This is a genomic window from Mesorhizobium sp. WSM4308 (assembly GCF_002294905.1).
In the GTDB taxonomy this organism is placed as follows: domain Bacteria; phylum Pseudomonadota; class Alphaproteobacteria; order Rhizobiales; family Rhizobiaceae; genus Mesorhizobium.
Genome location: NZ_NSFW01000006.1, coordinates 112,010 through 168,929 on the forward strand (window position 1 = coordinate 112,010; position 56,920 = coordinate 168,929).

A 56,920-nucleotide genomic window follows, 5' to 3' on the forward strand; every position below is an offset into this window, starting at 1 on the left:
GCCAAGACCATCGGCATCCGCCCCGAGCACATGCAGATTTCGACCACGGCGGGCGAATGGAAGGCCACCGTCGGCGTTGCCGAGCATCTGGGCTCCGACACCTTCCTGCATGTCCAGACCGACGGCGTCGGTCCGCTGACGGTGCGTGCCGACGGCGAACTGGCCGTGCATCATGGCGATACCATCTACCTCACGCCCGACAAGGCCAAGCTGCATCGCTTCGGCCCCGACGGCAAGGCGATGGCGACGTGAGGCTGAAAGGCAAATCGGCGCTGATCACGGGATCGGCGCGTGGTATCGGCAAGGCCTTCGCCGAAGCCTATGCGCGCGAAGGCGCTGTCGTTGCCATTGCCGATATCAATCTCGAGGCTGCGCAAAAGACGGCGGCAGAGATCGGCGACAAGGCCTATGCGGTCAAACTCGATGTCACGGACCAGGCCTCCATCGACGCCGCCGTGAAGGCGGTCGAGACGAGGACCGGCGGCCTCGACATACTGATCAACAACGCCGCTTTGTTCGACCTGGCGCCGATCGTCGAGATTTCGCGGGCGAGCTATGAAAAACTGTTCTCCGTCAATGTGGCAGGCACGCTGTTCATGCTGCAGGCGGCCGCCCGCTCGATGATCGAACGCGGCAAGGGCGGCAGGATCATCAACATGGCGAGCCAGGCCGGACGGCGCGGCGAGCCGCTGGTCGGCGTCTACTGCGCCACCAAGGCCGCCGTCATTTCGCTGACCCAGTCGGCCGGGCTCGACCTGATCAGGCACCGCATCAACGTCAACGGCATCGCGCCCGGGGTCGTGGACAGCGACATGTGGGATCAGGTCGATGCCCTGTTCGCCAAATACGAGAACCGGCCGAAGGGCGAGAAGAAGCGGCTTGTCGGCGAAGGGGTGCCTTACGGCCGCATGGGCAGGCCGGAGGACCTCGCCGGCATGGCCGTCTTCCTGGCCAGCGACGAGGCCGAATACATCGTCGCCCAGACCTACAATGTCGATGGCGGCCAGTGGATGAGTTGAGGGGGGGCGGCCTCTGCTTCTCGTCCCTCCGCGAGGAGCAGAGGCCGATATCCGAGGCCCCCATCGACCGCATAAGGCATATGCCGTCCCTTACCCTCTCCAGAGAGGACGGGAGGGCGGAGTAACGAGGCCGAAGCCGGCCAAAGGGTAAAACAGATGACCGTGAAACTCTCGTCTTCAAACCTCGCCAGCCTGCCCGGCAATGTTGCCGTTCCGAAATACGACCGCTCGAAGCTCAAGGCCGGCATCGTGCATTTCGGCGTCGGCAATTTCCATCGCTCGCACCAGGCGGTCTATCTCGACGATCTGTTCAATTCAGGTGTCGGCCATGACTGGGCGCTGGTCGGCGCCGGCGTGTTCGAGGGCGAGAAGATCGGGCGCGGCAAGCTCGAAGAGCAGGACTGGCTGACCACGGTGGTCGAGCAGGATGAGGGCCATATGAGCGCCCGCGTTACCGGCGCCATGATCGACTTCCTGATGCCCGGCGATGCGGCCCGCATCATCGAACGGCTGGCCGACCCGGCGATCAAGATCGTTTCGCTGACCATCACCGAAGGCGGCTATTTCATCGACCCGGCGTCGGGCGTCTTCAACCCGGCCCATCCGGACATCGTCGCCGACGCGCAGCCGGGCGCGACGCCGAAAACCGTGTTCGGCATCATCCTGGCCGGACTGCTGCGCCGGCGCGACGAGGGCACCGTGCCGTTTACCGTGATGTCCTGCGACAACATCCCCCATAATGGCCATGTCACCTCTGACGGCGTCATCGGCCTGGCGCGGCTGATCGACGAGGATCTGGCCAGTTGGGTGAGCAGCAACGTCGCCTTTCCAAACGGCATGGTGGACCGCATCACGCCGGCCACCACCGACCGGGAGCGCGGCATACTGGCCGAGGATTTCGGCGTCGAGGACGCCTGGCCGGTGTTCTGCGAACCGTTCCGGCAATGGGTGCTGGAAGACCGCTTCACCGATGGCCGGCCGCCGCTGGAAAAGGTCGGCGTACAGTTCGTCAGGGATGTCGCCCCCTACGAATTGATGAAGATCCGCATCCTCAATGGCGGCCATGCGACGATCGCCTATCCGGCCGGGTTGATGGATATCCATTTCGTCCATGAGGCGATGCAGGAGCCGCTGGTGCGCGGCTTTCTCGACAAGCTCGAGCATGACGAGATCATCCCGACCGTGCCGCCGGTGCCGGACACAGTACTGGAGGACTATTACCAGCTCATCGAGAAACGCTTCTCCAACCCCAAGATCGGCGACACCATCCGCCGGCTCTGCCTCGACGGCTCCAACCGTCAGCCGAAATTCATCATCCCGACCATCGCCGACCGCTTGAAGGCCGGAAAAGGCGTCGCCGGCCTGGCGCTGGAATCGGCGCTGTGGTGCCGCTACTGCTTCGGCACGTCAGACAGCGGCGCCGTCATCGAACCCAACGACCCGAGCTGGGACCGGCTGCAGGCGACGGCAAAGGCGGCAAAGGAGGCGCCCGCCGCCTGGCTCGCCATGGAGGACATCTATGGCGATGTCGGCCGCGCCAAGGCATTCGTCGAGGCCTTCGGCCATGCGCTCAACGTGCTGTGGGCGAATGGCGCGCGCGCCACGCTGACCCGCTACATCGCCGGCGAGCTCTGAGAGCCATCAGCCATCATGACGCCTGAACTGGTCATCTTCGACTGCGATGGCGTTCTGGTCGACAGCGAGGCGCTCTCCGTCTCGGCGTTGCTCGGCATGATCGAACGTGCCGGCGGCACTGTCAGCGAGGACGCTGCCTACGAGCACTTCCTCGGCAAGAGCATGAAAAGCGTGCGCGAGATCCTTGCCCGCGACTTCGGCCTGGAGATCAGCGATCAACATCTGACCGCCATGCGTGTCGACCTGATGCGAAAATTCCGCGAGGAGCTCAAGCCGATCCCCGGCGTCAGGGAGATGTTGCCGAAGCTCGGCCTGCCGTTCTGCGTCGCCTCTTCGGGCACGCTTGAGCGCATCCGCTATGCGCTCGACGTTACCGGTCTGCTCGGGTTGATGGAGCCGCATCTGTTCAGCGCCGCCATGGTGGCCAAGGGAAAGCCGGCGCCCGACCTTTTCCTGCACGCCGCCGCCATCATGCAGGCACATCCGCGCAAATGCCTCGTCATCGAGGACAGTCCGGCCGGCGTCGCGGCGGCGCGCGCGGCCGGCATGCGCGTCCTTGCCTTCACCGGCGGTGCGCATGCCGGCAACCCCGCTTTGAAAGCGCGGCTTGCGTCGAGTGAACCGGACTTTATATTCGCTGACATGCTGCAATTGCCCGATCTGATTGCAGGCCTGGGAGCGAGAGTTAGAGCATCTTGACGAAACAGTTTGTTTGCGCGGTCGATGTCGGCACCGGGAGCGCTCGCGCGGGCATTCTCGATGCCAGTGGTACCTTGCTTGGCCGCGCCGATCGGCCGATCGCCATGAACCAGCCGAAGCCCGATCATGCCGAGCATGATTCGCGCGATATCTGGTCGGCGGTCTGCGCCGCCGTGCGTGCCGCCCGCGAAAAAGCCGGCGTCGCCGCGCAAGATATCGTCGGCATCTCCTTCGACGCCACCTGCTCGCTGGTCGTGCGCGACCGGCAAGGCAATCAGCTCAGCGTTTCGACCACCGGCGAGAAGCGCTGGGACACCATCGTCTGGCTCGACCACCGCGCCATCGCCGAAGCCGATGAATGCACGGCGAGCAGCCACGAGGTGCTCAACTATATTGGCGGCGTCATGTCGCCGGAGATGGCGACGCCAAAGCTGATGTGGCTGAAGCGCAATCTGCCAGATACGTGGAATGAAGCCGGCTATCTATTCGACCTGGCCGATTTCCTGACCTGGCAGGCGACCGGCTCGCTCGCTCGTTCGCAATGCACGCTGACGGCGAAGTGGACCTATCTGGCGCATGAAGGCACCGCGTGGCAGCGCGATTTCTTCGAGATCGTCGGCCTCGACGACCTTTTTGAGCACGGCAATCTGCCGGAGCGGGCCAGTCCAGTCGGCGCCGACATTGGTCCGCTGACGGCGCAAGCGGCGGCGGAGCTCGGCCTGACGCAAAGCTGCCGGGTCGGCGCCGGGGTCATCGACGCCTATGCCGGCGCGCTTGGCGTGCTCGGCGGCTTTGCCGGCGACGAGCAGGATATCAGCCGGCATCTGGCACTGATCGCCGGCACGTCGAGCTGCGTCATGGCGATGTCGCCCGACCCGCAACCTTTCGCCGGCGTCTGGGGGCCCTATTACGGCGCGGCGCTGCCGAAGCTGTGGCTGTCGGAAGGCGGCCAGTCGGCCACGGGCGCGCTGCTCGACCACATCATCCGCTGGCACGGCGCCGGCGGCGAGCCGGACGCCGCCATGCATGCCAAAATCGCCAAACGAGTCGCCGAACTGCGCGCCGCCGAGGGCGAGAACCTCGCCGCACGCCTGCATGTGCTGCCGGATTTTCACGGCAACCGCTCGCCGCTCGCCGACCCGCATGCCGTTGGCGTCGTCAGCGGGCTGACGCTGGATTCGTCCTTCGACAGCCTGTGCAAGCTCTACTGGCGCACCGCCGTCGGCATCGCGCTCGGCGTGCGCCATGTGCTGGAGGCGCTGAACGAGAACGGCTATCTGATCGACACGCTGCATGTCACCGGCGGCCACACCAAGAACCCGCTGCTGATGGAACTCTACGCCGACGCCACCGGCTGCACGGTGGTCGAGCCGCTGGCCGACGAGGCGGTGCTTCTCGGCACCGGCATGGTCGCCGCCACCGCCGCCGGGCTCTTCCCCGACCTCAACGCCGCCTGCCTTGCCATGCAGCAAGGCGGCAAGAGGCGTGCCGCCAACCCGGCCGCCGGCGCCCGCTTCGATCGCGACTACCGTATCTTCCTGGAGATGCACCGCCAGCGCCAGGCGCTCGACGCCATCCGGTAGGCCTTTGCCTACTGCTTGCGCAGCGACGCGCCCGACGTGGCGTCGAACAAATGGATGGCCTCTTCCTCGAATGTGTAGCGGACAGGGGCATTCAGCGCCGGGCATTCACGCGCCGGGACCAGCGCGCTGATCTCCTTGCCGCCGGAGCCGAACGTCACCAGCGCATCATTGCCGTGGAATTCGATGAGATCGGCCGTGCCTTGCAATATGCCGGCGGCGCCGGCCGTCTTCAGGTCCGGCGGCCGGATGCCGAGCACGGCGCGGTCGCCATGCCGCAGATGGAAACCCCGGCCCTCGATAGAAAGAACCGTTCCGGCGCCGGTCAACGTCCAGCCATTGCCTGTGCGGCCGACCGTCACCTCGACGAAATTCATGTTCGGCGTGCCGATGAAGCCGGCCACGAACATGTTGGCGGGGCGCAGATAGATTTCCGCCGGCGGGCCGATCTGCTCGATGACACCCTCTTTCAGCAGCACGATGCGGTCGGCGAGCGTCATCGCCTCCAGCTGGTCGTGGGTGACGTAGACGGTGGTGGTCTTCAGCGACTGGTGCAGGCGCGCGATCTCGACGCGCATGTGGTTGCGCAATTTGGCGTCGAGATTGGAAAGCGGCTCGTCGAACAGGAAGACTTTCGGCGTCTTGATCATCGCGCGGGCAATGGCGACGCGCTGCTGCTGGCCGCCGGAAAGCTCGGCCGGCTTGCGGCCGAGGTAAGGGTCCAGCCCGAGCGTCCTCGACACCGCGTCGACACGCTTGCGGATCTCGGCCGCCGGCACCTTCTGGCGCCGCAGCCCGAAGGCGATGTTGTCGAAGATCGTCATGTGCGGATAGAGCGCGTAGTTCTGGAACACCATGGCGATGCCGCGGTCGCCCGGATCGAGGTCGTTGACCACCTTGCCACCGATCGAGACCTCGCCGCCGCTGATGTCCTCCAGCCCCGCCAGCATGCGCAGCAAGGTCGACTTGCCGCAGCCGGACGGGCCGAGGAACACGACGAATTCGTGCTCTTCAATGCTGAGGTTGAGATCGCGGATGACCGTGGTGGCGCCATAGGCCTTGTCGACATGGGAGCAAACGATCGCGGACATGATCATCCCTTCTCGCCGGTGAGCAGGATCTGCAGCTTGACGTCTTCCGGATTGCCCTGGGCAGCGCGCTCGAATGCCTCGATGCTGTCGGCGAAATCATAGGTGCCGGTGATCAGCGGCTTGAGGTCGACCTTGCCGGAGGCGATCAGCTGCAAGGCGCGGTCGAAGATGTTGGCGTAGCGGAACACCGTCTCGATGCGCACCTCCTTCGAGATCGCCGCCGGCACGTTGAGGGCCACCAGTTCCACCGGCAGGCCGACCAGCACCACCGCGCCGCCCGGCCGCACGACATCGAACAGATCGGCGAAGGCCTTCGGGCTGCCGCTGGCCTCGAAAACGATATCGGCACCCCACTTGTCGGTCGCCGCCGCGACCGCCTCGGCCAGCGACTGCTCGCCGATATTGACCGGCACGATGCCGGCGTACTGCGCGGCGATCTTCAGCTTGGGTGCGGAAAAATCGGAGATCAGCACCTTCGAACAACCGCCGGCCAGGGCGGCAAGTGCGATCATGATGCCGATCGGGCCGCAGCCGACGACGACGGCGACATCGCCGGGGACGATGCGGGCTCGGCTTGCCGCCTGCATGCCGATGGCGAAGGGCTCGACCATGGCGCCCTCGGCGAAGGAGACATTGTCCGGCAGTTTGTAGGTGAAGGCGGCGGGGTGCACCGCATAGGGCGCCAGCACGCCATGCACCGGCGGCGTCGCCCAGAAACTGACGTCGGGGTCGACATTGTAGATGCCGAGCTTCGTCGCGCGCGACGACAGGTTCGGCACGCCCGGCTCCATGCAGACGCGGTCGCCGACCTTGAACGTCTCGACATTGGCGCCGGTCTCGACGACCGTCCCCGCGGCTTCGTGACCGAGCACCATCGGCGCGCGCACGACATAGCTGCCGATGGCGCCATGCGTGTAATAATGCACGTCGCTGCCGCAGACGCCGACCGTGTGTATGGCTATCTTGACGTCGTCCGGTCCGACATCGAGCGGCAGCGCGATCTCGCGCAGCGACAGTTCGCCTTTTTTCTCAAGCACCAGTGCCCGCATCGGGAAATCCTCACATCAAGTCTTTTTTTGCCGGAAAACGGAATTCAGGAAGCCGCTGAGCACGCCGAGGAACAGCAGCGGCGGCAGCGACAGGAGCACGACCGAGGCGTTGAGAATGCCCCATGGCACGTTCATGCCTTGCTGGGAGAGTTCGGACGCGACGATCGGCAAGGTCTTGGCGTTGGAGCTCGACAGCATCAGCGCGATCAGGAATTCGTTCCAGACCAGCACGAAGCTGAAAGCGACCGCCCCTGCCAAGGAGCGGGCGGCCACCGGCAGCGCGATGCGCCAGAACACCGAATAGGCGCCGTAGCCGTCGACGAAGGCGGCTTCCTCGATCTCCTTCGGCACGCTCTGGAAGGCCGGGATGGCGAGCCACATGATCACCGAGATGGTGAGCAGCGAATAGGTGATGATCAACGCCGGCAAAGTGTCGTAGAGGCCGACCTGCAGCCAGATCACCATCAGCGGGATGGCCACCGCCACCGGCGGCAGGAAGCGCAGCGACAGGACGAAGAACTGAATGTCGCCAGCCCAGCGGTTGGGATAGCGCGCCACCGCGTAAGCCGCCGGCAGACCGAGCACGACGCCGATCAGCACGGCCGACCCGCAGGCGACGACCGAGTGGTAGAGCCCGGTCAGCACGCTGTCTCGGCCGATGATATAGCCGATGTTGGCAAGCGTCGGCGTGAACACCAGGCGCGGCACGCGGGTGATGATGTCGACATTGTTCTTGAGCGCATTGAGAGCCGTCCACAGCAGCGGGAACACGGCCAGGAACCCAGCCAGCGCCAAAATGGCCTTGCCGATCAGTCTGCCGGGCCTCATGCCTGCACCCGCTTCCACAGCATGGTGAAGGTGATGACGGTGGCGATCATCATCAGCACGGCCATGGCCGAGGCGTATGAAACCTTGCCGGATTCGATGAAGCCTTGCGAGAAAGCGTACATGTCGAGCGTCTCGGTCGCAACGCCCGGACCGCCGCGGGTCATGACATAGATCAGGTCGAAGGAGCGCAGCGATTCGATCATCTTGACGAACATCAGGCTGATCAATGGCGCCTTCAGCATCGGCAAGGTGACATAGGCGTGGATCTGCCAGCGTCTGGCATGGTCGAGCCGCGCCGCCTCGATCGGCTGCGGCGGCAGGGTTTCGAGCAGTTTCAGCACGATGACGGCGAAGAACAGCCCCCATTGCCAGACATCGACCGACGCAACGGCGAACAAGGCCGTCGCCGGCTTGGACAACGGGTCGAAGATCAGCCCGCCGGTGACGAGCCTGTAGGGATAGGTGGCGATGCCGTAGAGCGGGTGATAGGCGAACTTCCAGACGAAGGCCGCCGAGACGCGCGGCAACAGAACCGGGATGATGAAGAGCAGGCAGTAGACATTGCGCAGGCGTGGGCTGGCGACCTCGAACATCAGCACGCCGAGCCCGATCGCCACCACCATGGTGGCGACGACGGTGACGATCTCCCATTTCACCGACACCCAGACCGCGTTGAGGAAGCGGCGGTCGAGGAACAGGTCGACGAAGTTCGACAGCCAGACCCAGGAATAATCGGGCGTGCTCAACTCGCGGTTCTGCAAGGCGATGACGATGGCGTAGAGCGTCGGCACCATCGACAGCACCAGAAGGATGGCGATGGTCGGAACGACGAAGGTGACAGGGAGCGACGTGCGTCGGGCCATGGGCATCTATCCTCGCTTGCGTCTCGGTCGTGTCGGCATGATTTCCTCATTGGGCAAAGTCCCGCGGCGCGCAGGTCCTGGCATTGCGGACAATGCCGCGGACCGCGCGCCACGGGCGGGAGGATGGCGTTATTTCTTCTTGGCCAGCTCGGTGGCATAGGCATCGAGTTCGTTGAGGCCGCCCTTGATGTCGGTGCGGGTGCCCGTCACCAGTTCCTCGAGAATGATGCCCCAGCGGTCGCCGAGATCGGGCCAGCGCGGATCCTGCCAGAAGTTGACCGCCGTGGCCTTGCCGGTTTCGGCCAGCGCCTGGCCGAGATCGGCGCCGTAGATGTCGGCGAACTCCTTGCTGGCCAAGATGCTGGTGCGGTTCAGCTCGCCGAACTGGTGGGCGTCGAGCCGGCGCTTCTCGTTTTCCTTCGATGTCGCCCAGGCGATGAACAGGCCGGCGCATTTCTTCGAGGCATCGTCGGCATTGGCCTTCGCCGCGATGGCGAGGCCATGGCCGTAGCCGCCGCCGGGCAGCGGCGAGGGCGGCGGCAGGAAGCCGATCTTGCCGACCACCTGCGAGGTCTTCGGATCGACCGCCATGCCCGACAGCGGCGTCGATTCGACGAGGATGGCGACCTGGCCGGACAGGAAGGCGCCGGTCGATTCATCCCAGCTGCCGGTCTGCGTGCCGGGTGCCGAATCCTTGAACAGCTTGAGGTAAGTCTCGGTCGCCTTGACGGCGGCGTCCGAATTGAAGACCGGCTTGTCGCCATCGAACCACTGGCCGCCATAGGCCTTGAAGAACGGCATCCAGCGCCAGACATTGGCGCCCGAGCCGCGTGCGCCGCGCAACGCGATGCCATACATGCCCTTGTCCGGGTTGGTGAGCTTCGGCACGTCGGCGATCAGTTCGTCCAGCGTCTTGGGCGGCTGGATGCCGGCGGCCTCGAGCACGTCCTTGCGGTAGACCATCAGGTCGCCGCCGCCGGTCAGCGGCGCGAACCAGACCTTGCCGTCATAGGTGGCGACCTTCTGGCGGCCGGGGTCGAAGTCGGCATAGTCATAGTCAGCCGGGTAATAATCGGTCAGCGGCACGATCCATTTCGACGAGGCAAACAGCGCAACATTGGCTTCGTCGACATAGTAGACGTTGTAATTGCCGACGGTGGACGCATCGGCGCGTGATTTCGCCCGGCGGTCGTTCTCGTTCAGATAGTCGATCTGGAAGCCGGCGCCGGCAAGCTTCTCGAACTCGGCCTTGGAATCCTCCAGAAGCGTCAGGCCGTCGCGCGGCTGCGCCAGCACCTTGACCGGCGCCGAGCAGACCGGCGCCTGCGCCAGCGCGATGGTTGATACGGTAGCGGAAAGCATGAAAGCTGCGCCCAAGCCCGCAGCGAGCCGAATTGGTTTCATTGATTTTTCTCCTCCAGGAACATTCGCAGGAAGCGCAAGTCCTCGGGCTCCGCGATCCTCACCATCGCCCGAGCGACAAGCCACCCATCGCCAAAATGCGGAGTTCAACCGGGCCAAGCTAGAAGCCCCGTTGCAGCAAACCTGTACTTTTATGCATTGTGCAGCGCAAAATCCGGTACTCTGCAACGAAGTCCGTCACATGAGTATCGATCGCGTGAAAGCCGCTGATTTAGCCTGTGCTTATGCGCGCATCGTCAGGCGCTGGCGCGACAGCTTGCGATAGGAGGACGGCGTCATCTTGTGCCTGCGCAGGAAGGCGCGGTTGAAGTTGGAGATGTTCATGTAGCCGACCTGGAAACAGATGTCGGTGATCGCGACATCGGTGTCGGCCAGGAGCTTGCAGGCCTGCCAGAGCCGGAGCTTGGCGAGGTGGTCGCTGAAGGAGTTGCCGGTGTTCTTCTGGAAGAAGCGCGAGAATGTGCTCTCGCTCATTCCGGCGCGTTCGGCAACGTCGGGCAGCTTCAGATCCTCGGCGAAATGCTGGAACAGATAGGTCAGGGTGCGCTGAATGATGTCGAGCGAGGCGGCGTCGAGAACCGGCGAGAAATCCGGCGACGACAAGAGCTCGTATTCGTCGGTCCTGGCCAGAAGGTCGACCAGTTCGAGGAACAGGCAGAGGCGGGCGAGCCCATGCACGGTTCCCATCCGCTCCATCAGCTCGGCGCCTTCCAGTGCCGTGCGGCCGTGAAAGACCATGCCGCGCAGCGAGCGCTCGAGGAACGGCTCCAGTTCGCGCAGTTCCGGCAGCAGGCCCGCCGAGCCGCGCAGCCTCTGCGCATCGAATTGCAGGACGATGTCGCGGCCTTCGATCAGCTCGCCCGACTGCACCGCCGTTACCCAGTCGTGCGGCAGGCCGCCGCCGACAATAGTCAGGTAGCCCGGCCCGAATTCGCCGATGTGATCGCCGACCAGGACCACGCCGGAGGATTTCCGCAGCAGGTGGATTTCGTATTCCGGATGGAAGTTCCAGACATTGCGTTCCCAGGGATAGTCATCCAGCCGCCACAGGAAACTGTCGCTCGCTTCGGTAACGATGTGCTCGAAGGCCGGCGCCGTGCGCGGAATTGCGGCCGTGTTCTTTCGCTGCCTGAACGCCATCCATTCCTCCCGGCGGGTTCGCCGGCTGCCGGTCTCCACGGCAATCCCTAACAGCCAGCGGCCGGCAAGGGAACGAGGTTGCGGCACCCCCTGGAATGGCGCTGGCTCAATCGGTGCCCGATCCTCCTCCCTTGCCATCATGTCGCATTTCGTTCAATAGACGGCGCAAACGCTGCGAAACCGAAGGTTTTGCCGTTTGCAATGCGGCTTCCGGCCTTATGCCGATGCGCCGCAACCTTGAAAGAGCGGAACAATGTCTGCGATCGAAGCCGGCGCTCGCGCGCCGGAAAATCTTTGGCGTCAGGAAATCAGGGCGACGCTGGCACTCGCCTGGCCGATGGTGCTGACCAATCTTGGCCAGACCGCGATGACGGCCACCGACGTCATGATGATGGGCAGGCTCGGGCCGGACACGCTGGCCAGCGGCGCGCTCGGCGCCAACCTCTATTTCATGCCGCTGATCTTCGGCCTTGGCCTGATGCTGGCGACCTCGCCGATGATTGCCACCGAGCTTGGCCGCCGCGGCTATTCGGTGCGCGACCTGCGCCGCACCGTGCGCCAGGGCCTGTGGCTGGCGATCCTGATCTCGATGCCGATCTGGATCGTGCTCTGGCACGGCGAGGCGATCCTGCTGGCGATGGGCCAGGAACCCGCGCTGGCGCATCAGGCCGGCATCTACCTGCGCTGGCTGGAATGGGCGGTGCTGCCTTTCTACGGCTATATCGTGCTGCGCTCGTTCATCTCGGCGCTGGAGCGGCCGGGCTGGGCGCTGATCATCGTCTTCGTCGCCGTCGCCTGCAACGCGCTGTTCAACTGGGTGTTCATGTTCGGCAATCTCGGTGTCCCGGCCATGGGCATTGCCGGCTCGGGCCTTGCCACATCGCTCTCCAGCACGCTGATGTTCATCGGCATGGCTCTCGTGGTGACGCTGGAGAAAAAGTTCCGGCGCTACCGCCTGTTCGGCCGCTTCTGGCGGTCCGACTGGCCGCGCTTCAAGGGCCTGCTGCGGCTCGGCCTGCCGATCGCCGGCATCCTCGCCTTCGAGGTGACGATCTTCAACGCGGCAGCCCTTTTGATGGGGCTGATCGACGCGGATTCGCTTGCCGCGCATGCCATTGCGATCCAGATCGCCTCGATCTCCTTCATGGTTCCGCTCGGTCTCAACCAGGCGGTGACGGTGCGCGTCGGGCTTGCGCATGGCGCCGGCAATCCGGAAGGCGTGTCGCGTGCCGGCTGGACCGCCTTCGTCATCGGCGTCTCGTTCATGGCGCTGATGGGGTTGGTGATGGTGCTGTGGCCGCATCTGCTGATCAGCGCCTTCATCGATCTCGCCAACCCGGCCAATGCCCGGGTGATCGCGCTTGCCGTGTCGTTCCTGGTGTTTGCCGCACTGTTCCAGGTCTTCGACGGCGCGCAGGCGGTCGCCGCCGGCATGCTGCGCGGCTTGCACGACACCAAGGTGCCGATGATTTACGCAGCGATCGGTTATTGGGGCGTCGGCCTGCCGCTCGGCGTGCTGCTCGCCTTCCATTTCGGCTTCCACGGCGTCGGCATCTGGATCGGCCTGTCATCGGGGCTGGCGGTGGTGGCGGCGCTGCTTCTGGCGCGCTGGCTGCGCCGCGACCGGATCGCACCGGCGCTGGCGTTCGGGCATTGAAAGCAGCAATCGCCAACGGTCGCCATGTCCCGACATTGTGGCGGCCGCTCGGTTGCCTGTCGTTCTAAAATACCCCACCGATGCCAATTCCCCCGCTAATGTCGGGAGGTGGTGCGGCAGGCGCACGGCTGGCGCGGGGTTTCTTCGCTGACTGCGCCTTTGACCGGTTTCCTGAAGACGTGCTCTCGTCCGAAACCAGTTTCGTTCTGGCTGGATCCTTGTTTTTCTTGACGATGACGGCTTGCCTGCACACGCGCCCGGATTGCAGGAAGAGGTCGCTCAACAATTCGAATGTCGGGTCGGTCGACACCGCTGGCTGCTTGCGATTGCGATAGTAATCGGTCAACGCGCGTACCGAGCCGCTGCCCCAGTCGCCATCCACGTCGAGCCGATAGCAACCGAGCCGGCGCAACTCTGTTTGAACATTGCGCGCAAGGCTGTTGTCCTTGTCCACTTGTCCCTGTCCGTCCGGCGTGCCGACAATCAGGGTTTTCAGCCCCGACACGACATTCTGCCGGTCGTCGGCAATGTTACTGGGCGGCGACAGGCTGGCCACCTTTGTCCCGCTCGCGGAAGGCGAGGCCTCGACCTGCTGGCCGGAGATATCGACAGAGCGGAGCGTCTGGCCAACGATCAGGACCGCCGTCTGAAGGTCGTAAGAAGCCAGTTCCTGTACGAGCTTCTGCTTGGCAGCCGGATCCGAGAGAATTTGCGACAGGCTCGCGCTCAATTGCGCCGGATCAAGTGTCTGCTCCTCGGTGAAATAGAACTGCTCGCGCAGATTCGACTGATCCCAGGGCACCTGCCTTCCGACGGTCAGGGCCTCGGTTTCGTTGCGGACGCGAATCATCATGTCCGAAACGCTCAGTCCCGGAATCTCGATATTGTGCACAAGCGCGGTCGTGAACGGGCTGTTCTGTCCGCCACCGTCCACGGTTATGTTGCCCGGCTGGGTGGCGAACGCGATGAAACTGTTTTCGCCAATGTCGACCTGCGCCAAACCCGCGCTTTGTGCGCCGGCGGCAGCTACCGGGTTGTTGCGGCAGGCGTCGAGGAAAATAAAGGTCTGACGGTCGCGGCTGGCAAATTTGGTCATGATATCGTTGAGTTTGACTGAACTCGCCTGAAGCTTGTCGATACTTTCGGCATTGGCATCGGTCGGCACCAGATAGTTCTCGCCCTGAATCTGCACGCCGTGACCGGCGTAGAAGATCAGAACCGCATCCGCCTTCGACAGTTTGGCGGCCGCATCGGCAAACAGCTCGTCGAAACCGGCGTACGAAAGGTCCGTGCCTGTCACAACGTCGAAGTGGAGCCTCTTCAGCGTCTCCGATAAGACGATTGCGTCATTCGAGGCATTGGCAAGATGTGGAAGCCTGTCGTTGTGGTAGCTGGAGTTGCCGATGACGATCGCCAGTCGATTGTGATGCGGCGGCGCCGCGTTGCCTTCCACGGCCGCGCGGGCAGAGGACAGCATCATCAGCAGCAGCACGGCAAGGAGTGCAAAAGAGCTGCGTTGATAGGTCATATCGGCACCTCCTTCGCCCATAGGCGCCTCAATCCGCTGCGGACGCGATTTTTACATCAAGGATCGTTTCAAAGATAGGAAAAAGGGATTTACATGCGCCTGGTTCGATATCCGGGTAGCAACGGTGGAGGACAAAATGCCGGGCAAAATCAACCTTGCGCTGCCGGTTTACGGGGCAGCCTACAAGAGCATCTTCGTCCGCAGCCTGTTCGCAACCCTGACCCACAAAAGTCTGTCCGGCTACGCGTTCAGCCTATCGGAAATTGAATATACCGACATTCCGTTTTCCCGAAACTACCTGCTGACGAACTTCTACTACAACAAGCCGGATTGCAGCCACATCCTGATGATCGACAGCGACATGGGCTTCTCGCCCGGACTCATCGGGGCGATGCTTGAGTTGAACAAGCCTGTGGTCGGCACATTATATCCTCGCCGCGTGATCGACCTTCAAAAACTCCACGCCCTCTCGGCGCTCCCCTTCGAAAAAGCCTATGCGCAAAGCCTGGAATTCCTTGGAACCGTCACCGAACCCCGGCAGGAAATGGGCGGCTTTGTCCGGGTGGAGTCATGTGGCACCGGCATTTTTTTGGTGTCCCGCGACTGCATAGGAGAGATGATCGAGAAACTGCCTGAAGCGATAAATCGGGGCCGCTACAGAAACAACAAATACACCGCCCGTTTCGAGAATTTCCTAACGCTGTTCTCGAAGATCGTGACGCCGGACGTCGACCTTCCCACCGATTTTTCCTTCTGTCATCGCTGGGTCAAGCAATGCGGTGGCGAGATATGGGCTTGTTATGACCGCAAGATCGCACATGCCGGAGACATGACCGTCTCGGCCGCTTACTCTGATCTCTAGAGCCTCTTTTACGCAATTCGGGCGTAAAGGCTAGGGCGAAGTCGCCGAGCCTAGCCCGTTACGCACTTTTCCCGGAATTGCTCTAGATATCATATTCCGGAGCGTTGACGCTCCAATAAAGTCGCTTCAAGTCTTGAGCAGTGGCCTCGCGGTAACAATAGCCCGACAATTGCCGAAGGCGCGGCGCCAACTCATTGCCGTAAATCAGCGCACCGCGTACAGTTACGCCGCTTACGCCGCTTGCGCCGGGTCGCCGATGCGATTTTGACCGGCCTATTGTTACTGATGTCGATTTTCATCAGGCGGGGGTGAAATGCGCATATCAAACAGAGCTTGTCAGTTGGCCGGCGTTTCGCTGCTGGCGCTGACGGCGGCATTTGTCTTCGAGGTATCTGACGCGGCGGCGTGCACCGCGACCCCGGACAGCACCACGACAACAACCGGCTCAGGCGTTGCAACCGTAAACACGATAGACACGAAGTCGGTCACCGTCGAGTGCAGGACGACGGGAGACTCTCAGGACGTCGACGGCGTGTTCACGACCCGGTTCACCGGGTACACCGGACTGGACAACAGTTCGTCAACCGTCATCGTCCACGACTACGACGGCAACGGCGATGACGTCGTGAATATTTTCGGCGGCATCATAACCGACAGCGCGGATTCGACTCCGGTCGTCAGCGGTCTTCCGCCGATAACGACACCGGTAACACCCTCTCTTGAGCCTACGATCGGAACCATCGAACTGCTTGGCGGAAACGACCGGTTTCTGATGTCTGACGGCGATTACCTGGGGGATCCGTTCGCACCCGACGTCCAGGCCAATCTCGACACCGGCGCAGGCGACGATTCGGTCACCATCGAGAGCGGCAGGATTCTCAACATCGAGCTTGGGGACGGGGCCGACACCGCAACCATCACCGGCGACCGTACGACGGTCGGCGATGTAGACGGTGGCGCGGGCCAGGACAGGATATCGGTTGGCGTTGCGATCACCGGCGGCACCGCCGTATTCAGCGCGCCAACCACCGGACTCATCTCAGGCGGCGATGGCAACGATACCGTCAGCATCGGCGGCGGCAATGTCGCAGGCGTGGACGGCGGCGCCGGAAACGACACCATCGAGGTCGACGGCGGCACCGTTGCCGGCAATGTGGACGGCGCCGACGGCAACGATACGGTCACGGTCACCGGCCTCGCTGCCATTGACGGCAATATATTCGGCAACGCCGGCAACGATACCGTCAATATCAATGGCGGCACCGTCGGGACGACCGCCGAGCGGGCCAATGTCGACCTCGCCGACGGTTCCGATATTTTCAATATGAGCGCGGGCCACGTCACCGGTTCGGTTTTGGGCGAAGGAGGCGGCAACACCTATGACGTCAGCGGCGGCACGATCGACGGTTCGATCTTTGCCGGTAGCCAGGCCGACAAGGTGACAATCTCCGGCACTGCCCATATCGGCGTGGATCCGGGCGACGACGGGACAGGAAGCGATTCGGTCGGTCTCGAAGGCGGCGACGACAACTTCACCATGACCGGCGGCACGCTCGCCGGCGGCGTCAGCGGCGGCGACGGCACCGATACGCTGGATATCAGCGGCGGCGGCATTGCCACCTACGTGAACGGCGGCGCCGGAAACGACGTCATATCCCTTACGAACGGCGCAATGGTGGGTGGCGATGTTTTGGGAGACGATAACGACGCTGAAGCCGGCAACGACACGGTCACGATCGACGGCGCCCGGGTCAACGGCTTCGTCTCCGTTCTCGCTGGAAACGATACGATCATCTTCAAGAGCGGCACGATCGGCACGGCTGCGGCGCCGAAGGGAATCGACCTGGGCGACGGCGCCGACATCGTCCAGATGAGCGGTGGCACGGTTAACGGCAATGTCGGCGGCGGCGCCGGAAACGATGCCGTCACTGTTTCCGGCGGCACCGTCAACGGCAATGTCACCGGCGATGGCGGCGACGGCGACAGCATCGCAATATCCGGCGGCACGATCAACGGCAACGTCGACGCCGAGACGGTCGGGCTGACCGGCGGCGCGGTCAATGGCGGCATCAATGGGCAGCACGTCGAACTGCATGGCGGCACGGTGACCGGCAATGTCAGTGGCATCGGCGCAGACACGCTGGTCATCGACAATATCGGCGCGATCGATCCCTTGAACCTCGCCAACGGCGTCACCTTCAGCGGCATCGGCGCCAATGCCCAAATCAGCGACGTCGACCTTGCCGCCGGCGGCAGCAAGACCGAGAATTTCGTTGGCTTCGACCATGTCGCGTTAAGCAACGCGACACTCGCCTTCGCACCCGGCACGACGCAGCAGATCAACAATCTGCTGCTCGGCCCCGGCTCGACCCTTTATGCCCCCGGCAACATTACCTTGACCGGCGCGATCACCGCCACGAACGCGACGATCAACATGATGAACGGCACGGCGGGTGATGTCCTCACATTGGGCGGCATCACGCTCAACAACTCGACAATCGCGTTGGATCTAAACCAACAGACGGGCCAGGCGGATCATCTGGTCGCCGCGGCATTTGCGGCAACCGGGGCAAACGTCGTCAACGTCAATCTGATCGGAGCGCCGAATTTCACCGGCCAGACCGACATTCCGATCATCGTGTCGACGGGCGCCCCCGTGACGGGCACCTTCACCATAACCGGCATCCCCGGAACACCCGGCGCCTTGTTCACCTATTCCGTACTGGAGGCGCCGGACGGCTCCCTGTTGATCCGGGCAACGCCCGCCGGTTTCGGCATCGCCACGGCGCCCGACAGCGCCGTCAACGCCAGTATCGTGGACGTTGCGGTGGACGCGCTCTACGGCATCAACAAGGATGCGCTGGACGCGGACCTGGCATTGGCCAACGGCTCTGCGAGAATCGCGATCTCGCCGTCCTTCGGCGTGTTCGCGTCGGGCCAATTCGCGCATACCGAGCATGATGGCTACGATGTTTCAGACGGCGGCTTCAGCGGCGTCGGCCCGACTTTCGGCGCCGACGATTTCTCGGCCGCCATCAGCCTGGATTTCAATGCGGCGAAGCATTTCGGCTTCGATACCAAATACGGGCTCAACCTCGGCCTTTTCGCCGGCTACGCCTCCACCGATGTCGGGCTCGATCCGTTCCAGGGCTTTGTCGACATTGGCGGCGGCAGGAACCGCAGCGGCATGTTCGGCGGCTATGCGCTGTTCCGCCAGGACTACAACTACGCGCTGGTGTCGGCGTCGGCGTTTATCGGCAACACGGATGTGAGTAACGGCGTGCTCGACACGACCGGCAGCTACGATACGCAAGGTTACGCCGTCACGGGGTCGGTCGGCCACATCTTCAGGCTCGGGGACCGCACACGGTTCGACCTTCGCGGTGGACTGCTCGGCGTCACCTTCAAGGGGGATTCGTATACGGACAGCGGCGGCAACGAATTTGGCCAGAGCAGGATTTCCTTCGGTGCCGTGCAGTTTGCGCCCGGCATCTATGGTGATTTCAAGCTGGAAAACGCCATGGTCTTCAGCCCCTACGCGCGGTTGGAACTGCAGCAACGGTTTGGGGCGAAGAACACCACGGAAATCGACACAAGAAAGGTAACCTTCGATGACGCCGACTTTTCGGCCGCGCTGTCGACCGGCTTCAACCTGAAGATGACGGAAGCCACGACACTGAACGGCGAAGTGCGGGGAAAGTGGTCCACCGACAGTTCAACGCTCGGCGCCAAGCTCGGCCTCAAAGTAGCGTTCTAGAGCAATTCCAGGAAAAGGGCGCAGCGGTCAGGCTCGGCGACTTCGCCGTAGCCTGCCGAGAGCGGCCAGGCGCCGGCCCCAATCGGCATGGCGCGGGCTGAACTCCGTGCCGTTCTTGCTGCTCCACAGGCCGCTGCAGCCATGCATGGCCACGACCGCCGGAAACGGCCCTTGCCCCGCGGTTTGAACAGCATTGCGTCCAGCGTCGCCGGCACGTTCTTGCCGTCGGCCGCTATGCTGACGCGATCGGGTTCCTGGGAGGTTGCCGCGGCCGGCTGTGTCATCCAAAAGGCAAAGAGGCCCGCGGGAGCGACACGATATTTCGCCTGCATCGCCAGAGCCCCTCCCTCCCGAAGCCGTTGCGCTCACCTTGAAGCGCGGCACGGCCTACCGCAAATCAGGGTTGCGTGGTGAAGACAGGGAAACCGACCAGGCCAAAGCGCAAGATCGGTCGAGCGTGACATATCTGGTAGCGCCTATCTGGTGCTGCCACGGAGGAAGAGACGGTGAAGGCGTCCGTTGAAAACTATCATGCCCGGATGCAGCGGGTGCTGGACCACATAGACCAGCATCTGGACGGCGATCTGGGCCTGGAAGCGTTGAGCGGCGTCGCGGCGTTCTCGAAATTCCATTTCCACCGGCAATTCATGGCCACCTTCGGGCTGTCCGTGCATCGCTACGTCCAACTCGCCCGCATGAAGCGCGCTTCGCACAGGCTTGCGGCGAGCGATGCCCAAAGCGTCACCGATATAGCGATGGATGCCGGGTACGACGCACCGGATGCCTTCGCCCGCGCCTTTCGGCAACGGTTCGGACAGTCGCCTTCGTCGTTTCGGAAATCTCCCGACTGGGGGGCGTGGCTCATGGCCTTCGGGCCTTTCGACAAAGCAAGGAACACGCTCATGCAGATCATCTTTGACCACGACGACGTGACGATCCGCGATGTACCGCCCACACCGGTGGCGATCATGGAGCATCGCGGCGACCGGGCGACACTCCAGGACACCATCCAGCGGTTCATCGCCTGGCGCAAGGCCGCGGGCTTGTCGCCCGAGACAAGCCCGACCTTCAACGTCTTCCGTTCCGAAAGGGAGCCCGCGATCGCGGCCGACTACAGCATGGACATTTGTGTCGGGACCGATCGGCCGATCGATGAGAAGGACGGGCAGATGAAGGCCGGCGTGATCCCCGGCGGACGCTGCGCGGTGCTGCGCTACCCCGGCAACACCAACAATCTCGAACCCGCAGCACTCTACCTTTATCGTGAATGGCTTCCGGCCAGCGGCGAGGAAGTGCGGGACTTTCCGGTCTATTGCCAGCGCTGGCTGTCCCGCCTCGCGGAGGGCCCGCTGCACGAAGTGGTCGTCGAACTCTTCCTGCCTCTGAAATAGCGAGTGGGATAGCGGCTTGTCCCTGCTGATCGCGAGAAGCGGACAAGCCCGTTGTCCACTCCATCTCGGTTATTCCGCCTGGACCTAGCGGACCGCCGCGCGCTTTTCGAGCGAACGGGCATATTGCGTCAGCGGGAAGCACATGAGGAAGAAGATCAGCGCCACCAGCCCATAGACCTTGAACGGCTCGAAGGTGGCGTTGTTGATGGCGTTGGAGGTCCGCACCAGTTCCTCGAAGCCGATGATCGAGGTCAGCGCGGTCGACTTGATCAGCTGCACCAGGAAGCCGACCGTCGGCGCGCGGGTGATCGAGAATGCCTGCGGCAGGATGATCAGCCTGAGCTCCTGCAGATAGTGCAGGCCGAGGCTGGCGCCGGCGTCCCACTGGCCGCGCGGCAAGGCATCGACGCCGGAGCGCCAGATCTCGGCGAGATAGGCGCTGGCGAAGAAGGTCAGGCCGAGCACCGCCGCGGTCCAGGGCTCGATGCGCAGGCCGAGCATCGGCAGACCGAAGAACATCAGGAACAGCTGCATCAACAGCGGCGTGCCCTGGAACAGGGCGATGTAGCCCGAGGCAAGGCGCCGCCTCCATTTATGCTTGGAGATCCGGAAGAACAGCACCGCCATGCCGACCAGCGCGCCGCCGACAAAAGCGGCCAGCGACAGCAGCACCGTCCAGCGTGTGGCCAACAGAAGGTTGCGCACGATGTCCCAGAAAGTGAACTCGATCATGATACGCCCGCTCCGAGCGCGCGGCGGCCGCCGGTGACCAGAAGCCGGCGCAAGGCCATCGACATTGCGAGGTAGACCAGCGTCACGACGAAATAGGTCTCGAAGGACCGGAAGGTGCGCGCCTGCAGCATGTCGGCCTCATAGGTCAGCTCGCGCACCGCGATCTGCGACACAACGGCCGATTCCAGCATCATGATGACAATCTGGCTGGTGAGCGCCGGATAAATGATCTTGAGGGCTTGCGGCAGCACGATCTTGATGAACACCTGGCGGGGCCTGAGCCCCAAAGCCAGGGCGGCTTCCGTCTGCCCGCCCGGCACGGCATCAAGCCCGGCGCCGACGATCTCGATCGTATAGGCCGCCATGTTGAGCGTCATCGCCAGCATGGCGGCCAGGATCGGGTCGAGCCTGATGCCGAGGCTGGGCAGGCCGAAGAAGATGAAGAACAGCTGCACCAGGAACGGCGTGTTGCGCATCACTTCGACATACCAGGCGATGGCGTGACGCAGCAGCGCGGGGCCGTTTCGCCGTCCGGCGGCGCCCAGGATGCTGAGCAGCGTCCCCGCCAGTGTGGTCACGGCGATCAGCAGGATCGTCGTGGCCGCGCCGTGCGCGATGTCGCCTAAAGCACCCGGGAGCCAGGCAAAGGCCACGGGGGCTCAATCCTTGAGGTTGTCGGGATTGAGCGGCGTCTTCAGCCAGGCTTTCGAGCTTTCGTCCAGCTTGCCGTCGGCCAGCATCTTGGCGATGGCGTCGTTGACCGCCTTCTTCAAGCCGTCCTCGTTCTTGTTGAGGCCGATATGCGAGGGCGAGGTCAGCAGCTGGAACTTCTGCTCCGGCTTCAGCGCATCCTGCTTGGCCAGCACCTGGGCGCCGACATCGTTGCCGACGACCATCAGCTGGGTCTGCCCGGAGATGAAGGCCTGGATGACCGAATTGTAGTTGTCGAAGCGCTTGATGTCGGCCGAGGCCGGCGCGGCCTCGGTCAGCGAGGTGTCCTCAAGCGTGCCGCGATTGACGGCGATCGACTTGTCGGCAAGGTCTTCCTTGCCTTTGACCGACATCGCCGCCGGGCCGATCACCGCGATGTAATAGGGCGCGTAGGCGGCGGCGAAGTCGATGACCTGCTCGCGCTCCTTCGAGTAGCCGACGCTCATCAGTATGTCGACGCGATGGTCGTTGAGATAGGGGATGCGGTTCTGGCCGGTGACGGCGACCGGGTTGAGCTTCACCTTGAGCGTGTCAGCGATGTATTGCGCGACGTCCATGTCGTAGCCCTTGAGGCTCATATCGGCGCTGGCCGAGGAGAAGGGTGGGAAGTCGGCGAAGACGCCGACATTGATGGTGCCGGCCTTGGTGATGTCAGCGAGAGCATCGGCATTGGCGGCCTGGGTGGCGATGCCGAGGCCGGCCCCGAGCACCAGGACGGCGGCAATGGATGATTTCAGTGTCGAGTGGATTGTCATTTTTATTCCCCTTCTGGAAGCTTTGATTGTTTGAGGCGGCTGCCGGCTCCAGCGCGGCGGCCGCCTTTCGTTTCAGGTGTCAGGTGCCCTTGCCCGTGATGGCCGGGCTGAACACCATCAGGCTCAGGATCTCGAACAGCACCTGGGCGCCGGCATGCGCGGTGTTGGTGGTGGCGTCATATTGCGGCGCCACCTCGACGACGTCGCCGCCGACGATGTTGAGACCCTTGAGACCGCGCAGCAGCTCGAGCACTTCGCGCGTCGTCAGCCCGCCGACTTCCGGCGTGCCGGTGCCGGGCGCGAAAGCCGGATCGACGCTGTCGATGTCGAAGGAGACATAGGTCGGCCCGTCGCCGACGATCTTGCGCGCCTTCTCGATGATGGCTGGGATGCCGAGACCGGTCACCTCCTCGGCGTGCACCACGGTCATCCCGGACTCATAGGTGAACTCCCACAGATATTCGGCCGAGCCGCGAATGCCGATCTGGATGGTGCGCGTCGGGTCCAGCACGCCGTCGAGCACCGCGTTGCGGAACGGCCCGCCATGGTGGAACTTGGTCATGTCGAACAGGCCGCTGGTGTCGCAATGGGCGTCGATGTGGATGAGGCCGACCGGGGCCTTCTTGCCGACGGCCTTCAGGATCGGGTGGCTGATCGAATGGTCGCCGCCAACAGACAGGGGAAGCACGCCGGCATCGACGATCTGGTTGGTGCGGCGCTCGATATCCTCATGGCTGGTCTCCAGCCGGTAGCGGCTGCGGAACGGCGTGTCGCCGATATCGGCGACGCGAAGCTCGTGCGTCGGCGCGCATTCCAGCACATGATTGTAGGGGCCGATGCGCTCGATGGCGCGCAGCGCCCTCGGCCCGAAGCGCGAGCCCGGCCGGTTGGTGACGCCCAGATCCATCGGCACGCCGATGATGGCCACCTGCAGGTCGCCGAAATCCGGGTTCTCTGCAGCGATTTCGCGATAGGGCGCGGCGAGGAAGGTCGGGATGCCGGAATAGGGTGCCAGTCTTGTGCCGCTCTTGGAGAAGATCTTGTCGGCGACCTTGCGGAATTTCGGGTCGAACATCTCGCCGCCATGGCTCTCGCCATATTTGCGGCGCAACGCGTCGAGCTTGCCGCGATCGTAACCCATATCCGCTCCTCCTGGGCTGATGCAGCGCGGCCGTCGGCGATCTCAAACGAACTGACCGTCATCCGGCCGGGTCGCTGTCCCGCTGGCTGTCTGCAGATTTCACGTCTTGGTGTTATTTCGAGCCGAAGTGTCCGGCAGCCCGATTGAAAAAGCAATTGATATTGTTAGGGTGTTTTCTGTGAGAAAATCTCACAAAGAAGTCGGGCATCCATGGTCAAGCGCCTGCCACCCCTGAACCCGCTGCGCGCCTTCGAGGCAACCGCGCGCCATGGCTCGCTGACCAAGGCGGCGAGTGAGCTGAATGTCACGCATGGCGCCGTCAGCCACCAGATCAAGGCGCTGGAGCATTCGCTCGGCGTCAAGCTGTTCGAGCGCGTCGGCCAGCGCGTCAGGCTGACGCCGCATGGCGCGGAGCTGTTGCCGGCGGTATCGACGGCCTTCGACGGCATCGCCGCCGCCACGCAGCGGCTGACGCGGCCGGCCAGCAGCGGCGCGCTGTCGGTGTCCTGCGTGCCGGCATTGCTGCTTTTGTGGATGACGCCGAGGCTCGGCAGCTTCACCGCGCAATATCCCGACATACAGCTGACGCTGATCCCGTCCAACGACCCCAGGGATATCCGCGCGCCGCACATCGATGTCTGCGTGCACTATGGCGATGGCAGCTGGGCCGATTGCTGGATGCGCAAATGGTCGGGGCTGGAACTGTTTCCCGTGGTCAGCCCGACCTTGATCAACAACCGGCCGATCCGCAGCGTCAGGGACCTGGCCGACCATGTCTTCCTGCATGGCGATGACGGCCGCGAATGGCACACCTGGCTGGCGGCCGCCGATGCGCTGGACCTGGAGCGCGGCCGCCGCCATCATCTGGGCGATGCGCGCATGGCGACCGAGGCGGCGGTGCACGGCCATGGCGTGGCGCTCGGCGATTCGGTGACGGCAAGCGCGCTGCTGGCCAGGGGCATGCTGGTCGCGCCGTTCAGCCTTTCGGTGCCGGCGGTCGACGATTTCTACGTTGTCTGCCGCAACGAAATGCGCACGACGCCGATCGTGCAGGTGTTCATCGACTGGCTGTTCGCCGAGAAGGCCGAAGATGACGGCCGTGCCGACGCTCCGGTCGCCGGCCGTATCATCAGCCGCCGCAAGCGTCCGCAACTCAAGGTCATCGGCGCGAAGACGGCCGGCTGAGAGCGACTGCTCAAGGCCATGCGCAGGCTGTTCTTTTTGTCGGGCCAGCCTGAAAGCGGGCAGCGCTCTGGCCAATTCGATGCTATGAGGCCTGTCGCGATTGTGGATGGCAGGCAGCGAAGGCGGCAGCAAGCATGGCAAAGACCGATATTGCGCGGCGTGTCTATAACCACACCTGGAAGCTCGACCCGATCGTGCGCAGCCTGCTCGACACGGATTTCTACAAGCTTTTGATGCTGCAGATGATCTGGGGCATGTACCCCAAGGTCGACACCACCTTCTCGCTGATCAACCGCACCACTTCGGTGCGGCTGGCCGACGAGATCGATGAAGGCGAATTGCGCGAACAGCTCGACCATGCCCGCACCTTGCGCTTCTCCAAGAAAGAGATGATCTGGCTCGGCGGCAACAATTTCTATGGCCGCAAGCAGATCTTCGAACCGGAGTTCCTGGCCTGGCTGGAAGGCTTCAGGCTGCCGGACTACGAGCTGTCCAAACGCGACGGCCAGTACGAGCTCTCCTTCGGCGGCCCGTGGATGTACACCACGCTGTGGGAAATCCCGGCGCTGGCGATCATCAACGAGCTCCGTTCCCGCGCGGCCATGCGGGCCTTCGGCCCGTTTGCGCTCGATGTGCTCTATGCCCGCGCCAAGGCCAAGATGTGGGCCAAGACCGAGCGGCTGAAGGCGCTTCCCGGCATCCGCATTTCCGACTTCGGCACACGCCGGCGGCATTCCTTCCTGTGGCAGCGCTGGTGCGTCGAGGCGCTGAAGGAAGGCATTGGCGAGGCCTTCACCGGCACCTCCAACGTGCTTTTGGCCATGGACAACGACCTCGAAGCGCTCGGCACCAATGCGCACGAACTGCCGATGGTGTTTGCAGCCCTTGCCAATTCGGAAAAGGAGCTGAAACAGACCCCCTACAAGGTGCTGCAGGACTGGCAGCGCTACTATGGCGGCAACCTTTTGATCGTACTGCCCGACGCTTTCGGCACGGCCTCCTTCCTGCGCGACGCGCCGGACTGGGTGGCCGACTGGACCGGCTTTCGCCCCGACAGCGCGCCGCCGATCGAGGGCGGCGAGAAAATCCTGTCCTGGTGGCGCGAGAAGGGCAAGGACCCGAAGCAGAAGCTGCTGATCTTCTCCGACGGGCTCGAGGTCGAAACCATCGAGGAGACCTACCGCCATTTCAGGGGCAAGGTGCGCATGTCGTTCGGCTGGGGCACCAATTTGACCAATGATTTCGAAGGCTGCGCGCCGACGGAAACCAACAGCCTCGACGCCATATCGCTGGTCTGCAAGGTAACGGAAGCCAATGGCAGGCCGGCGGTGAAGCTGTCCGACAACCCGGCCAAGGCGACGGGAGACGAGAAAGAAATTCAGCGGTATCTCAGGATTTTCGGCGAGAAGGACCGGGTGGAGCAACTGGTCAAGGTGTGAAGAGAGATCGGACTCATGGATAGTTCGAGTTCCTTCACGCCCCCCTCTGAGGGGGGCGCCGAAGAGTGCTTTCTTGCGAGAGTTGCGCTCCCATGCCTCGTCGCTCCGCTAGCGCTTCCCACCCCCGCCTTCGCCCACGCCTCCGATCGCGGCCACGTCCTGCTGTTGCCGACCGGCTACTATCTGATCGGCGGCGCATTCGCCGTGGCCGTCAGCTTCCTCGTGCTGGCGCTGCTGCCCGCGGCCGCCCTCGACCGTTTCTGCCGCAGGCGCCTGCCGCTGTTCACCCTCGGCGACAGCGCCCGCACCGCCATCAGCCTGATATCCTTTGCCGGCTTTGCAATTCTCGTCGCCGCCGGGCTTTTCGGCAGCCGCGACCCGCTCTCCAACCCACTGCCGCTGGTGATCTGGACACTGCTGTGGGCCGGCATCACGCTGCTGCAAGGCGTCTTCGGCGATCTCTGGTCATGGCTGAACCCTTGGGTTGGACCGTGGCGCCTCGTCTCGCGCCTGGTCGGCACAGGCGACGAGGCACCATGGCGCCTCCCCGGCTGGCTCGGCTGCTGGCCGGCTGTCATCCTGTTCCTCGCCTTTGCCTGGTTCGAACTCGTCGATCCGGCGCCTGACGACCCGGCACGACTCGCCTGCGCCGCCGGCCTGTACTGGCTGCTCACCTTTCTTGCCATGCTGGCGTTCGGCTATCGCGGTTGGAGCCGCAGTGGCGAGTTTCTGACGATCTTCTTCTCGATGGTGGCGCGTTTCGCGCCGGCCGAGCGCGACGAGAATGGCCGGCTTGCGCTGTGCTGGCCGGCCGCCAAGCTGCTGGCGGCAGAGCCATTGCCGCCCAGCGGCATCGCCTTCCTGCTGCTGGCCCTGTCCTCGGTCTCCTTCGACGGCCTGTCGAAAACCTTCTTCTGGCTGGGTCTGTTCGGCGTCAATCCGCTCGAATTCCCCGGCCGCACTGCCGTGATCGGCAGCAGCAGCCTTGGGCTCGTTCTGACATTCGCGATGCTGACAGCGGTGTTCCTTCTCGCCGTCTGGCTCGGCCAGCGCCTGGCCGGCGGCGGTCCGCCGCTTGGCCAGGCCGCGGGACTGCTGGTGTGGTCGATCGTGTCGATCGCGCTCGCCTACCACGTCGCGCACTATCTGACGGCGCTGCTGGTCGACGGCCAGTATGCACTGGCCTCGCTGTCCGACCCGTTCGCGCTGGGCTGGAACCTGTTCGGCACCGCCGACCTTCAGGTCGAGGCCGGCATCGTCGCCGGGGCGGAGTCGGCCTGGTGGCTGTGGAACATCCAGGCCGGCGCCATCATCCTTGGCCATGTGCTCGCCGTTCTCGTCGCGCACGGCTTTGCCTGGCGCCTGCATCCGCAGCCTGGCCGCGCCGCGCTCAGCCAGTTTCCGCTCACCCTGCTGATGATCGCCTACACGGTCTTCGGCCTCTGGCTGCTTGCCACGCCAACGGTTGGATGAAAAAAGGGCGGCCCGGATGTCGTTGGGGAAAGCTCGCTTGCCACATCAGGGCTTTGGTGATTTAGTTTGTACACATGCAATTTTCCGCATCCTCTGAGCGAGGATGCCGAACCCGCACTATCGTTGGTCAAGACTGAAAAAACAGGGGAACGAACATGGCTGACAAGAACGGATTTTTCGACCTCTCCAAGACGACCCTCACCCGCCGCACAGCCCTGAAGGGCCTTGCCGCGGGCGCCGGCCTCGCCGTGGCGCCCGGTTTCGTCCGCTATTCCCAGGCGCAGAGCTCGGCGCCGATCAAGATCGGCTTCCAGTCGCACCGCACCGGCATCGGCGCCGCCTATGGGCGCTGGTACGAAAAGACCACCGCCGCCGCGGTCAAGGCGATCAACGCCGCCGGCGGCATCAATGGCCGCCAGATCGAGGTCATCATCGAGGATGACGGCACCGATCCCGGCCGCGGCGCCGAAGTGGTCGGCAAGTTCGCCACCCAGCACAAGACCGACATCGTCTTCGGCACGCTGTTCTCGCATGTCGTCATCGGCTCGGCGCCAGCCGCCGGCGAAAACAAGATGCCCTATTTCGTCGTCAGCGAAGGCCACCATGTCGCCTCGACCAAGCTCAACCGCTATGTCTTCCAGCCCGGCATCACCGACGTGAAGAGCCAGATCCAGTCGATGGCGCCGTGGATCGCGGCCAATGCCGGCAAGAAGGTCACACAGATCTTCCCGGATTTCGCCTTCGGCTACGACCACCGCGACTACCTGCCGCCGGCGCTGAAGGCGCAGGGCGCCGAGGTCATCGCGCAGATCGCCATCCCGCCGACGGAATCCTCCTTCACCAAATATTTTCCGCAGATCCCGCCCGAGACCGAGGTGATCTACCACGTCATGGTCGGCCCGGCGGTGCTCACCTTCGTCAAGGAGCTCGGCGAGTTCTACGGCTCCAACCGGCCGCAGCTGTTCGGCTTCATGGATTCGCTGGAAGCCACCGACATCAACAGCCCCGGGCTCGAATTTCTGGACGGCAGCCATTTCTGGGAGGGTTCGCCGCGCTATGCGCAGGCCGATGACAGCGCCGCGCAAAAAGCCTATCGCGCCGCCGTCGGCATCGACGACAATGGTGCGGCCGTAGGCGATCCAAAGGACGTCTCCACCGCGTCGCACATGTTCGGCTGCTGGGAAACCCTCTATGTCGTCAAGAAGGCGATGGAAGACGCCGGCTACAAGGGCCCGGAAGACCGCGCCAAGCTGGTCGAGGCGACCGAGGCGCTGACCGCCTTCGCCGAAGGTCCGGAGCATCCGCAGGGGCCAAAGACCTTCAACGGCAAGATCCATCAGTGCTTCGGCATCCAGAATATCTCCAAGGTCGAAGGCGGCAAGCTGAAGGTGGTGCATAAGACCAAGATCGAGGACGGGCTTTACGAGCCGGAAGGGGATTACACGGCGCAGGCGCTTTAGCTTAGCAGCGTGAGCGCTAGGCCACCCCCCTCTGCCCTGCCGGACCCGACCCTTCGCTGTCGCTCCGGGCGTTCCTCGTTCGGAAAGCCAGGCAATTGGCTTTCCGTCCGCTCCGCGGATCACTCCTCACCCCCCTCAAGGGGTAGGCCCTTCGCATCTGCCTTGGGCTCTTAGCCGATGCACTTCGGTCCTCACCTTCTCCTTGCCGCGCTCGAAGGCCTCGTCACATCAGCCGTGCTGGCGCTGACGGCGCTCGGGCTGTCGCTGGTGTTCGGCGTCATGCGGGTGGTCAATGTCGCGCATGGCGAGTTCTTCATGCTTGGCGCCGTGCTCGCCTGGGCGATCTCGACGGCGGTGTCGGGCCATCCGGCGCTCGGCTTCCTGGCGGCGCTGGTGATCGCGCCGCTGATCGTCGGCGCCATTGCGCTGGTGGCCGAGCGACTGGTGCTGCGCCGGCTCAACTATAATCCGGAAGCCACCATCGTCGCCACCATCGGCATGCTCTACATCATCCAGCAACTGGCGCTGAGCTTCTATGGTCCCGAGGCGCGGCCCGTCGAGCCGCCCTTCAGCTACCGCATCCTTTTGCCGTGGTTCGGCTATTCCGGCTACAAGCTGTCGATCATTGCCGCCTCCGCGCTTCTCTTGATCGCGACATGGCTGGTGCTGACCCGGACCAGGATCGGCCTGATCATGCGCGCCACGCAGTATGACAGCGAGACGGCGCAGGCCTTCGGCATTCCGGTCGACCGCGTCTATGGCGGCGTCTTCGCGCTCGGCGCCATGCTGGCGGCGATTGCCGCGGTGCTGATCGTGCCGATCAGCCAGGCGCATTACCTGATGGGGCAGGATCCGCTGCTCTTGTCCTTCATCGTCGTCATCATCGGCGGCCTCGGCTCGCTGCGCGGCACCGTCGTCGCCGCCGTGCTGATCGGCCTTTCCGACGGCATCATCTCGATGTTCTTCTCGCCGACCTTGGCCAAGATCATCGCCACGCTGCTGGTCGCCATGGTGCTGGTGTTCCGGCCGCAAGGCCTGTTCGGGACGGCATCGCGATGAGCGAGGCTTCGCCGGCAAAAGCCTATGCGGTGCATCTCGGCGTCATCGCGCTGCTCTTCGTGCTGAGCTTCATGCTGCCGGACTACTATCACGGCCTGCTCGCCCGCATCATGGTGCTGGCGGTGTTCGCCATGGGCTACAACATTCTGTTCGGCTATGTCGGCCTGCTCAGCCTCGGCCATGCCATGTTCTTCGGCGCCGGGCTTTACGGCGCCGGCCTTGCCGTCATCCAGCTCGGCTGGAGCGTGCCACTGGCCTTGCTCGGCGGGATTGCCTGCGGCGCGGTGCTGGCACTGGTGATCGGCCTTCTGGCGCTGCGCACCACGGGTGTCGCTTTCATGATCGTCACCATGATGTTCGCCCAGGTGTTTTATCTCCTGATCCTCTACTTCGCGGCATGGACCGGCGGTGACCAGGGCCAGGTCGTGCCGCAGCCGGCGCGCGTCCTCAATCTCGGCGCGACCTCGCTCGACCTCACGAACCCGACCGTGCGATACATGAGCGCGCTTGTGCTGTTCGCGCTCGTGCTTCTGGTCACGCTGGCTGTCGTCCGCTCCCGGTATGGCCGCGTGCTGGTCGCCATCCGCGAGAATGAGGAGCGCACGAAGATGCTGGGCTACGATACCTTTTCCAACAAGCTCATCGCCGTGGTCGCCTCCGGCACGATCTGCGCGGCGTCGGGCGCCGCCTACGCAGTGCTGTTTGGCTATGTCGGCTCGAGCTTCGCGTCGGTGCAGTATTCGATCCTGCCGCTGCTATGGGTGCTGCTCGGCGGTGCGGCCACGACGCTCGGGCCGCTGATCGGCACGGTCTTCATGTACTATGTCATCGACGTCACCAGCGGCTACACCTCGGCCTATCTGCTGATCGTCGGCATCGCGCTCATCCTTTTGGTGCTGTTCTTTCCCAAAGGCATTCTCGGCAGCATCCGCCAGCGCTGGCTCGGGTGGCTGCCATGACGCCGCTTTTGGCCACCAAGGGCCTGTCCCGCAATTTCGGCGGCCTGCGCGCCGTCGACAGCGTCGACTTCACCTTGATGCCCGGAGAGATCCGCGCCGTCATCGGCCCCAACGGGGCGGGGAAGACCACCTTCGTCAGCATGGTCAGCGGCCGCATCCAGCCGTCTTCGGGAGCGATCGTCTTCGATGGCACCGACATCACCAGCCTACCGGCCTATGTCAGGGTGCGCCAAGGCATCGCCTACACGTTCCAGATTACCAGCATCTATGCCAACCTGTCTGTTTACGCCAATGTCGCGCTGCCCGTGCAACTGACGCTGCGGCACGGGCCTTCCAAGAGCGCGATACAGGCCGCTGTCATGACGGCGCTGGAACGTACCGGGCTGGCCGACCGCGCCCATATGCCGGCCGGGCAATTGTCCTATGGCCACCAGCGCCTGCTGGAGGTGGCGATGGGCCTGGCGCTGAAGCCGCGCCTGCTGATCCTCGACGAGCCGACGCAGGGGCTGGCCGACAGCGAGATCGACAATTTCATCGTGCTGGTGCGCGACATCGCCAGCAGCGCCACGGTGCTGCTGATCGAACACAATATGCCCGTCGTCATGCAGTTGGCCGACCGCATCACCGTCTTCAACGCCGGCAAGATCCTGGCGGAAGGCACGCCGGAGGCGATCCGCGAAAACGCGGCGGTGCAGGAAGCCTATCTGGGGACCGCCCCATGATTGAGAGGAGCAAGACGGAAGCGTTGCGGATCGCGGGACTGGACTGTTTCTATGGCGAAGTCCAAGTGCTCTACGGCCTCGACCTCGTGCTGAACAAGGGCGAGGTGCTGTGCCTGTTCGGCCGCAATGGCGCCGGCAAGACGACGACGCTGAAGGCGATCATGGGCCTGCTTCCTTCAAGCGCCGGCTCGATCAAACTCGCCGGCCGGGAATTGACCGGCCTGCCGGCGCACGAAGTGCCGAAGGCCGGAGTCGCCTATGTGCCGCAAGGCAGGCGGCTGTTCGCCGAGATGACGGTGGCGGAAAACATCGAGATCGGGCTGATGGCGCGCGGCAAGGGCAAGGCGACACGAGAGAGCGTGCTCGACCTCTTCCCGCTGCTGCGCCAGCGGCTGCGGCAGCGCTCGGGCACCTTGTCGGGCGGTGAGCAGCAGATGCTGGCGATGGCGCGCGCACTCTGCCTCGAACCGCAGGTGCTGTTGCTCGACGAGCCGACGGAGGGGCTGATGCCGTCGATGATCGCCAAGATCCGCGAGACGGTATCGAAGCTGCGCGAGATGCACGTTTCGACCATCCTGGTGGAACAGCGGGTCGATGCGGTGCTGTCGGTCGCCGACCGCGTCTCGTTCATCGAGAACGGCCGTAACCGCGAGACGGTGGATGTCGAGGAATTGCGCGCGGATCCGTCGGCGGTGCGGCGGTATGTGGGCGTTGGTTGATCAGCCGAAGAACAGGAAGCCGGCGATCAAGAAGGTCGGGATCAGCACCAGCCCGGACCACAGCATGTAGCCGAAGAAGCCGGGCATCTTGACGCCGCGATGCCTGGCAATGGCATAGACCATAAAGTTGGGCGCATTGCCGATATAGGTGTTGGCCCCCATGAACACCGCTCCCGCCGAGATCGCGGCAAGCGTCGAGGCGAATTCGGTCATCAGGTGGTGTGGATCGCCGCCCGCCAGTTCGAAGAACACCAGATAGGTCGGCGCATTGTCGAGGAAGGACGACAGCGCCCCGGTCAGCCAGAAATAGGCGAGATCGTTGGGCGTGCCTTGCGCCGAAGTGACGAGCGCGACCAGCGGCGCCAGCGCGCCCTCGTGACCGGCCCTCAGGATGGCGACGACCGGCACGATGCAGATGAAGATGCCGGCAAACAATTTTGCCACTTCGGCGATCGGGCCCCAGTTGAAGCCGTTCGCCTTGCGGTATTCCTTGCGCGAAACCGCCAGTGACACGAAGGCAAGCGCCAGGATGACGGCGTCGCGCACCAGGTTCTGCAGTTCCAGCGTCACGCCTTGAATGGACAAGGTGACATCAGGCTTCCATGTGGCCGACAGCAGGATGGCGCCGATGACGCCGGCGAGCAGCGGAATGTTGGGCAGGCCGCGGATGCGAACCTTCGAATCCGGCGTCGGATCCTTGATCTTCGGCTCGCCGGCCTCGCGCCGGTGCAGGATGATGTCGATCGCCAGGAACACCGCCAGCACCAAGCCGCCGACAAACAGCGTCTCGCGCCAAAGGTTGGCGGTCGTCCAGAAGAAGTCGACCCCGCGCAGGAAGCCAACGAACAGCGGGGGATCACCGAGCGGCGTCAGCGAGCCGCCAATGTTGGAGACCAGGAAGATGAAGAAGACGATGACATGGGCGTTGAATGGCCTGGCGTCGTTGGCGCGGATGATCGGCCGGATCAGGATCATCGAGGCGCCCGTCGTGCCGATGACCGAGGCGAGCAGCGCGCCGACCAGCAGCAGCCCGACATTGACCAGCGGCGTGCCGTGGATGTTGCCGGCGACCAGGATGCCACCCGAAATGGTGAACAGCGCGAACAGCAGAATGATGAAGGACATGTATTCGGTGAGCAGCGCGTGCAGCACCGCCTCGGTCGCCGAAGGGATGCCGAAGGCGAGCGCCAGCGGCACGACGACCAGCGCCGCCCACAGGGCCGCGATCTTGCCGTAATGATGCTCCCAGACATGGTGGAACAGCAGCGGACCGGTGGCGATCGACAGCAGCAGGCCGGCAAAGGGCAGCGCCCACCACAGCGACATCGAGGCGCCGGGCAGCGTGTGTTCCTCCGCCGCGACGGCGGCGTCCGGCAACAGCATGGCGACGGCAAGGGCCGCGCCCGCCATCACGCCTGTACCGACCCGCGATAACTTCCCCTGCCGCCCCACCTTCCGTTCAGTCCGACAAATGGTCTTCGAGCGTCACGCCGGCATCGCGCATGCGCCGCAGCATGGCATCGAGCGAGCCATTGAGATCGATGCCGCGGCAGGCGTCAAGCCGGACGGTGGTCTTGAAACCCTGGCTGACGGCATCCAGCGCCGAAAAGCCGACGCAGAAATCCGTCGCCAGCCCGACCAGGGTGACGGTGTCGATACCGCGCTCCTTGAGGTAGCCTCCGAGGCCGGTCGGCGTCGTGTGGTCGTTCTCGAAAAAGGCCGAATAGCTGTCGATTGCCGGGCGAAACCCCTTGCGGATGACGAGTTCGGCCTTGGTCCAGGCAAGGCCGGAATGGAAGTCCGAGCCGAGGCTGCCCTGGATGCAATGATCCGGCCACAGCGTCTGCTGGCCGTAGGGCATTTCGATCATGGTGAAGGGCTGCGCGCCCGGATGGCTGGAGGCGAAGCTCGAATGCCCGGCGGGATGCCAGTCCTGCGTCAGCACGACATGGTCGGCGTGCCGGATCATGTCATTGACCAGCGGCACGATCTCGTCGCCGCCGGTCACGGCCAACGCGCCGCCCGGGCAAAAGTCGTTCTGCAGGTCGATCACAACAAGCGCTTGGTCGGCCATTGGGCCTCCTTCTTCTCTGCGTTGGGCTCAGGCTCCAGTGGAAAGGTGCCGCTGACGCGACCGGAGGCAGAAACTTGACCAGATGGCCGGCCGCGTCAACCTCCGAAGGCGTAACAATCTCGTTGCATGCACCCTGGCAAGCACGGCGGCCCAAACTCTGGCTTTGACAATTTCCACCGGCTTGATATCATTTGCATACGAATGAATTTCCGGTTTGCGGACCGGCAAGATCATGCCTGGGGTAAACGCCCTGGGAGGGCCTTTTCGGGGAAGGCCCACTCTCTGGGAAGGCAAAGCGTGATCCGTTACGCGAAACCCACCACGGTCGACGAGGCGCTCGCTTTGCTTGGCGAGGGCGCCTGGCGCATTCTTGCCGGCGGCACGGATTTCTATCCGGCGCAGGGCGCGAAGCCGTTCCGCGACAATGTCCTCGACATCAATGGCCTCGCTGCTTTGCGCGGTATTGCCGAGACGGATGACCACTTTGTCATCGGCGCGCGCACGACCTGGACCGACCTCATCCGTCACCCCTTGCCGCCGGCTTTCGATGCGCTGAAACAGGCCGCGCGCGAGGTCGGTTCGCCGCAGATCCAGAACGTCGCCTCGGTGGCCGGCAATCTCTGCAACGCCTCGCCGGCCGCCGATGGCGTGCCGGGCCTGCTCGCGCTCGATGCCGAGGTCGAACTGCGCTCGGCGAGAGCGACGCGGCATCTGCCCTTGCCGGATTTCATTCTCGGCAATCGCCGCACGGCCCTGCGGCCTGGCGAAATGGTGACCGCCATTCGCGTGCCGAAGCTGGCCGCCGCCGGTGCATCGGCTTTCGTCAAGCTCGGCGCGCGGCGCTACCTCGTCATCTCCATCGCCATGGTAGCGGCGCGCCTGGTCGTGGCGAACGGCAGGGTTGCCGAAGCGGCCATTGCCGTCGGGTCCTGCTCGGCTGTCGCCAGGCGGCTTGCCGGCGTCGAGGCGGCGTTGCTCGGATTGCCTGGGGATGGCGGGCTCGCCGGCGCCATCCAGTCCGCGCCGATAACGGAACTGTCGCCGATCGCCGATGTGCGCGGCAGCGCCGAGTACAGGCTCGACGCGGTGCGCGAGATTGTTGCCCGGGCCGTGCTGACGGCCGCTGGGCCGATGAACGATCATATGGTGGCGGCGGCATGAGACAAGCTCAGCCTGACATGAACCAGGTTCTGCCCGAAGTGGATGAAGGTCGGCCGGATTTGGGCATAGTCCAGCCCGGCCTCGAGCGCGCCGACATCGCCTTCGCGGTCAATGGCGCCGCCGTCTCGGTCAACGTGCCGCCGCTGCGCCGGCTGTCCCAGGTCCTGCGCGACGAATTGCGGCTCACCGGCACCAAGGTCGGCTGCGATGCCGGCGATTGCGGCGCCTGCACGGTGCTGGTCGACGGCGATCCCGTCTGCGCCTGCCTGATGCCGGCGGCTTCGGCCGCGGGCGCATCGGTGACGACGGTCGAGGGGCTGGCCAACGGCCTGTTGTCAGCGCTGCAGGCTTCTTTCCTGGCCCATGGCGCGGCACAATGCGGCATCTGCACGCCGGCGCTGCTGGTGGCGGCGACAGCACTGTTGGACACGACGCCGAGACCAACCGAAATCGAGGTGCAGGATGCGCTGGGCGGGATTCTGTGCCGCTGCACCGGCTACCGGAAGATCATCGCGGCGGTGATGGACGCCTCCTCGCAAGTGGCAAGCCTCGATTTCCGCCTGCCCCAGTCCGGCCATGCGATCGGCGCGTCGCCCGTCAGGCTGGACGGTGTGCCAAAGGTGACCGGGGCCGAGAAATTCGGCGGCGATTCCTTCCCGGCCGATGCGCTTGCTGTGCTGGTGGTCCGCTCGCCGCATTATCACGCCGGCTTCGCCTTTGGCGACCTCGACGGCTGGGCAAGGAAGACCCCCGGCATCGTTGGTGTCTTCACGGCGGCCGACATTCCGGGCAAGAACTGTTTCGGCGTCATCGGCCCGTTTGCCGACCAGCCGGCGCTCGCCGAAGGGTTTGCGCGGCTTCGCGGCGAGGCGGTGGCGCTGGTCGCCGGCGAGCGCGAGGCAATTTTCGATCTGGACCTGTCGGATTTCCCAATCCGCTGGACCGAGCTGCCGCATGTCCTGCAGCCCAGCGAAGCACAGGCTGAGGGTGCTGCGCTGATCCATCGGAACCGCCCTTCGAACCTCTTGACCTCCGGCTTCGTCGAGCGCGGCGATCCCGAGGCGGCGCTTGCCGGCGCCGCTGTGACCGTGACCGGTGCGATCGACACCTCCTATGTCGAGCACGCCTATATCGAGCCCGAGGCCGGCCATGCCTATATGGACGCCGACACGCTGGTCGTCGTCGCCTGCACCCAGGCGCCCTATATGGACCGCGACGACACGGCGAAGGTGCTTGGCCTGGCTGTCGACAAGGTGCGCATCGTGCCGACCGCGACCGGCGGCGGCTTCGGCTCGAAACTCGACGTTTCGCTGCAGCCGCTGATCGGCCTCGTGGCGCTGAAGACCGGGCGTCCGGCCGCCTTGGCCTACACGCGCAACGAATCGATGATGTCGACCACCAAGCGCCACCCCGCAGAGATGAAGGCGACCATCGGCGCCGATGCCGACGGCCATGTCACCGGCATGATCTTTTCAGGCGATTTCAACACCGGCGCCTATGCCAGCTGGGGGCCGACCGTCGCCAACCGCGTGCCGGTGCATGCTTCCGGCCCCTACGCGACGCCGAACTACCGCGCCGAGGGCCGCGCCATCCACACCCATGGCCCGATCTCCGGCGCCTTCCGCGGCTTCGGCGTGCCGCAGGCGACGATCATGCAGGAGACGCTTTACGATGAGCTGGCCGGCAAGCTCGGCATCGACCGCCTCGATTTCCGCCTGAGAAACTGCCTTCGGAACGGATCCGAAACAGTCACCGGCCAGAAGCTGGAATCCGGCGTCGGCATTGCCGAATGTCTCGAGGCCTTGCGGCCACATTGGGCGCGGGCGGAAGCCGACGCGGATGCTTTCAACAATGCCAGTGGCGATAAAAAGCGCGGCGTCGGCGTGGCGTCCTGCTGGTATGGCTGCGGCAACACCTCGCTGCCCAATCCGTCGACCATCCGGGTCGGCATCGCGGCTGACGGTACCGTCATCCTGCACCAGGGCGCCGTCGACATCGGCCAGGGTTCCAACACCGTCATCGCGCAGATCTGTGCCGACGCGCTTGGCCTGCCGCTGGAAAGGTTCCGGCTGAAAAGCGCCGATACGGCAATCAGCCCCGACGCGGGCAAGACCTCTGCCTCGCGCCAGACTTTCGTGACCGGCAAGGCCGCCGAGAAGGCCGGGCGGGCCCTGCGGGAAAAGATCCTGCGCTTTGCCAATGTCTCCGAGAAGGCAAGCCTGCAACTGGACGGTGCGGCGATCGTCATCCGCGAAGGCGAAGCCGCGCGCCGCATCGATCTCGCCTCGCTCGACATGGATGCCGAGGGCTTCGTCTTCCGCGCCGAGGAGACCTACGACCCGCCGACACTGCCGCTCGATGCCAAGGGCCAGGGCAAGCCCTATGCCGTCTATGGCTATGGCGCGCAGATCGCCGAACTGGAGGTCGATCTCAAACTCGGCACGGTCAAGCTGATCAAGATCACCGCCGCGCATGATGTCGGCAAGGCGATCAACCCGCTGCTGGCCGAGGGCCAGATCGAGGGCGGCATCGCGCAAGGCATCGGCATGGCGCTGATGGAAGAGTACATTCCCGGCCGCACCGAGAATCTGCACGACTATCTCATCCCGACCATCGGCGACGTGCCGCCGATCGAAACCATCCTGGTCGAGGTTCCCGATCCCGAAGGGCCGTTCGGCGCCAAGGGCCTGGGCGAGCATGTGCTGATCCCGACGGCACCCGCGATCCTCAACGCCATCCGCCATGCCACCGGCGTGCTGGTCACCAAGGTTCCGGCGACGCCGACGCGCATCCGCGCTGGCATCCGTGAAAAGGATGGCATCCGCGAAAAGGAGGCACGCGCATGAGTGAGCTTGCCGAGCGTTTTGAGACCCATGATCCCGGCGAGAAGCTGGTGGCGGAGAAGATCCGCTGCGATGCCTGCCCGGTCATGTGCTACATAGCCGATGGTCGCACCGGCGCCTGCGACCGCTACGGCAATGCCGGCGGCCGGATCGTGCGCATGGACCCGCTGACCATTCTCGACCATGCTGCCGAGACCGGCGGGACAATCGTGCCCTTCGTCGCCGAAGGCGAGGCATGGGACGGCGAACTGGTCAACACCGGCCGCCGCTTCGTCACGGCAATCGGCGCGGGCACCACCTATCCCGACTACAAGCCGGCGCCGTTCATCGTCAGCCAGCAAGTCGAAGGCGTCGATCTCGTCACCGTCGTCACCGAAGGCATTTTTTCGTATTGCGGCGTCAAGGTGAAGATCGACACCGACCGTCATATCGGACCCGAAACGGCAATCGTGCGCTCGCAAGGCGAGGCGATCGGCCATGTCACGACGGGCGAATATGGCTCGCAGATGCTGTCGCTGGGCGGCGTGCACCATCTGACCGGCGGCTCCAAGGCGGAAGGCCGGGCAACCTGCGACGCGCTGCTCAATCTGTGCAACCGCAAGCCGGTGGAACTGACCATCGACGGCGGCGCCACCATCATCGTGGAAGCCGGCAAACCGCCTGTCATCGACGGCAAGCAAGAACACCGCATGCGCGTCGGCTGCGGCTCGGCCACCATCGGCATGTTCGCCACGCAATGGCGCGGGCTGGTCGACGAGGTGGTGGTGGTCGACGACCACATCACCGGCGTTGTCTCCGAGCACCAGGCCGGCAAGGTGCTGGGCTGGCAGGACACGGGCATCAAAATCGTCGGACGCCGTTCGACGCCGGGCCGCTATTTCAAGGTCTCCGAGCCCGGCCTCGGCTGGGGCGGCACCTCGATTTCCGACCCGCTGTCGATCCTCGGTGAGTGGAACGCCAAGAAGGGCGCGCGGCCGGGCCTGTCGCTGTTGATGGTTTCGACCACCGGCGAGCAGTTCGCCTATTACGAGCTCGACGACGAATTGAAGCCGGTGCAGAAGCCGTTTCCTGAGCGGTTGCAGAAGTCGGTCAATCTGATCGAGGACAATTGCGAGCCGGCGCTGTGCACCGTGCTGTTCATCGGCGGTGCCGGCGGCTCACTGCGCGCCGGCGTCACCGAAAACCCGGTCAATCTCACCCGCTCGGTGCAAGGCCTGAAGACTTACGTGACGGTCGGCGGCGCGCCGGTCTATGTCTGGCCGGGCGGCGGCATCACGCTGATGGTCGATGTCACCCGGGTGCCTGAAGGTGCCTTCGGCTATGTGCCAACGCCGGCGCTGGTGGCGCCGATCGAGTTCACCTTGCGCCGTGACGACTATGTCAGGCTTGGCGGCTACGAGGCCGAGATCCGCAGTGTCGAGGATATCGTCGCCAAGGGCGGCGAGTACCTCAACCCGCGCCACGGCACGGGTGCGCCGTCCGACAATCCATGGCCGCCGCTGGCGCAGCTGCGGCGCGCCGCATCGAACGGAGCCTGACGATGGACGGCCCGCAGGCACATTGGCTGCAGGACAGCAAGCGGCTGCATCTCAACCATGGGCCGATCGATCTGATCGTCGAGGCCTTTGGCGAGGCGCAGGAATGCCGCCTGGCCTATGAGCAAGCGGTCGCGCGCTTCCAGACGGTCCTGATCGAGCTGGTCAGGGAGCTTCCCGAATTGCGGCTCCCGGCATTTTTCCTGGCGCCGCGCGCCTTTGAAGGCCCGACGGCGCGCCGCATGGAAGCGGCCGTCATGCCGCTCGCGGAATGTTTCATAACGCCGATGGCCGCCGTCGCAGGATCGGTAGCCGACGAAATGCTCGCCGCATTGCTTGCCGGCCGCAGGCTCGAGCGCGCCTATGTCAACAATGGCGGCGACAGCGCCCTCCACCTCGGCACGGGCCGATCGATCGGCCTGGCGGTCGCCGGCACCGGCAACGGCATGGCCGACCGGATCACGATCCGCGCGGAGGATGGCGTTCGCGGCGTCGCCACCAGCGGCTGGCGCGGCCGTTCCTTCTCGCTTGGCATTGCCGACGCCGTCACCGTGCTGGCGCGGACCGGTGCCGAGGCCGATGCGGCGGCGACGCTCATTGCCAATGCGGTGGACCTGCCCGGCAATCCCGCCATCCAGCGCATTCCCGCATGTGAACTGTCGCCCGACAGCGACCTCGGCGCGCGGCTGGTGACGCAAGGCGTCGGCACGCTTGCGCCTGGCGAGGTGGCGCGGGCGCTGGACAATGGCCTTGCCGTCGCCGAAGATTTTCGCCGGCGCGGCCTGATTGCCGGATCGGCGCTGTTTCTTGGCGGTGAGGCCCGCATCAGTGGTTCCGTGGCGCTTGCCGCACCCAACAAAAATCCGAGGGAGGAAGTTGCCCATGCCTGAGTTTCCGATCCGCAAGATCGCAGTGCTGAGCGAAGAGATATTTCATGAGGGCGGTCCGGTCGCGGACGTGCCGCGCCGGCGTGCCGCGGCCATGGCTGTGGTCAAGAACCCGTTCGCAGGGCGCTATGTCGAGGATCTGCAGAGCGCCATGGACGATCTGAAGCCTCTCGGCCTGCTGCTTTCCGACAGGCTGATCGCCGCATTGGGCGGCGACGTCAAACAGATCGACGGCTACGGCAAGGGTGCCATTGTCGGCACGGCGGGCGAGCTGGAGCACGGCGCGCTCTGGCACGTGCCGGGCGGCTACGCCATGCGCGAGCGGCTTGGCGACGCCAAGGCGATCGTGCCGTCGGCCAAGAAAGTCGGCGCCTTCGGCTCAAAGCTCGACGTGCCGCTCGGCCACATCAACGCCGCCTATGTGCGCAGCCATTTCGACGCCATGGAAGTCGGCATCAGCGACGGGCCGCGTCCCGACGAGATCCTGTTCTGCCTCGCCATGACCTGTGGCCCGCGCATTCACAACCGCATGGGCGGCCTGGCGGCCGACGGCATCAAGGCCTGGGACGGGCTGCGGTGAGCGGCGAGGACAATCTGCTCAAGCTGGTCGAGGTCGAAGAACCCGAGGACCACGATTACCTGCTGCAGGAGCAGGTCGGCTTCATCCTGCGCAAGGCGCACCAGCGCCACGTCTCGATCTTCGCCGCGCATATCGGCGACCTGACGCCGCCGCAATTCGCCGCACTGGCCAAGCTGCGCGATGTCGGCGAGACCTCTCAGAACCAGCTCGGCACGCTGATCGCCATGGATGCGGCGACAGTGAAGGGCGTGATCGACCGGTTGAAGGCGCGCGGCCTGGTCGAACTCTCCAAGCATGAGGGCGACAAAAGGCGGCTGCTGGTCAATCTGACCGCGGAAGGCCGCGACGCGATCGAACGCCTGATCCCGCTGGCGCGCGAGATCACCAGGGAGACGCTGGCGCCGCTCTCGGCCAAGGAGATCGCCACCTTCATGAAGCTGCTGGCCAAGCTGGCGTAGGGTGCCGCCACGATCCATCGCATCAAATGGCGATCAGAGCGTGAACGCTTCCCTGCACAGTTCCTGCAGCTTCGAAAAGACGCCCTTGCCGCCGGTGATGACCTGCGTGCCGCTCTGCAGCACCGTCTTGGGATCCGCCTGCAGGACGGTGCCGCCGGCCTCCTCGATCAGCAACATGCCGGCCAGGCAGTCCCAGGCGTTCATGTGTTCCTCGACATAGCCAAGCAGCCGGCCCGAGGCCACATAGGCCAGCATCAGGGCGCCGGACGCGTTGCGGAAGAAGACACCGCCTTCGGCGAGGATCTTCTTGATCAGCACGGCGATGTTCTCGGCCTCGGCGCGGTTCGAGAATCCGGTCCCCACCGAGCCTTCTTCCAGGCTGGTCGCGGCACTTGCCTTGATCGGCCTGCCGTTGATGAAGGCGCCGCCGCCGCGCCTGCCATGGAACGTCTCCCCGGTCGACGGTTCGTGGATGACGCCGACGATCGTCTCCCCGTCCCTTGCGCAAGCGATCACCACGCACCAGGCCGGAATGCCGCGCACGAAATTGGCGGTGCCGTCGATGGGATCGATGACCCAGGCATAACCGCTCGAGCCGGCGACAGAAGCGTGTTCCTCGCCGACGATGCCGTCCTGCGGATAGTCCTTGGCGATCGCCGCACGTATGAACAGCTCGACCTCGCGGTCGGCCTGCGAGACCAGGTCCTGATGGCCCTTGCTCTCGATGGTCAGGCTTTCCAGATCGCGGAAATATTCGAGCCCGCGTTCGCCGGCCCGCCGCGCCAGATCGATGGCAAACTGCATGCGGGCGTCAAGATCATGGGTCACGGGAAGGCTCGCTCTTGCTGGGGATGCGCCCGCCACTTAGCAGAGCATCGCCGCCGGCAAAAGCACCTGGCGGATAAAAGTCAGGCCGCTTGCGACAGCGATTTGTGGGCCTCAGCCAGGATCTCGAACGACCGCACCCGCGCCGCGTGATCGAAGATTTGCGCGGTGACCATCAGCTCGTCGGCGCCGGTGCGGCGCACGAAGGCATCGATGCCCTGGCGCACTGTTTCGGGAGAACCGACGACGGCGCAGGACAGCGCCTGGCCGAGCATGGTCTTGGCCATCGGGTCGAGATCGCGGTCATAGTTCTCGACCGGTGGCGGCAACCGTCCGGGACGGCCGGTGCGCAGATTGACGAAGGCCTGCTGCAGCGAGGTGAACAGCAGCCGCGCCTCGGCATCGGTGGGCGCGGCAAAGACGTTGAGGCCGAGCATCACATGCGGCCTGTCGAGCTGTTCGGACGGCTGGAAGCGCGAGCGGTAGATGTCCAGCGCATGATCGAGCTCGGCCGGCGCGAAATGCGAGGCGAAGGCGTAGGGCAGGCCGAGCATGGCGGCGAGCTGCGCGCCGTAGAGGCTGGAGCCGAGAATCCAGATCGGAACGGTCTGGCCCTCGCCCGGCACGGCCCTGAGGCGCTGGCCTTTCTCCGCCGGCAGGAAATAGCCCATCAGTTCGACCACGTCCTGCGGGAAGTTGTCGGCGCCGGCCTCGAGGTTGCGGCGCAAGGCGCGCGCGGTGTTCATGTCGGTGCCGGGCGCCCGGCCGAGGCCGAGATCGATGCGGCCGGGAAACAGAGCGGCCAGCGTGCCGAATTGCTCGGCGATCACCAGCGGCGCATGGTTGGGCAGCATGATGCCGCCGGCACCGACTCGGATGGTTTTGGTGCCGCCGGCTACATGGGCGATGACCACGGATGTGGCGGCGCTCGCAATGCCCGGCATGTTGTGGTGCTCGGCCAGCCAGTAGCGCTTGTAGCCCAGCCGCTCGGCATGGCGGGCGAGATCGAGCGAGTTGGCAAGCGACTGCGAGGCATCGCTGCCTTCGACGATCGGCGACAGGTCGAGAACGGACAATTCGGTCATGCGGTGGTCTCCACGATCTTCGTCTCACGCACTTTGGCCTCGAAAGCAGCGCGGTCGGGAATGATGATGCCGAGCAGGCCTTGCAGCGTGTCGGCGAGTTCGGCGGCGGTGGCCATCTCCGTCTGCTCGGTGCGGCCGCCAAGGTGATGGATCGACAGGCGGTTTCCCCGCAGCGCGTAACGCCGATCCGGCGCGGCGCGCGCCGCAATGACGGAGGAGAGGAAATGCGATGTCGGGCTGGTCGACAGGAAGTGATTGGTGACGGAATATTCGACCTCGTATTGCGGCTGCAGGTCGAAGCGGTAGAGCGGGCGCCAGTCGCCGCCGATGGCGGCCTGCAGGCGGAAATGATCGCCGGCCTCGACGATGCGGAATGGCTCATGCGGGGTTTTCTGTTCCGGGCCGGGATCCAGCAGCAGCGGCGCGGTCAGGGTCAGGCCGCCGAAGCCGACATCGGCGATGTAGGTACGGCCATCGAGCTCGACGCGCAAAAGCATGTGGCTGCGCGCGGTGATGGCGTCCTCGCTCTGGCCCCAGAGCACGCGCGCGGCCAGGCCGCCGACCTCGAACCCAAGCGCCCGCAGCGCATGCATGAAGAGGAGGTTGTGCTCGAAGCAATAACCACCACGCCCGCCAAGGACGATCTTGTCCTGCAGCGCGGCGAGGTCGAGCCGGACCGGGCGGCCAAGAAACGGATCGATGTTCTCGAAGGGGATCGCCTGCGGATGCGCGAAATGCAGCGCCCTCAGCGTATCCAGCGACGCGTCGCGCGGACCGGCGTAGCCGATGCGCGCGAGATAGGCGTCGAGGTCGAAGGCAGGAGCATCGCTCATAAGGAAGGCACCGGACGTTGATCGGCCGGATATAGGCATTCGATTCGGCCGCCGCAAACAACGTCCGCCTTCTATGCCGCCGCCTTGCCGTTCTCCTCGACGGGTTCGTCCTCGACCACGGCGGGTTGCTGCGCGGCGAGGAAATTGCCGACATGGCCAAGCCCTTCGAAATGGTCGCAGAACACCTTGATGACGACCAGCAGCGGCACCGCCATCAATGCGCCGACGAAACCCCACAGCCACGACCAGAAGGCAATGGCGATGAAGATCGCCACCGCGTTGATTTCCAGGCGCCTGCCGACCACCATCGGTGTCACGAACTGGCCTTCGACGACATCGCACAAAAGCACGAAGGCCGGCGCCAGAAGCGCGTAGGAGATGGTGTCGAAGCTGATCAGCGCCATCACCGCCACCAGCACGATGGTCAGCAGCGCGCCGACATAGGGCAGGAAGTTGAACAATGCGGCGGCGACACCCCAGACCAGCGGGTTGGGCATGCCGAGCGCCCACAGGCCAAGGCCGATGACGGTGCCGAGACCCGCATTGATGATGGTGACGGTGAGCAGATAGTGCGAGATTTCGTGCTCGACGTCATAGACGACGCGCAGCGCCCGCTTCTTCTCGGTGAGGCTGGCGAAGGACTGGATGATCTTCTCGTAGAACATCGTGCCCGAGGCGAGCAGGAACAGCGACAGCACGAAGATGATGGTGAGGCTTGTACCCGCCGCCAGGATGTTGCTGGCGGCCGACGACAGGATACCGGACTGGGCGACGGCCACCTTCTGGACGCCAGGCTCCTGCGAGGTTTCGGTCATCTGCTCGATCTGATGCGAGACCTGCATGATCCTTTCCAGCGGACGCCGCAATTGCGCCAGCCGCTCGGTGAGTTGCTGGCCGATCGACGAGGTGTTGTTGAGGAGATCGATGACAGGACCTGAGAGCAAATAGCCGGCGCTGGCGAACACGCAGATGGACAAAAGCACCAGGAGCGTCGCCGAAACCGCTTCGGGAATGCCGCGCTTGCGCAGCAGCCGCACGATCGGCGTCAATGTCAGCGCCAGCAGGAAAGCGAGCATGACCGGCATGAAGAAGGCACGGCCGAAATAGAGCGCATAGACGGTCATGAAGATGAAGATGCCGACCAGCAGCGAACGCATCAGGTGGGTGTCCGCGCGGGCTTCGACGCGCGGATCCGGGCTATCGGCAACGCCAGCGCCCGTAGCGTCGGGTTCGGCTTTCATCATGGACCCTCAGCGACGCACCGTATCTGGTGCAGTCCGTTGACGAAAAACGCCGGCGCGCCAGCAAGGTTCCTTTAGCCGGCAAGGCCCTTCATGCGACGGGCGCGGCCACCGCCGGCGCGGACTTCGCCGTTTCCTTGCGCACGATCGGCGCCACTTTGGTGCCGTAGAGTTCGATCGCCTTCATGATCTTGGCATGCGGCATGGTGCCGATCGCCATCTGCAGCAGGAAGCGGTCATTGTTGAAGATCCTGTGCTGGGCGACGATCTTCTCGGCCACCTGCTCTGGACTGCCGACGAACAGGGCGCCGTCGGGACCACGCGACTGGTCGAAATGCGCCCGCGATGTCGGGCCCCAGCCACGCTCGCGGCCGATGCGGTTCATCACCTCGGCCTGCGGGCCGTAGAAATCGTCGGCCGCCTGTTCGGTGGTGTCGGCGATGAAGCCGTGCACGTTGATGCTGGTGGCGAGACCCGCCGGGTCGCTGCCGGCGCGCCTGGCGGCCTCGCGGTAGAGGTCGAACAGCGGCGCGAAGCGCGCCGGCTCGCCGCCGATGATGGCAAGTGCCAGCGGCAGGCCGAGCGCACCCGCGCGGGCGGCGGACTGCGGCGTCCCACCAATCGCGATCCAGACCGGCAGCCTGTCCTGGAAGGGCCGGGGATAGACGCCGCGATCGTTGATCGGCGCACGCAGATTGCCGGACCAGGTGACCTTGACGCTGTCACGGATGGCGAGCAGCAAATCCAGCTTTTCCGCAAAGAGCTCGTCATAGTCTTCCAGATTGTAGCCGAACAGCGGGAAGGATTCGATGAACGAACCGCGCCCGGCCATGATCTCGGCACGGCCGCCCGAGAGAAGATCGAGCGTGGCGAACTGCTGGAAGACGCGCACCGGATCGTCGGAGGACAATACCGTGACCGCGCTGGTCAGCTTGATGCGCTTCGAGCGCTCGGCGGCAGCGGCGAGCGCCACGACCGGCGCGGAGGCGGCATAATCGGGCCGGTGATGCTCGCCGAGACCGAAGACGTCGAGACCGACCTGGTCGGCGAGTTCGACCTCCTCGATCAGGTTGCGCAAGCGCTCATGCGGCCCGATGGCGCCCGGGCCGGGCTGCGGGCTGACGTCGGCGAAAGTGTAGAGACCGAGTTCCATTTGATGTCATCCTGGTGTTGGGTTTTGCAGCTAGACGTAGCGAGCGAGCTGTCTTGCCGCCAGAGGCGTGGACGGTGAACAGTGCATGTCGGTTTGGGCGGCAAAAGGCGTCTCCCGGCGGCAACATCACGGAATTTCATGGCTGGCATACCGTTTTGGCGCTTGAACTCTCGGCATTCGCGCGTATGTAAGCCTCGCGAATTGACTTCAGGGAAGTGGACTTGGCTATCTACAGGGAAAAAGACATTTTCGAGCGGCGCAACGCCGCGAACGAGGCAAAGAAGGCGCTTCTGGAGCGCTTCAAGTCAAAGCCGGCGGCAGATGATCCTGCGGTGCTGGCGAGACAGGCCGAACGCAAGGCAATCCTCCAGGCTCGTGAGATCCGCGAAGCCGAGAAGGCAAGGCTGAAGCAGGAAAAGCTGGCACGCGAAGCCGCGGAGAAAGCCGAGCGCGAGGCAGCAGCCGAAGCGGCACGCATCGCCGCCGAAGAGGCAGCCCAGGCCGAGGCCAAAATTCGGGAAGCCGAAGAGACCGAGCGCATTGCCCGCCTGCTCGCCGACGAGGCCGAGCGCAAGGCCAAGCGCGACGCACGCTATGCGGCGCGCAAGGCACGGACCGGCAGGGCTCCTCCGGGCTTTTCCGCCCGCTAGCAGCTTCGGCGCAGCCAAGCTCGAACATTGAATCAGGGTCGTCCTGCAGCGGCCCTGAAGGTGTTTGTGCGGCGCTTTTTCCTGTTGGACGCATATCGCCGTCCCACGCCGCCTTCAGGCCGCGAATTTCAGCCCCATGATGCCGCAAACGATCAGCGCGATGCAGCCGAGGCGGATCGCGGTGGCGGGCTCGCCGAGCAGCCAGATGCCGAACAGGGCCGTGCCGACCGTGCCGATACCGGTCCACACCGCATAGGCGGTGCCGACGGGAAGCGCCTTCAGCGCCAGGCCAAGCAAGGTGAGACTGACGATCATCGAGGCGACCGTGAGCACGGTTGGAACCAGCCTGGTAAATCCGTCGGTGTATTTAAGGCCGATCGCCCAGCCGATTTCGAAGAGGCCAGCGAAAAACAGAAAAGTCCAGGACATCGGAACGCTCCATCCAGCACCGGGCCGGAGACAGGATCCGATCCTCAGATACCGATCATTATGGCGGGTCGTCCCGACCGTATTGTTGGGGAGGCGCGGGGTCGTCCCCGCACCGTCGATATAGGCTGTCCAAACGCCCGATCAACCCGGCGGCATTGTCTGACGCCGCCGGTGGGATTTGCGTGCCTGACTTGCCGAGGCCTACTTTTCCTTGATGCGCATCGCCTTGACCGGCGGCGCCTTCAGGGCGGGAGCGGGTGCCGGCTTCTTGGCATCCTTCTTCGGCTTGCGGGCTTCCTTGCCTGCCTTCATCGCACCTTTAGCCATGATTCGTTCCTCCAGTTGCGGGGAATGAAGTGAAACAAGAGAAACGCTTTGCTGCAAGTGGGCAGTGTCTGTCGCAACCGCCGGCCGACTGCTTTCAACCGGTTTCTAATTTGCTCGTAAACCATGGCCGTCCGTGCCATTCTCGTTTTCGCACTGCAGCATCGACCCGCGCCTTCGCCCGGGTGATCGTCGGGCAGGCCGGTCAGGACGACAATGCGGATCCACATCGGCTGCGCGATGAGTTTCGACTTCCCGCAGGAGACGCCGCTCATCGCGATGCTCAATGTCCACTATTCCCGCGCATCCGACCTCGAGCGGCCGGATTTCCTGACCTCCAGCCCGCCAGTTCCGGTTGAGGGTTATCGCGACAGTTTCGGCAATTGGTGCAATCGCTTCGTCGCGCCGCCCGGGCGATTCACCTTCGGTACGGATGCGGTGATCCGCGACACCGGCACATTCGAGATGGGCGAGCCGATGGCCTGGCAGCACGAGGTGCGCGACCTGCCGGCCGAGACGCTGCTGTTCCTGCTGCCCAGCCGGTTTTGCGAGAGCGACCTGTTGGCCAACGAAGCCTGGCGGCTGTTCGGCCATACGCCGCTCGGCATTCCGCGCGTGCAGGCGGTGTGCGATTTCGTCCACAACCACATCGTCTTCAACTACGGCAACGCGCGGCCGACGCGCACCGCTGCGGAAGCCTATCGGGAACAGAGCGGCGTCTGCCGCGATTTCGCGCATCTTGCCGTCACCTTCTGCCGGGCGCTCAACATCCCGACGCGCTACTGCACCGGCTACATCAGCGATATCGGTATGCCGAAGCCGTGGTCGAGCATGGATTTCGCCGCCTGGATGGAAGTCTATCTCGGCGGCCGCTGGCATGTTTTCGACCCGCGCAACAATGCGCCGCGCATCGGCCGTATCCTGATCGCTTCCGGGCGCGACGCCGCGGATGTGCCGCTAACCCATATTTTCGGACCGGGGACACTGGCCGGCTTCAAGGTGTGGACCGACGAGATCGTCGAATAGTCGCGGTCTCCCGCCGGCCGGTCCCAAACAAATCGCGTCTTGAACGACCCGGCAGTTGGCGCGTTATGGTGGAGCTGCGGCCGTCCGGCCGTTAGACAGGGGCACGTTGAACGAGGACCAAACCGCATGGCCGGTCACGGCGGCTCCAAAATGGTCATCTATGCGGCACTTGCCGGCAATCTGGCGATCGCGCTGACCAAATTCGCCGCCGCCTTCTTCACCGGCAGCTCGGCGATGCTGTCGGAAGGTGTGCATTCGCTGGTCGATACCGGCAATGGCGGCCTGCTGCTCTACGGCATGCACCGTGCCGCGCGCCCGGCCGACCGCACGCATCCGCTCGGGCATGGCCGCGAACTCTATTTCTGGAGCTTCATCGTTGCCCTCCTGGTCTTCGCGCTGGGCGCCGGCGTGTCGTTCTACGAGGGCATCATCCACATCATGGCGCCGGAGCCTGTCGCCAACGTCAAGGTGAACTATGTCGTTCTCGGCCTGTCCTTCCTGTTCGAGGGCAGCTCCTGGCTGGTGGCGCTGAAGGAATTCCGCCGAGAGAAAGGCAAACAGAGCTGGCTGCAGGCCGTGCAGTCGAGCAAGGACCCGAGCGTCTATACCGTGCTGTTCGAGGACAGCGCGGCGCTTGTCGGCCTGATCGTCGCCTTTGCCGGCATATTGGCGGCGGAGTTGCTCGAGATGCCGGAACTCGACGGCGCCGCCTCGATCGGCATCGCGCTCATTCTCGGCGCCACGGCGATTTTCCTCGCCCGCGAAAGCAAGGGGCTGCTGATCGGCGAGCCGGCGTCGCCCGAAGTGCAGAAAAAGGTGCTGGCGATCGTGCAGCAGGATCCGGCGGTGCAGCACGCGAACGGCGTCCTGACCGTCCATATGGGACCGCAAGAGATCGTTGCCGGGCTCAGCATCGAATTCGAGGACCATCTGTCGGCGCCGGAGATCGAAGCCTGTGTCGAGCGCATCGAGGCACGGCTGAAGAAGGAGATGCCGGAGATCACGCGGCTGTTCGTCAAGCCGCAGACCACGGGCACCTGGGAGCAGCGGCGCAAGCTGATCGAAACGGCATCGAACTAGTCCTGGACCAGCGCTGCACCGTTGCCCCGTCGCATTGCCTTGCTAAGATCAGGCGACGGATTTCGGAGGAACGACCATGAAGATCGACGGCGGGTGCCATTGCGGCGCCATCACTTACGAAGCTGAGGTAGATCCGGAAAAAACCTCGATCTGCCACTGCACGGACTGCCAGCAGCTGACCGGCACGGCCTTCCGTGTCTCGGTGCGGGTGCCGGAGGAAAGCTACCAGATCACCAAGGGCACGCCAAAGGTCTACATCAAGACCGGGGCCAGCGGCGCCAAGCGCGCCCAGGGCTTCTGCGGCAACTGCGGTTCGCATCTCTATGCGACATCGGTTGGTGACGGACCGAAAGTCTACGGTATCCGGGCGGGCACGGCGCGGCAGCGCGATGAGCTGGTCCCTCGGACGCAATACTGGCACCGGTCGGCGCTGCACTGGCTGCCGGAATTCGAGGGGACCAAGATCGTGGACGAGCAGTAGCCTCGGCCCTCCCGGTCGAAAGCCGCCCTAGACAAGCAATTATGTGCTAGCTTGGCCCGCCATCAAAGGGGCGGGTGATGACGATGTTGGAAACGGACAAACTGTTCGCCGGCTCGATCCCGGAAAACTACGACCGCTATATGGTGCCGTTGATTTTCGAGCCATTCGCCGCGGACCTTGCACGGCGGGCAGCGTCCTTTTCGCCCAAAGCCGTCCTGGAAGTCGCCGCGGGCACCGGGGTCGTCACCCGCGCCTTGGCGCCAAAACTGTCCCCTGACGCAACCTATGTCGTGACCGACCTCAACCAGCCGATGCTCGACTACGCCGCTTCGCGACAGGCTCGCGACGGTCGCATCCAATGGCGCCAGGCCGATGCCATGGCGCTACCGTTCGAAGACGCGGCCTTCGATCTCGTTTGCTGCCAGTTCGGCGCGATGTTCTTTCCCAGCCGCCCATCCGCCTACCGCGAGGCCAGGCGGGTGCTGAAACCCGGCGGGCATTTCCTGTTCAACGTTTGGGATCGCATCGAGGAGAATGTCTTCGCCGATGATGTGACCAATGCGCTGGCCAGGATGTTTGCGAACGATCCGCCGCGCTTTCTCGCCCGCACGCCGCATGGCTACCACGATACGGCGCTGATCCGCGGCGAGCTGGAAGAGGCCGGCTTTTCCGGTGTGGCGATCGAAACGAGGGCTGAACAAAGCCGCGCCCCCTCGCCGCGCCTGCCGGCCGTGGCCTATTGCCAGGGAACGGTGCTTCGCACCGAAATCGAGGCCAGGGATCCCGGGAAACTGGACGCCGCAACGGATTACGCCGCATCCGCGATTGCGGCCAGACATGGCAGCGGCGCGGTTGCCGCCAAAATCCAGGCGCACGTCATCGTGGCCATGGCCTAGGCCGGAATTGCCGGCTAGAGCAGTTCACCGTTTCACGGAAACGGCAACCCGCTCTAACTCTTTGTTTTAACGCAATTCCGGACGGAAAACCGTTTCACACTTTTCCTGGAATTGCTCTAGTCGTCGCCTTCGACGACCCGCAGCCTGAGCTGCCCGGTCTTTGAATCGGCAGCGCGCGGACCGGGCTCGAGTCTCGCCGCGGGCGCCCGTGACGGCGTCTCCGGGCCGGCATCGCCATCGGCCTGCGCGCCGAACTCCAGCGCCTCGATCTTCTGGCCGCGCTTGGTCACTTTCGATGTCGAGACCAGGATATCGTCGATGTCCTTGGCCGACTGGCCGAAATGCACCTGCAGCTTGCGCACGCGCTCGTCGACGCGCGCGACATCCTCCATCAGCCGGATGACCTCGCCCTGGATCAGATGCGCCTGTTCGCGCATGCGGGCATCCTTGAGGATCGCCTGGATGACCTGGATCGACAGCATCAGCAGCGACGGCGAGACGATGACAACGCGGGCGCGGTGCGCCTTGTGGACGATCGCCTCGAAATTCTCGTGGATCTCGGCGAACACCGATTCCGACGGCACGAACATGAAGGCGGTGTCCTGCGTCTCGCCCTGGATCAGGTATTTTTCCGAGATATCGCGGACATGGATCTCGATGTCGCGGCGGAAGGCCTGGGACGCGACCTTCTGCAGGTCGGCGCCGTCGGCCGCGCGGATGGCATTCCAGGCTTCCAGCGGGAACTTGGCATCGATGGCCAGCGAGGGCGCGCCGTTCGGCATCTTCACCAGGCAGTCGGGCCGGCTGCCGTTCGACAGCGTCGCCTGGAATTCATAGGCGCCATGCGGCAGGCCGTCGGCGACGATCGCCTCCATGCGCGACTGGCCGAAGGCACCGCGCGTCTGCTTGTTGGAAAGGATCGCCTGCAGCTGCACGACCTGGCCGGCGAGCGACTGGATGTTGCCTTGCGCGACATCGATGATGGCCAGCCGCTCCTGCAGCTTGGCCAGGCTCTCATGCGTCGATTTGGTCTGCTCGGTCATGGTCTGGCCGAGGCGGCCGGTCATGGCGTCGAGGCGCTGGCCGATCGACTGGGTCAGCTCCGCCTGGCGCGCGCCGAACACTTCGGCGATGGCGCCCATGCGGCCCTGCATCTCGGCCTGGCTTTGCAAGATGCCGGCCATCCGCGCCTCGGCGTCGCGGGCATGATCGGCGGCTTCCGCGGCAGCGACCGCGCGCGCCTTGGCCGAGCGCCACAGCGCGACGACCAGCGCCACGAACAGGCCGAGAAACAACAAGGCGCCGAAGGCCAGGGCGTGGCCCAGCGTGATTGTCGAGGCGCCAAGCCGTGCGACGGGCTGCGAAAGGATGGTGCTCAGATCATTCATGTGGACAGCATAGCCGATTCGGTGGGCTGGCACAGATCAAAACGTGAACGATACTCAGGTCCACCGGTTGACGCTTTTCGCTGGACGTCTTACGTGGGACGCCATGCCGATCAAGCCGCTCATCATCCTTCCCGATCCCATCCTGCGCCAGGTTTCCAAGCCGGTGGAGCGCGTCGATGCGCCTTTGCGCAAACTGGCCGACGACATGCTGGCGACCATGTATGACGCGCCCGGCATCGGGCTGGCGGCAATCCAGATCGGCGAGCCGCTGCGCATGCTGGTGATCGATCTCGCCAAGGAAGACGAAACGCCGGCGCCGCATGTCTTCATCAACCCGGAGATCCTGGAAAGCGCCGATCAGCGCTCGGTCTACGAGGAAGGCTGCCTGTCGATTCCCGACTATTACGCCGAGGTGGAACGCCCGGCTTCCGTTCGCGTGAAATATCTCGACCGCGACGGCAAGTTGCAGGAGATGGAGGCCGAGGGGCTGATGGCGACCTGCCTGCAGCACGAGATCGACCATCTCAACGGCGTGCTGTTCATCGACCATATCTCCAAGCTGAAGCGCGACATGGTGGTGAAGAAATTCAAGAAGCTCGCCAAGGACAAGGCGCCGGGCAAGCTGGTGGGATAGGGGAACATGCCCCTGCGCGTCATCTTCATGGGCACGCCGGAGTTTTCGGTGCCGACGCTGCGCGCGATCGCCGAGGCCGGACATGAGATTTCCGCCGTCTACACGCAGCCGCCGCGCGCCGGCGGCCGGCGCGGGCTGGAGCTGACGCCGTCGCCGGTGCAGCGCGAGGCCGAACGGCTGGGCATCGAGGTGCGCACGCCGATATCCCTCAAGGGCGACGCCGAGCAGGCGGCTTTCAGCGCCCTGCGGACCGATATCGCCGTGGTCGTCGCCTATGGTTTGCTGCTGCCGAAGGCGATTCTTGACGCGCCCCGGCTTGGCTGCATCAACGGCCATGCATCGCTTTTGCCGCGCTGGCGCGGTGCCGCCCCCATCCAGCGCGCCATCATGGCTGGTGACCTGGAAAGCGGCATGATGGTAATGCGCATGGAAGAGGGGCTGGACACCGGACCGGTGGGATTGCTTGAAAAATGCACCATCGAACCCGATATGACAGCCGGCGATCTGCATGATCGGTTGATGCGCGTCGGTGCTGCCCTGATGGTGGAAGCGCTGGCGCGGCTGGAGGGGAACACCCTGACATTTACCGCGCAAGCGGCGGAAGGGGTGACTTACGCCAGAAAAATCGATAAATCCGAGACGCGGGTGGACTGGACTCGGCCTGCGGCCGAGGTCCACAACCATCTTCGCGGCCTGTCGCCCTTTCCCGGCGCCTGGTCCGAAATAGACATTGGCGGCCGCATGGAACGGCTGAAACTGCTTCGCTCGACGCTGTCCGAAGGCCTGTCGCTTTCGGAAGGTTTGGGCGAGTCGGGAGGAATTCTCGATGACCGGCTGACGGTCGCCTGCGGGGCAGGCGCGATCAGGCTGGTCGAAGTTCAACGCGCGGGCGGAAAGCCCGCCGCCGCGTCGGAATTCCTGCGCGGAGCCAAGATCGTAAAAGGAATGAAGTTCTCATGAGCATGATGTCGATACGCGCGGCAACGCCGCGGGATCGCGAGGCAATTCGCCTCGTCGAGGAACACGCCTTCGGCCAGCAGGCGGAGGCCGGGCTGGTCGACGCGCTGGTGACCGGCGGCGACGCCGTCGTCGAACTGGTGGCGGAAGAAGACGGCCAGGTGGTCGGCCATATCCTGTTTTCCCGGCTGTTCGTCCAGAATGGCGGCAAGAGCTTCGCGGCCGTGGCGCTGGCGCCGCTGGCGGTGGAGCCTTCGTTTCACGGCAGCGGCATTGGCGGCGCGCTGATCCGCGAGGCGCATATCCGCCTCAGGGATGCCGGCGAGACGCTGGCGGTGGTGCTGGGCGACCCGGCCTATTACGGCCGGTTCGGTTATAGCCATGCGCGGGCCGAGAAGTTCGAGAGCGAATATCAAGGCGAGGCGCTGCAGGCGCTGGCCTGGGGCGACGCTCCTGAGGCCGGCAGGCTGGTGTACGCTTCCGCCTTCACGGCTCTCGCCGCGTAGGCGAAAGCGTATAAGCTGCCGGCATGCCGCGTTTTCGCCTCGACATCGAATATGACGGCAACCTGTTTGCCGGCTGGCAGCACCAGGCCGACCAGCCTTCGGTGCAGCAGGCGATCGAGCTGGCGATCGAGAAATTCTGCGGTGAGGCGGTGCGGCTGCGCGCCGCCGGCCGCACCGATGCCGGCGTGCATGCGAGCGCTCAGGTGGCGCATCTCGACCTCGCCAAGCCATGGCCTGAAGACAAGGTGCGCGATGCCGTCAACGCTCACCTGCAGGCAGCCGGCGCGCATGTCGCCATCCTGAAGGCCGCGATCGTTCCCGACGATTTCGACGCGCGCTTCTCGGCCACCGGCCGCCACTATCTCTACCGCATCCTTAACCGCCGCGCGCCCGCGGCGCTGGAAAAGGGCAAGGTGTGGTGGGTGCCGAAGCGGCTCGACGCCGGCGCCATGCACGAGGCAGCAAAAATCCTGCTCGGCCGGCATGACTTCACCACCTTCCGTTCGACCCAGTGCCAGGCCAACAGCCCGGTCCGGACGCTGGAACGGCTCGATGTGAGCCGGGCTGGCGACATGATCGAGGTGAGAGCCTCGGCCCGTTCCTTCCTGCACAACCAGGTGCGCTCCATGGTCGGCTCGCTCAAGCGCGTCGGCGATGGCGGCTGGACCGAGGCCGACCTCAAGGCAGCGCTCGAAGCGCGCGACCGCGCCGCCTGCGGCCAGGTGGCGCCGCCCGACGGGCTTTTTCTCATTGGCGTCGATTATCCCTGAACAGAGTGCAGAAGCTCTGTCCGGAATAGAGTCCGAAGGCTCTATTCCGAAAAGAACCGGTAGGCCCTATTCAGAGCCCGGCAGGCTCCAACCCCGGAAACGGTCCGGAAAGGCTCTGGGCCCCGATATCGTCCGGCACGGTGATGCCAAGCAGCATCTGCAGCCCGAACAACACCAGCAGCGAAGCGATGAACATGCCGACGAAAACGGCGGTGCCGACCGCCGCAC

At 64.5% G+C, this 56,920-nt stretch carries 54 protein-coding genes (2 of these 54 cut by a window edge); 32 read left to right on the forward strand and 22 right to left on the reverse strand.

Features of this window, described 5'->3' with window-relative positions; genetic code table 11:
* The 5 genes from CK227_RS12975 to CK227_RS12995 all read left to right on the forward strand — a co-directional run.
* Positions 1-252, forward strand: the 3' portion of a protein-coding gene (locus CK227_RS12975) for an ABC transporter ATP-binding protein (protein ID WP_095773207.1). Its footprint begins 753 nt before the window's first position; 252 of the gene's 1,005 nt are visible here — the last part of the coding sequence; its start codon lies off the left edge, out of view; the stop codon is at positions 250-252.
* Complete coding sequence (locus tag CK227_RS12980; RefSeq protein WP_095773208.1) at positions 249-1,019, forward strand: L-iditol 2-dehydrogenase; 771 nt, start codon at positions 249-251, stop codon at positions 1,017-1,019. Before CK227_RS12975 ends, CK227_RS12980 begins: the two co-directional genes overlap by 4 nt.
* Before the next feature lie 156 nt (positions 1,020-1,175).
* Complete coding sequence (locus CK227_RS12985) at positions 1,176-2,654, forward strand: mannitol dehydrogenase family protein (protein WP_095773209.1); 1,479 nt, start codon at positions 1,176-1,178, stop codon at positions 2,652-2,654.
* Positions 2,655-2,669: 15 nt separating this feature from the next.
* On the forward strand, positions 2,670-3,353 hold the full coding sequence (locus CK227_RS12990; RefSeq protein ID WP_095773210.1) for an HAD-IA family hydrolase: 684 nt from the start codon (positions 2,670-2,672) through the stop codon (positions 3,351-3,353).
* A complete protein-coding gene (locus CK227_RS12995) occupies positions 3,350-4,936 on the forward strand; it encodes an FGGY-family carbohydrate kinase (protein WP_095773211.1) in 1,587 nt (528 codons plus the stop codon). Before CK227_RS12990 ends, CK227_RS12995 begins: the two co-directional genes overlap by 4 nt.
* 8 nt (positions 4,937-4,944) lie before the next feature.
* On the opposite strand, the gene ugpC is transcribed toward CK227_RS12995, so the two are convergent.
* From ugpC to CK227_RS13025, 6 genes are all read right to left on the reverse strand, one after another.
* The gene (gene ugpC / locus CK227_RS13000; protein WP_095773431.1) at positions 4,945-6,024 is read right to left on the reverse strand and encodes a sn-glycerol-3-phosphate ABC transporter ATP-binding protein UgpC; all 1,080 of its coding nucleotides are present in this window, start codon (positions 6,022-6,024) and stop codon (positions 4,945-4,947) included.
* A 2-nt stretch (positions 6,025-6,026) separates the two neighbouring features.
* Complete coding sequence (locus CK227_RS13005) at positions 6,027-7,073, reverse strand: NAD(P)-dependent alcohol dehydrogenase (RefSeq protein ID WP_095773212.1); 1,047 nt, start codon at positions 7,071-7,073, stop codon at positions 6,027-6,029.
* A gap of 15 nt (positions 7,074-7,088) precedes the next feature.
* Positions 7,089-7,901, reverse strand: coding sequence for a carbohydrate ABC transporter permease (locus CK227_RS13010; RefSeq protein ID WP_095773213.1), 813 nt, complete (start codon positions 7,899-7,901; stop codon positions 7,089-7,091).
* Positions 7,898-8,764 carry a sugar ABC transporter permease gene (locus CK227_RS13015; protein ID WP_095773214.1) on the reverse strand — a complete coding sequence of 289 codons (867 nt, stop codon included), beginning with the start codon at positions 8,762-8,764 and terminating at the stop codon, positions 7,898-7,900. The genes CK227_RS13010 and CK227_RS13015 overlap by 4 nt, the downstream gene beginning before the upstream one ends.
* A 129-nt stretch (positions 8,765-8,893) precedes the next feature.
* On the reverse strand, positions 8,894-10,126 hold the full coding sequence (locus CK227_RS13020; RefSeq protein ID WP_245318139.1) for an extracellular solute-binding protein: 1,233 nt from the start codon (positions 10,124-10,126) through the stop codon (positions 8,894-8,896).
* 282 nt (positions 10,127-10,408) lie between these two features.
* On the reverse strand, positions 10,409-11,326 hold the full coding sequence (locus CK227_RS13025; protein WP_095773432.1) for an AraC family transcriptional regulator: 918 nt from the start codon (positions 11,324-11,326) through the stop codon (positions 10,409-10,411).
* 253 nt (positions 11,327-11,579) lie between these two features.
* Between CK227_RS13025 and CK227_RS13030 the strand changes: the two genes are divergently transcribed.
* Positions 11,580-12,983: an MATE family efflux transporter gene (locus CK227_RS13030; protein ID WP_095773216.1), complete on the forward strand. Its 1,404-nt coding sequence runs from the start codon at positions 11,580-11,582 to the stop codon at positions 12,981-12,983.
* Positions 12,984-13,047: 64 nt separating this feature from the next.
* On the opposite strand, the gene CK227_RS13035 is transcribed toward CK227_RS13030, so the two are convergent.
* On the reverse strand, positions 13,048-14,511 hold the full coding sequence (locus tag CK227_RS13035; protein WP_095773433.1) for a caspase family protein: 1,464 nt from the start codon (positions 14,509-14,511) through the stop codon (positions 13,048-13,050).
* A gap of 136 nt (positions 14,512-14,647) precedes the next feature.
* On the opposite strand from CK227_RS13035, the gene CK227_RS13040 reads away from it, so the two are divergent.
* The 3 genes from CK227_RS13040 (at position 14,648) to CK227_RS13055 (ending at position 20,521) form a co-directional block, all read left to right on the forward strand.
* Positions 14,648-15,373 carry a hypothetical protein gene (locus CK227_RS13040; RefSeq protein ID WP_095773434.1) on the forward strand — a complete coding sequence of 242 codons (726 nt, stop codon included), beginning with the start codon at positions 14,648-14,650 and terminating at the stop codon, positions 15,371-15,373.
* Positions 15,374-15,713: 340 nt separating this feature from the next.
* A complete protein-coding gene (locus CK227_RS13045; protein ID WP_179296441.1) occupies positions 15,714-19,130 on the forward strand; it encodes an autotransporter in 3,417 nt (1,138 codons plus the stop codon).
* Positions 19,131-19,636: 506 nt separating this feature from the next.
* Complete coding sequence (locus CK227_RS13055; protein WP_095773218.1) at positions 19,637-20,521, forward strand: AraC family transcriptional regulator; 885 nt, start codon at positions 19,637-19,639, stop codon at positions 20,519-20,521.
* Between the two features lie 84 nt (positions 20,522-20,605).
* Here the strand turns inward: CK227_RS13055 and CK227_RS13060 are convergent, their stop codons facing one another.
* From CK227_RS13060 to speB, 4 genes are all read right to left on the reverse strand, one after another.
* Positions 20,606-21,253, reverse strand: coding sequence for an amino acid ABC transporter permease (locus CK227_RS13060; protein ID WP_095773219.1), 648 nt, complete (start codon positions 21,251-21,253; stop codon positions 20,606-20,608).
* On the reverse strand, positions 21,250-21,906 hold the full coding sequence (locus CK227_RS13065) for an amino acid ABC transporter permease (protein WP_095773220.1): 657 nt from the start codon (positions 21,904-21,906) through the stop codon (positions 21,250-21,252). Before CK227_RS13065 ends, CK227_RS13060 begins: the two co-directional genes overlap by 4 nt.
* Before the next feature lie 6 nt (positions 21,907-21,912).
* Positions 21,913-22,719, reverse strand: coding sequence for a transporter substrate-binding domain-containing protein (locus CK227_RS13070; RefSeq protein ID WP_095773221.1), 807 nt, complete (start codon positions 22,717-22,719; stop codon positions 21,913-21,915).
* A gap of 79 nt (positions 22,720-22,798) precedes the next feature.
* Positions 22,799-23,860 carry an agmatinase gene (speB, locus tag CK227_RS13075; protein ID WP_095773222.1) on the reverse strand — a complete coding sequence of 354 codons (1,062 nt, stop codon included), beginning with the start codon at positions 23,858-23,860 and terminating at the stop codon, positions 22,799-22,801.
* Positions 23,861-24,070: 210 nt separating this feature from the next.
* Here speB and gcvA point away from each other — a divergent pair, with 210 nt between their 5' ends.
* From gcvA to CK227_RS13115, 8 genes are all read left to right on the forward strand, one after another.
* The gene (gcvA, locus tag CK227_RS13080) at positions 24,071-25,045 is read left to right on the forward strand and encodes a transcriptional regulator GcvA (protein ID WP_095773223.1); all 975 of its coding nucleotides are present in this window, start codon (positions 24,071-24,073) and stop codon (positions 25,043-25,045) included.
* A gap of 134 nt (positions 25,046-25,179) precedes the next feature.
* On the forward strand, positions 25,180-26,484 hold the full coding sequence (pncB, locus tag CK227_RS13085) for a nicotinate phosphoribosyltransferase (protein ID WP_095773224.1): 1,305 nt from the start codon (positions 25,180-25,182) through the stop codon (positions 26,482-26,484).
* Positions 26,485-26,499: 15 nt separating this feature from the next.
* Positions 26,500-27,957, forward strand: coding sequence for a hypothetical protein (locus tag CK227_RS13090; protein ID WP_095773225.1), 1,458 nt, complete (start codon positions 26,500-26,502; stop codon positions 27,955-27,957).
* Between the two features lie 155 nt (positions 27,958-28,112).
* Entirely contained in the window at positions 28,113-29,417 is a 1,305-nt protein-coding gene (locus CK227_RS13095; protein WP_095773226.1) for an ABC transporter substrate-binding protein, read from the forward strand.
* Between the two features lie 177 nt (positions 29,418-29,594).
* The gene (locus CK227_RS13100; protein WP_095773227.1) at positions 29,595-30,476 is read left to right on the forward strand and encodes a branched-chain amino acid ABC transporter permease; all 882 of its coding nucleotides are present in this window, start codon (positions 29,595-29,597) and stop codon (positions 30,474-30,476) included.
* Positions 30,473-31,435, forward strand: coding sequence for a branched-chain amino acid ABC transporter permease (locus CK227_RS13105; protein ID WP_095773228.1), 963 nt, complete (start codon positions 30,473-30,475; stop codon positions 31,433-31,435). The genes CK227_RS13100 and CK227_RS13105 overlap by 4 nt, the downstream gene beginning before the upstream one ends.
* Positions 31,432-32,157, forward strand: coding sequence for an ABC transporter ATP-binding protein (locus CK227_RS13110; protein WP_095773229.1), 726 nt, complete (start codon positions 31,432-31,434; stop codon positions 32,155-32,157). The genes CK227_RS13105 and CK227_RS13110 overlap by 4 nt, the downstream gene beginning before the upstream one ends.
* Complete coding sequence (locus CK227_RS13115) at positions 32,154-32,876, forward strand: ABC transporter ATP-binding protein (protein ID WP_095773230.1); 723 nt, start codon at positions 32,154-32,156, stop codon at positions 32,874-32,876. The genes CK227_RS13110 and CK227_RS13115 overlap by 4 nt, the downstream gene beginning before the upstream one ends.
* On the opposite strand, the gene CK227_RS13120 is transcribed toward CK227_RS13115, so the two are convergent.
* Both CK227_RS13120 and pncA read right to left on the reverse strand, forming a co-directional pair.
* Positions 32,877-34,286, reverse strand: a complete 1,410-nt coding sequence (locus CK227_RS13120) for a sodium:proton antiporter (RefSeq protein ID WP_095773231.1) — start codon at positions 34,284-34,286, stop codon at positions 32,877-32,879. It lies immediately after the preceding gene.
* A gap of 49 nt (positions 34,287-34,335) precedes the next feature.
* On the reverse strand, positions 34,336-34,950 hold the full coding sequence (gene pncA / locus CK227_RS13125) for a bifunctional nicotinamidase/pyrazinamidase (protein ID WP_095773232.1): 615 nt from the start codon (positions 34,948-34,950) through the stop codon (positions 34,336-34,338).
* 297 nt (positions 34,951-35,247) lie between these two features.
* On the opposite strand from pncA, the gene CK227_RS13130 reads away from it, so the two are divergent.
* The 6 genes from CK227_RS13130 to CK227_RS13155 are packed head-to-tail and all read left to right on the forward strand — an operon-like array spanning position 35,248 to position 42,414.
* Positions 35,248-36,111, forward strand: coding sequence for a xanthine dehydrogenase family protein subunit M (locus CK227_RS13130; protein ID WP_095773233.1), 864 nt, complete (start codon positions 35,248-35,250; stop codon positions 36,109-36,111).
* A gap of 17 nt (positions 36,112-36,128) precedes the next feature.
* The gene (locus CK227_RS13135) at positions 36,129-38,957 is read left to right on the forward strand and encodes a molybdopterin-dependent oxidoreductase (protein ID WP_095773234.1); all 2,829 of its coding nucleotides are present in this window, start codon (positions 36,129-36,131) and stop codon (positions 38,955-38,957) included.
* The gene (locus CK227_RS13140; RefSeq protein ID WP_095773235.1) at positions 38,954-40,492 is read left to right on the forward strand and encodes a 6-hydroxynicotinate reductase; all 1,539 of its coding nucleotides are present in this window, start codon (positions 38,954-38,956) and stop codon (positions 40,490-40,492) included. The genes CK227_RS13135 and CK227_RS13140 overlap by 4 nt, the downstream gene beginning before the upstream one ends.
* Positions 40,493-40,494: 2 nt before the next feature.
* A complete protein-coding gene (locus tag CK227_RS13145) occupies positions 40,495-41,379 on the forward strand; it encodes a UPF0280 family protein (protein ID WP_095773435.1) in 885 nt (294 codons plus the stop codon).
* Positions 41,372-41,956 (forward strand): amino acid synthesis family protein, encoded by a 585-nt coding sequence (locus tag CK227_RS13150; protein WP_095773236.1) that lies wholly within the window; start codon positions 41,372-41,374, stop codon positions 41,954-41,956. The genes CK227_RS13145 and CK227_RS13150 overlap by 8 nt, the downstream gene beginning before the upstream one ends.
* On the forward strand, positions 41,953-42,414 hold the full coding sequence (locus CK227_RS13155) for a MarR family transcriptional regulator (RefSeq protein WP_095773237.1): 462 nt from the start codon (positions 41,953-41,955) through the stop codon (positions 42,412-42,414). The genes CK227_RS13150 and CK227_RS13155 overlap by 4 nt, the downstream gene beginning before the upstream one ends.
* 33 nt (positions 42,415-42,447) lie before the next feature.
* Here the strand turns inward: CK227_RS13155 and CK227_RS13160 are convergent, their stop codons facing one another.
* The 5 genes from CK227_RS13160 to CK227_RS13180 all read right to left on the reverse strand — a co-directional run bounded on the left by CK227_RS13160 (position 42,448) and on the right by CK227_RS13180 (position 47,551).
* Positions 42,448-43,242 (reverse strand): inositol monophosphatase family protein, encoded by a 795-nt coding sequence (locus CK227_RS13160; protein WP_095773238.1) that lies wholly within the window; start codon positions 43,240-43,242, stop codon positions 42,448-42,450.
* Between the two features lie 80 nt (positions 43,243-43,322).
* Positions 43,323-44,324, reverse strand: coding sequence for an LLM class flavin-dependent oxidoreductase (locus CK227_RS13165; RefSeq protein ID WP_095773239.1), 1,002 nt, complete (start codon positions 44,322-44,324; stop codon positions 43,323-43,325).
* Positions 44,321-45,157, reverse strand: a complete 837-nt coding sequence (locus CK227_RS13170) for an arylamine N-acetyltransferase (RefSeq protein ID WP_095773240.1) — start codon at positions 45,155-45,157, stop codon at positions 44,321-44,323. The genes CK227_RS13165 and CK227_RS13170 overlap by 4 nt, the downstream gene beginning before the upstream one ends.
* 71 nt (positions 45,158-45,228) lie before the next feature.
* On the reverse strand, positions 45,229-46,398 hold the full coding sequence (locus tag CK227_RS13175) for an AI-2E family transporter (RefSeq protein WP_095773436.1): 1,170 nt from the start codon (positions 46,396-46,398) through the stop codon (positions 45,229-45,231).
* Between the two features lie 91 nt (positions 46,399-46,489).
* The gene (locus CK227_RS13180) at positions 46,490-47,551 is read right to left on the reverse strand and encodes an LLM class flavin-dependent oxidoreductase (protein WP_095773241.1); all 1,062 of its coding nucleotides are present in this window, start codon (positions 47,549-47,551) and stop codon (positions 46,490-46,492) included.
* Between the two features lie 221 nt (positions 47,552-47,772).
* Between CK227_RS13180 and CK227_RS13185 the strand changes: the two genes are divergently transcribed.
* On the forward strand, positions 47,773-48,201 hold the full coding sequence (locus CK227_RS13185; RefSeq protein WP_027047610.1) for a DUF6481 family protein: 429 nt from the start codon (positions 47,773-47,775) through the stop codon (positions 48,199-48,201).
* 114 nt (positions 48,202-48,315) lie between these two features.
* Here the strand turns inward: CK227_RS13185 and sugE are convergent, their stop codons facing one another.
* Positions 48,316-48,630 carry a quaternary ammonium compound efflux SMR transporter SugE gene (sugE, locus tag CK227_RS13190; protein WP_095773242.1) on the reverse strand — a complete coding sequence of 105 codons (315 nt, stop codon included), beginning with the start codon at positions 48,628-48,630 and terminating at the stop codon, positions 48,316-48,318.
* 201 nt (positions 48,631-48,831) lie between these two features.
* Positions 48,832-48,957 carry a hypothetical protein gene (locus CK227_RS37805; protein ID WP_013891842.1) on the reverse strand — a complete coding sequence of 42 codons (126 nt, stop codon included), beginning with the start codon at positions 48,955-48,957 and terminating at the stop codon, positions 48,832-48,834.
* 213 nt (positions 48,958-49,170) lie between these two features.
* Here CK227_RS37805 and CK227_RS13200 point away from each other — a divergent pair, with 213 nt between their 5' ends.
* The 4 genes from CK227_RS13200 (at position 49,171) to CK227_RS13215 (ending at position 52,437) form a co-directional block, all read left to right on the forward strand.
* On the forward strand, positions 49,171-49,980 hold the full coding sequence (locus CK227_RS13200) for a transglutaminase family protein (RefSeq protein WP_095773243.1): 810 nt from the start codon (positions 49,171-49,173) through the stop codon (positions 49,978-49,980).
* Between the two features lie 126 nt (positions 49,981-50,106).
* Positions 50,107-51,060, forward strand: a complete 954-nt coding sequence (locus CK227_RS13205; RefSeq protein ID WP_095773244.1) for a cation diffusion facilitator family transporter — start codon at positions 50,107-50,109, stop codon at positions 51,058-51,060.
* A gap of 76 nt (positions 51,061-51,136) precedes the next feature.
* Entirely contained in the window at positions 51,137-51,541 is a 405-nt protein-coding gene (locus CK227_RS13210) for a GFA family protein (protein ID WP_095773245.1), read from the forward strand.
* Between the two features lie 83 nt (positions 51,542-51,624).
* Positions 51,625-52,437, forward strand: coding sequence for a class I SAM-dependent methyltransferase (locus CK227_RS13215; RefSeq protein ID WP_095773437.1), 813 nt, complete (start codon positions 51,625-51,627; stop codon positions 52,435-52,437).
* Between the two features lie 116 nt (positions 52,438-52,553).
* Here CK227_RS13215 and CK227_RS13220 read toward each other — a convergent pair whose 3' ends face one another.
* Positions 52,554-53,825 (reverse strand): DNA recombination protein RmuC, encoded by a 1,272-nt coding sequence (locus CK227_RS13220; protein WP_095773246.1) that lies wholly within the window; start codon positions 53,823-53,825, stop codon positions 52,554-52,556.
* A gap of 103 nt (positions 53,826-53,928) precedes the next feature.
* Between CK227_RS13220 and def the strand changes: the two genes are divergently transcribed.
* Genes def through truA form a run of 4 tightly spaced genes read left to right on the forward strand, consistent with a single transcriptional unit; the run spans position 53,929 to position 56,692 of the window.
* A complete protein-coding gene (gene def / locus CK227_RS13225; RefSeq protein ID WP_056573548.1) occupies positions 53,929-54,459 on the forward strand; it encodes a peptide deformylase in 531 nt (176 codons plus the stop codon).
* 12 nt (positions 54,460-54,471) lie between these two features.
* Positions 54,472-55,419 (forward strand): methionyl-tRNA formyltransferase, encoded by a 948-nt coding sequence (gene fmt / locus CK227_RS13230; protein WP_179296453.1) that lies wholly within the window; start codon positions 54,472-54,474, stop codon positions 55,417-55,419.
* Entirely contained in the window at positions 55,416-55,922 is a 507-nt protein-coding gene (locus tag CK227_RS13235) for an N-acetyltransferase (RefSeq protein ID WP_095773248.1), read from the forward strand. Before fmt ends, CK227_RS13235 begins: the two co-directional genes overlap by 4 nt.
* A gap of 23 nt (positions 55,923-55,945) precedes the next feature.
* Positions 55,946-56,692 (forward strand): tRNA pseudouridine(38-40) synthase TruA, encoded by a 747-nt coding sequence (gene truA / locus CK227_RS13240; RefSeq protein ID WP_095773249.1) that lies wholly within the window; start codon positions 55,946-55,948, stop codon positions 56,690-56,692.
* 70 nt (positions 56,693-56,762) lie between these two features.
* Here truA and CK227_RS13245 read toward each other — a convergent pair whose 3' ends face one another.
* Positions 56,763-56,920, reverse strand: partial view of a transporter gene (locus CK227_RS13245; RefSeq protein WP_095773250.1) — the end only. 493 nt of this gene lie beyond the right edge of the window; 158 of the gene's 651 nt are visible here — the last part of the coding sequence; its start codon lies off the right edge, out of view; its stop codon occupies positions 56,763-56,765.

Bases quoted from the DNA above. Each gene is read 5' to 3' on its own strand.
- CK227_RS12985 (WP_095773209.1), top strand. From the start codon at position 1,176: ATGACCGTGAAACTCTCGTCTTCAAACCTCGCCAGCCTGCCCGGCAAT.
- CK227_RS12990 (WP_095773210.1), top strand. From the start codon at position 2,670: ATGACGCCTGAACTGGTCATCTTCGACTGCGATGGCGTTCTGGTCGAC.
- ugpC (WP_095773431.1), bottom strand. From the start codon at position 6,024: ATGTCCGCGATCGTTTGCTCCCATGTCGACAAGGCCTATGGCGCCACC.
- CK227_RS13005 (WP_095773212.1), bottom strand. From the start codon at position 7,073: ATGCGGGCACTGGTGCTTGAGAAAAAAGGCGAACTGTCGCTGCGCGAG.
- CK227_RS13010 (WP_095773213.1), bottom strand. From the start codon at position 7,901: ATGAGGCCCGGCAGACTGATCGGCAAGGCCATTTTGGCGCTGGCTGGG.
- CK227_RS13015 (WP_095773214.1), bottom strand. From the start codon at position 8,764: ATGGCCCGACGCACGTCGCTCCCTGTCACCTTCGTCGTTCCGACCATC.
- CK227_RS13020 (WP_245318139.1), bottom strand. From the start codon at position 10,126: ATGCTTTCCGCTACCGTATCAACCATCGCGCTGGCGCAGGCGCCGGTC.
- CK227_RS13025 (WP_095773432.1), bottom strand. From the start codon at position 11,326: ATGGCGTTCAGGCAGCGAAAGAACACGGCCGCAATTCCGCGCACGGCG.
- CK227_RS13030 (WP_095773216.1), top strand. From the start codon at position 11,580: ATGTCTGCGATCGAAGCCGGCGCTCGCGCGCCGGAAAATCTTTGGCGT.
- CK227_RS13035 (WP_095773433.1), bottom strand. From the start codon at position 14,511: ATGACCTATCAACGCAGCTCTTTTGCACTCCTTGCCGTGCTGCTGCTG.
- CK227_RS13040 (WP_095773434.1), top strand. From the start codon at position 14,648: ATGCCGGGCAAAATCAACCTTGCGCTGCCGGTTTACGGGGCAGCCTAC.
- CK227_RS13060 (WP_095773219.1), bottom strand. From the start codon at position 21,253: ATGATCGAGTTCACTTTCTGGGACATCGTGCGCAACCTTCTGTTGGCC.
- CK227_RS13070 (WP_095773221.1), bottom strand. From the start codon at position 22,719: ATGACAATCCACTCGACACTGAAATCATCCATTGCCGCCGTCCTGGTG.
- speB (WP_095773222.1), bottom strand. From the start codon at position 23,860: ATGGGTTACGATCGCGGCAAGCTCGACGCGTTGCGCCGCAAATATGGC.
- gcvA (WP_095773223.1), top strand. From the start codon at position 24,071: ATGGTCAAGCGCCTGCCACCCCTGAACCCGCTGCGCGCCTTCGAGGCA.
- pncB (WP_095773224.1), top strand. From the start codon at position 25,180: ATGGCAAAGACCGATATTGCGCGGCGTGTCTATAACCACACCTGGAAG.
- CK227_RS13090 (WP_095773225.1), top strand. From the start codon at position 26,500: ATGGATAGTTCGAGTTCCTTCACGCCCCCCTCTGAGGGGGGCGCCGAA.
- CK227_RS13095 (WP_095773226.1), top strand. From the start codon at position 28,113: ATGGCTGACAAGAACGGATTTTTCGACCTCTCCAAGACGACCCTCACC.
- CK227_RS13100 (WP_095773227.1), top strand. From the start codon at position 29,595: ATGCACTTCGGTCCTCACCTTCTCCTTGCCGCGCTCGAAGGCCTCGTC.
- CK227_RS13105 (WP_095773228.1), top strand. From the start codon at position 30,473: ATGAGCGAGGCTTCGCCGGCAAAAGCCTATGCGGTGCATCTCGGCGTC.
- CK227_RS13110 (WP_095773229.1), top strand. From the start codon at position 31,432: ATGACGCCGCTTTTGGCCACCAAGGGCCTGTCCCGCAATTTCGGCGGC.
- CK227_RS13115 (WP_095773230.1), top strand. From the start codon at position 32,154: ATGATTGAGAGGAGCAAGACGGAAGCGTTGCGGATCGCGGGACTGGAC.
- CK227_RS13120 (WP_095773231.1), bottom strand. From the start codon at position 34,286: ATGGCGGGCGCGGCCCTTGCCGTCGCCATGCTGTTGCCGGACGCCGCC.
- pncA (WP_095773232.1), bottom strand. From the start codon at position 34,950: ATGGCCGACCAAGCGCTTGTTGTGATCGACCTGCAGAACGACTTTTGC.
- CK227_RS13135 (WP_095773234.1), top strand. From the start codon at position 36,129: ATGAACCAGGTTCTGCCCGAAGTGGATGAAGGTCGGCCGGATTTGGGC.
- CK227_RS13140 (WP_095773235.1), top strand. From the start codon at position 38,954: ATGAGTGAGCTTGCCGAGCGTTTTGAGACCCATGATCCCGGCGAGAAG.
- CK227_RS13145 (WP_095773435.1), top strand. From the start codon at position 40,495: ATGGACGGCCCGCAGGCACATTGGCTGCAGGACAGCAAGCGGCTGCAT.
- CK227_RS13150 (WP_095773236.1), top strand. From the start codon at position 41,372: ATGCCTGAGTTTCCGATCCGCAAGATCGCAGTGCTGAGCGAAGAGATA.
- CK227_RS13165 (WP_095773239.1), bottom strand. From the start codon at position 44,324: ATGACCGAATTGTCCGTTCTCGACCTGTCGCCGATCGTCGAAGGCAGC.
- CK227_RS13170 (WP_095773240.1), bottom strand. From the start codon at position 45,157: ATGAGCGATGCTCCTGCCTTCGACCTCGACGCCTATCTCGCGCGCATC.
- CK227_RS13175 (WP_095773436.1), bottom strand. From the start codon at position 46,398: ATGAAAGCCGAACCCGACGCTACGGGCGCTGGCGTTGCCGATAGCCCG.
- CK227_RS13180 (WP_095773241.1), bottom strand. From the start codon at position 47,551: ATGGAACTCGGTCTCTACACTTTCGCCGACGTCAGCCCGCAGCCCGGC.
- sugE (WP_095773242.1), bottom strand. From the start codon at position 48,630: ATGTCCTGGACTTTTCTGTTTTTCGCTGGCCTCTTCGAAATCGGCTGG.
- CK227_RS37805 (WP_013891842.1), bottom strand. From the start codon at position 48,957: ATGGCTAAAGGTGCGATGAAGGCAGGCAAGGAAGCCCGCAAGCCGAAG.
- CK227_RS13200 (WP_095773243.1), top strand. From the start codon at position 49,171: ATGCGGATCCACATCGGCTGCGCGATGAGTTTCGACTTCCCGCAGGAG.
- CK227_RS13205 (WP_095773244.1), top strand. From the start codon at position 50,107: ATGGCCGGTCACGGCGGCTCCAAAATGGTCATCTATGCGGCACTTGCC.
- CK227_RS13210 (WP_095773245.1), top strand. From the start codon at position 51,137: ATGAAGATCGACGGCGGGTGCCATTGCGGCGCCATCACTTACGAAGCT.
- CK227_RS13215 (WP_095773437.1), top strand. From the start codon at position 51,625: ATGTTGGAAACGGACAAACTGTTCGCCGGCTCGATCCCGGAAAACTAC.
- CK227_RS13220 (WP_095773246.1), bottom strand. From the start codon at position 53,825: ATGAATGATCTGAGCACCATCCTTTCGCAGCCCGTCGCACGGCTTGGC.
- def (WP_056573548.1), top strand. From the start codon at position 53,929: ATGCCGATCAAGCCGCTCATCATCCTTCCCGATCCCATCCTGCGCCAG.
- CK227_RS13235 (WP_095773248.1), top strand. From the start codon at position 55,416: ATGAGCATGATGTCGATACGCGCGGCAACGCCGCGGGATCGCGAGGCA.
- truA (WP_095773249.1), top strand. From the start codon at position 55,946: ATGCCGCGTTTTCGCCTCGACATCGAATATGACGGCAACCTGTTTGCC.